Here is a 57671-nt window from a genome sequence, read left to right on the forward strand (position 1 = left end):
CTCCGCCGACGACCCAGGCCGACCCCCGCCGGGGATGCGGTCGCCGGCTGTCGTCTGGTGCCAAGTAATGGCCGCCGCGTCAAGGAGCAGGGGTCGGGCCTCGTTCGTTGCCGCCCGGGTCCGGCCCTCGTCAATGCTGGCGCTGCCTAACCGCTGCCCCTGACCTGCTTGAAGGCGGGGCGACGGCGGAAGCGGCCCCTAGGTCCACGGACCTCCACGGTCGCGTAGGGCGCATGTGGCGGCCGACGGTGGGTAGAGATGAATCGGCGGGAGTCTAGACAAGCATCTGATGCGAAAAGGTCGGACCCAGCAGGTACCGTTACAAGCACCCCCCTGAGAGGAGTAGTGCGATGCTTACCGCAAGTGACGCACGCGACATCCAAGTGGTGGAGTTGACCCCAGACGAGGAGCACGAGTACATCCAGAGAGAGTCCCGCCGCCTGCTGGGCATGGATGTCGAAGAGTTTCGGCAGCGCTGGGAGGCCGGCGAGTTCAGCGACAACGACGACCCGAAAGTGACTCAGGTGGCTATGCTGCTACCTGATGCCTGGTAGCAGCCCTCATGCCGCTTTCAGCGCGTTCGTCACCCCGTTGACGGACGCGCTGAACTGTGTCGTCCACCCACGCCTGGCCGTCTCTGGGGGCGGCCAAATCGTGATTAACCGGAAGCACAACCTCTATCTCACGGGTCACCAACGCGATGCGGATGGGTTCCTGCGACTGCCCCGTACGGACCTTGAATTCCGCGCCCGCATGTTCTACGTAATCATCGAGGATCAGCGAGATGGCTACGGCCCCTACCGCGTCACTACGCGCGGCTACGACTACTCCGTCCGCAAGACAGATGGAGCGGCCGTCATCGACTACCACTGGCACCCGCTGGGCCAGTCGCATGAGAAGAGACCGCACCTCCACATCGGGTCATCGCAGCTGCGACCCGATGCCGTGCTGTCGAACAAACAGCACCTCCTGAGCGGCCGGGTGACGCTTGAGTCCGTAGTGCGCGACCTCGTTGGCCTGGGCGTCCCGCCCCGCTTCGAGGACTACGCTGCCCTCCTCGACCTGTGCGAGGCTCCGCACTTGCTGCATCGGACCTGGACGAACGACTACGAGCAAGAGACTGGCCAGACTCTCTCTGAGTAATCGCGGAGCGCACGCTTGCCGTTCCACACAACAGCACGGAATCGCGCCCCTCGGCCCGCAAGGGTGGCTGATGGTTCGGCAACATCCACCGGAAGTGCCCACTACGCTGAGGCCGCCCGTTGGGTGCCGTGCATCGCGTAGCGACGGCCTCAGCGTAGTGGGCCTGTCAAGTCACGCGGGATCGGGCCGCACTAGGCTCCGGCACTCGTAAGGCAGCATAGCTAGCCGGAGCCTAGTGCGGCCCGATCCCAATTTTTCGACGACACGCCGGCAATTCATGTGATATACAACACATGCTACCTACTCCCCGGGCTGCCATCTTGATGCTCCTACAGATGGCAAGCTCGTCGGCTGCCATCTCGATGGCGGACTGTGACTCCTTCGTCCCGAAGGAACGATCACCGATCCGCGAGGTGGGCTGGCAACCCGTTGAACTTGGCCAAACGGTCCGTCACCGTCCCTGGGTGTCCGTCCTCGACCGCACCCGTCGTCACCCGTTTAGTCACCCAACGATCTCTACGACCCCATTGGGAAACGACCGACCCCGTAGATCGAATCGAGCAGGTCTCCCGGACAGTAGAAGCTGTAGGAGTCGAAGCCGTTGTCTTCGCTACCGATGCGGGTGCCCCAGTGCGGATCAGCCGTCGGGTCGAACCCGAACTCAGCTCGCACCTCCTCCGCGAAGCCGGCGGGGTCGTCGCCTTCGTAGAAGATGTGCCGCCCCTGCGGGTATAGGTTCCGCCACGCGGACCGCTGTTCTAGCACCGAGGCAGCAGGGGATGTCAGTTGCTCCCGGATAGCCCATTGGTCCCCCATCTCTCGCGCGATGCCAGGCGCTCCACGCAGCAGCATGTCGGTGGCGTACCGCGTCCCACGCACGAGCCGCGTAAGGGGAAGTCCCTCGGTGTCCCGCAGGATGAACTCCAGCTCGGCGTTCCACTCGTCGACCACATCACTTCGGGCGGCCAATGGAAGACGACGTCCGGCCAGACCAAGCAGCCAGAACGGAAGCCGCCCAAGGCGGGCACGCACTTCGTCCTTGAGCATGTCGGTAACCGCTGCCCAGACCAACGAGGCGACAAAGAGGGATACGACAGTCGCCCATGTCAGACCACTCACGCGAAGCCTCCCTCTGGCCGGAGAACACCGAACCGTCGGGCCGGTAGCGACACTTGCTCCCTCATGGCGGCCAGCTCGTACCTCGCAGCCTCAGCACCACTCGGAGTAAGCCGGTAGTAAAGGCGGACGGGACGGCCCACCTTCATGGGGTCCACCTCTTCCCGCTCCCGAACGAGCCAGCCGGCGGCGACGAGTCGCGCGAGGATTGGGTAGAGCTTTCCGCTTGGGAAGGATGTTGCCTGCATGAGGTCGTAGCCGTACCGGCCCGTCGTGGGTTCCGATAGGAACTCTCGCAGCACACGCGCGACTGCGACTGTGATCTGAACGTTGGGCATGTGCAACAGTCTTACATAGGGGTGCAACAAGTCCGGTAGTTGTCCTGCCAGGCAACGAGAACTCTTGAGGGGAGGCCCCACACATCGGTGACCATCGCCATCCCGTCTGCCGTCGACCCGCACTCCTGTGGAGCGGGCCGCCGCCCGGCCCGCCACGTCAAGACGGCCTTGACGCACGGTCGGACGCTGGCGGGTCGGGCGGTGGTCTGCTCGGCTCGCCCGGGTCGACGGCGGGCGGGATGGCTTCCCACCGCCACCACCCACGGGCCGCAAGCCGCCGTCGGAGCCCCGGCCATCCTGGAGCCGGAGCGCCCCCGCCGGAGGCGCAGTAACCGCCACTCCGCCACCTACCCGGCAGCCGCCGACGGACCCGGCGTGCGCTCCTCTACGCCGCGTGGTGCTCGCCGCGCGGCCCGGCCGGCTGACGGCCCCACCACCCACCGGGGAAACGGCCTGTCGTCATCCGGCGGCCCACCGGGCTTTCCGCTCTCCGCGCCAGCCGCCGGGCGTGTTGCGTGGCCGGAGTCGGAGCGCCAGCGGAGCGACGGACGCGCGCCCAGGCGGCGGCGCGTGCGGCCCGCTCAGGGCCGCCTTGATTGTGTATCGAAACTGCGGTCTAGATTGCGCTGCCGTGCTCGGCATACACGGACACGCCGTTACTGCGTGCTGCGATAGCGGTGCGGATTCTGCGGGCGAGTCGGGGTGGGCCGTGCTGCTCCAAGGACTCTGCGCTGACGTAGCGCCACTCGGTCAGTTCACCGTCCGCGAAGCGGATGTCCCGCTCCTGCTCGGTACCGAGTGATCCGCCATCGAAGATGAAGAGGAGCTTGTCACCTTCATGTTCGGCGGGTGCCCAGTCCACGACCAGCATCGGTCCAACCGCCGGGGTGAGGCCCAGTTCCTCTTGGATCTCGCGTATACAGGCGGCTCGGGGTGACTCGCCGGGTTCGACGTAGCCGCCGGGGATGTCCCAGTGTTTCTTGTAGCTGGGGCGCACCAGGAGCACGTGGCCTTCGTCGTTGAAGAAGAGGGCGCCGGCGGCGACGCGTGGGGTTGCCATGGGTGGCATCTCGTTGGTCGTCACCAGGGCAGCCTAGATGGACTGGGTTCAGTCGAGCACCTTGAGTCGCTGGGCCAGGCCAACCAGTTCGGCGGAGGGCTTGCCGCGCTGTCGGCGGATCCAGGTCAGGGCGAGTTCGCGGCTGAGGAAGTGGTGGCGGACCTGCTCGGGTGCCATTTGTTCGGCGTCGAGGATGACGGCCTGGGCGTCGTCGATGCGGTTCCATGAGCTGTAGGCGCGGGCGACTTCGAGGGCGTGTCGTACGCGGCGTTCCATCGGTAGGCCGGCGGTGTCGACGCGCGGGCCGAGGTCGATGGCGACTTGTAGGTCGCCGAGTTCGGCGGCGGTGGCGACGCGGTGGATGGCGACGTTGGTCGGGCCGAACGCGGTCCAGAGGTGGTTGGCGTCGGCTCCGAGTTGGCCGGCGGTGTGGTCGGCGGTGGCGAGGAAGGTGCGGGTGGTGGTGGCGTCGTTGGATCGGGCGGCGGCCATCGCACCGGAGAGGAACAGCGTCCCGTAGACGGAGAGCAGCGCCGGTGTGGCGTGCGTGAGGTGGGGCTCCAGGTAGCCGGCGGCGTCTTCAGTGAGGCGTACCGCTTCGGCGTAGCGCCCGGTGGCGTGCAGAGCGTGTCCGACGGAGCGGAACAGGGAGCCGGTGACGAGTGGGTCACCTGTGGGTCGGACGGCGGTCAGGCCGCGGTCGGCGGCGATCCAGGCGAGGTCGCTTTCGCCGAGCTTGGTGAGTTGGGTGGCGGCGAGTTGGTACGCCAAGCCGAGGAGCCGGCGCGCCTGGTCCTGATCATTGCCGTTGTGGTGGTCGGCGGCGGCCTGGGCGCGGTGTAGCAGCTCGGGCAGGCGGCTGGTCACGTACCCGAATCGGGAGTCCTGGTAGGCATCCCAGACTGCGCCCACCTCTTTCCTGAGCACGGCGACGCTCGTCGGCTCCGTGTCCGTGTCGCTGACGAAGGGGCCGAGGGCGCGGTAGTCCATCAGGGCGGCGCGGAGGGCGCGGACGGTCGTGGTGCCGCTGTCGTCGGTCCAGTCGAGTAACCCCGGTTCGCCGAGTAGATCGCCGAGTGAGACGTCGAGGACTTCGGCGAGGGACTTGATGACGGAGAGTCGGTCCAGCTCGATCCGATTGTTTTCGATCTTGCCTAACCAGTCGGCGGTACGGCCGATGAGTCCAGCTAGGACTTCCTGGGACAGGCCGCGTCGGTAGCGGTACCAGGCGACGCGTTCGCCAATGGTCAGGTTGTTGGTTCTCCCGCGCACCAGCTAACCGTCTCCCCTGCGCAGGGTTGGAACCCGGAAGGATTTTCCAGGTAACTCAGCACCATCGGCCACAGCCTGTCCCTATGCCAGCACTGAATGTATCGACCAACAGCCAACCCTGCTCCGGCTCGGGCGGGAAGTACAGCTCCGCCCACAGGACCGTCCGAACAATCAGGCGTGGTGCGGAGCGGACCCGCGCTACTGCTTGCGGATGGTGCCTGGATTGCCCGGGATCCGATTGCGCGGTGAACTGCTGAGGCTGGCTCGGGTAGGCGCTGGCGTGGCCCTCCGCCCCGAACGACGGTCCGCGACTGGCTCGCCCGCCCAGACGCCTCGCACCGTCCCGCCGCGTCGGCCGGGGGTACCGGCACCAGGCGACCTGGTGCTGATCGACGGCCAGGCGTCAGTGCAGTTCGGCGGTGATCGGGCGCTGTGGTTGCGGGTCACCTCGGTCTGCGACAAGCCGACTTATCACGGCTGGATCTGGCTGACCGGCTATTCCATCGACCTTGCCACGGACGAGGCCCTGGCCCGGCGGGAAGTCTTCGCCCAGATCGCCGGCCTCCAGATCCAGCGGCACACAAGCGCGCCATCCCATCAGCACAAGGCGCCAACCACGAGGAGACGCGGTGTTTGACGTTCGAGTACAGCTCGGGGCAGCACTGGACATCGGCGCGGCCGATCGCCTTGTGCCGTCAGACGGACCGATACGGCTATGGGTGACCGGGGTACGGCTGGTGGCGAACCGCCCTCCCCAGGACGAGTGGATCTGGGTCGAGGGCATCCGTCTCTTCCCGTCAGGCCGGCGCGGCCCTCAGACACAGATCCTGATCCGAGCGAGCAAGCTCCCAGTGCAGGGCCAAATACCGTGAACGTCGATCTGGCCGGGAGCGCTCCCCGACAAGGGACGACCCCCGTCGGGGGGAGACGGGGGTCGTCAACGGTTCGGCTCCGGGGGGGTCGAGCCGAACCACTCAGCGGTCACGGGGGGTGCAACCGCCGAGGGCCTGTCTGTTTCGGGATGTGAAAGCACGTCGTGCGGACAAGTCTGCCTGAGCGGGCCCGTCACGTCGAGTGTTGTTCACTCCACTCTGCGCGAAAATCTCCTCGCGGAATGTGAGCACGGTCACGCTGATCGGTGGTGGGGGCACCCGTCCGCAGGTCCAAGGGGTGGCCTGACCCCGGGCACCCGCCGACGATAGACCATCCGGCTAGACTTTCGCGCCGTGGGCCGAAGTGCCGCTTTCTTCGATCTGGACAAGACCGTCATCGCCAAGTCGAGCGCCCTGGCGTTCGGTCGGCCGTTCTACCGGGACGGGCTGATCACTCGGCGTGACGTCGTCAAGTCGGCGTACGCGCAGCTGATGTTCCGGCTGGGCGGCACCGACGAGCAGACCATGGCCCGAACACGGGACTACCTGGCCACGCTCTGCAAGGGCTGGCAGGTGGAACAGGTCCGCCAGATCGTCGCGGAGACACTCCACGAGCTGATCAACCCCTACGTGTACGCCGAGGCCGCCGCCCTGATCGAGGAGCACCAGGCGGCCGGGCGGGACGTGGTGCTGGTGTCGGCGTCCGGCGAGGAGATGGTCCGGCCGATCGGCGAGCTGCTCGGGGTGACCGACGTGATCGCCACCCGGATGACGGTGCGGGACGGCCGCTACAGCGGTGAGGTCGAGTTCTACGCGGCCGGTCCGAGCAAGGTCGAGGCGGTCACCGAGTTGGCCGCCGCCCGCGATTACGACCTGGCCGACTCGTACGCCTACTCCGACTCGTACAGCGATCGTCCGCTGCTGGAGTGCGTGGGGCACCCGAGCGTGGTCAACCCGGACCGGCAGCTGCGCAAGCTGGCCTCCGAGAACGCCTGGCCGGTGCTGGAGTTCCGGCATCCGATCCCGCTGGGCCGCCGTTGGCGGGAGCGGCCCGCCGTCCCGGTGGCCGCAGCTGCTCTGGGGGTCGGTGTGGGCGTGGCCATCGGCATCGCCTGGTACGGCCGGCACCGTCGAACCCGCGCCGCCGCCACCGCCTGACCCGCGCCGCCACCAGACCCGCGCCGCCGTCGCCGCCGCCTGATCCGCATGCTCGTGCAGTCCGGTTGGTCAGGCGGCCGCGAGGATCTCGTCGCCGATCGTGGTGAGCTGGTCCGCGCCGACCTCGACGGCCGCCATGTAGTGGCGTAGCCACGAGCGCAGCCCGTCCGGGGTGCCGGTGGCGAAGGCGCCGGCCGAGCCGACGTACTCAGGCTCGCGTTCGGCGTGCCCGACGTCGACGCCGAGCAGGCCGCGCGGGTCGAGGCCGCTGGCGAGCAGCACCAGCCGGGCGGCGCCGCGCGCCACCACACCGGACGGTCCGGCGAACGGGCGCAGGTTGAGCAGTTCCCCGTGTACGACGGCGGCCAGCACCAGCGGGGACACCTTCGTCCCGCCGGCCACGAGACCGGCGAGCCCGTCGAGGCGGGCGGCGACCACCGGGTCGGCGACCGGACGACCCAGCTCGGCCTCCGGCACGATGTCGCGGGCGGCGAGGACGTGCAGCCGGGCGAGAGCCTGGCGGGGCGCCTTCGGCCAGAGTTCGCTCAGGCCGGGCAGGGCCCCGGCGACCCGTAGCGCCCCCTGGAGGACCGGCTCGGTGACGGTGCCGGCCCGGACCTCCTCGCGCTCGTGCACGACGCCTTCGAGCGCCGCGCTGGCCACCGCCGACCGGAGGCTGACCTCGGCCGCGACCTGGCCGCCGTTGCGACGCAGGGCGCGGTGCCCGAGCGCCTGGTCGAAGCGTTCGCGGGCCCGGTCGACGGCGGTGGCGATGTCGGCGAGCGCGAGCAGCGGGGCGAGCGGGTCGGTGGTCACCCCGCCACGCTAGCGAGCCGGCCGGGCCGGCCAGCCCACACCCGCCCGGAACGCGAGCCTGACCACCCAGGCCAGCCGAGCCGCAGTCATGATCAACACGACTTCGCCGAAGTGGGGGCATAAAGCCGCTCGGATAGACCCACTTCGCCGATCCCGTGTCGATCAAGCGGCGAGCGGCGGGCCGTCGGGCGCGTGGCGGGGGCCGCTCGGCGCGACGGGGTGGGCAGCGGTCGCCGGCCGCAGGACCCGCGACTACCCTCGTGCCCATCGAGACGCAGGTCACCACGAGGACGAGGAGTCACGGCATGAGCGAGGCATTGGCCAATCTGCTGAACGAGACGCGCCAGTTCCCCCCGCCGGCCGAGCTCGCCGCGCACGCCAACGTCACCGTCGACGCGTACGCCGAGGCGCAGGCCGACCGGCTCGCCTTCTGGGCGAAGCAGGCCGACCGGCTGGCCTGGTCGAAGAAGTGGGACGAGGTGCTCGACTGGTCGAACCCACCGTTCGCGAAGTGGTTCGTCGGTGGGCAGCTCAACGTGGCGTACAACTGTCTGGACCGGCACGTCGAGGCAGGTCGGGGCGACAAGGTCGCGATCCACTGGGAGGGCGAGCCGGGCGACACGCGGACCATCACGTACGCCGAGCTGCACGCGCTGACCTGCCGCGCGGCGAACGCGCTCACCGACCTGGGCGTGACGGCCGGCGACCGGGTGGCGATCTACCTGCCGATGATCCCGGAGGCGGCGGTGGCGATGCTGGCCTGCGCCCGGATCGGGGCGGCGCACAGCGTGGTCTTCGGCGGCTTCTCGGCCGACTCGTTAAGCAACCGCATCCAGGACGCCAGCGCCAAGGTGGTGATCACCGCCGATGGTGGTTACCGGCGGGGCAAGCCGTCGGCGTTGAAGCCGACCGTGGACGAGGCGGTGGCGAGCTGCCCGTCGGTGGAGCACGTGCTGGTCGTCCGGCGTACCGGTGAGGACGTGGCCTGGTCGGAGAAGGACCACTGGTGGCACGAGACGGTCGAGACCGCGTCGGCCGAGCACACGGCGCAGCCGTTCGACGCGGAGCACCCGCTGTTCATCCTCTACACCAGCGGCACGACGGCCCGCCCGAAGGGCATCCTGCACACCACGGGTGGCTACCTGACGCAGGCGTCGTACACGACGCACGCGGTCTTCGACCTGAAGCCGGAGACGGACGTCTACTGGTGCACCGCCGACATCGGCTGGGTCACCGGCCACTCCTACATCGTGTACGGCCCGCTCTCCAACGGCGCCACCCAGGTCATGTACGAGGGCACCCCGGACACCCCGCACAAGGGCCGGTTCTGGGAGATCGTCGACCGGTACAAGGTCAGCATCCTCTACACGGCTCCCACCCTGATCCGGACGATGATGAAGTGGGGCGAGGACATCCCGGCCGGCTTCGACCTGTCGTCGCTGCGGCTGCTGGGCAGCGTCGGCGAGCCGATCAACCCCGAGGCGTGGATGTGGTACAGGCAGCACGTCGGTCGGGGTGAGCTGCCCATCGTGGACACCTGGTGGCAGACCGAGACGGGCGCCATCATGATCTCGCCACTGCCGGGAGTGACGGCCACGAAGCCGGGCTCGGCGATGGCCCCACTGCCCGGCATCGTCGCCGACGTGGTCGACGACCAGGGCCAGTCGGTGCCGAACGGTGGTGGCGGTTACCTGGTGCTGCGCGAGCCGTGGCCGTCGATGCTGCGCACCATCTGGGGTGACGACAGCCGCTTCATCGAGACGTACTGGTCGCGGTTCGAGGGGATGTACTTCGCTGGCGACGGGGCGAAGAAGGACGACGACGGGCACATCTGGCTGCTCGGCCGCGTCGACGACGTGATGCTGGTGTCCGGGCACAACATCTCGACGACCGAGGTCGAGTCGGCGCTGGTGTCGCACCCGTCGGTGGCCGAGGCGGCGGTGGTCGGCGCGACCGATCCGACCACCGGCCAGGCGATCGTGGCGTTCGCCATCCCGCGCGGCAGCACGGACATCGCCGGCGAGGCGGGTGAGCAGCTCATCGCGGACCTGCGCAACCACGTGGCGAAGACGCTCGGCCCGATCGCCAAGCCTCGGCAGATCATGCTGGTGGCCGAGCTGCCGAAGACCCGCTCCGGCAAGATCATGCGCCGGCTGCTGCGGGACGTGGCCGAGAACCGCTCGCTCGGTGACGTCACCACCCTGCAGGACTCCTCGGTGATGGAGCTGATCTCCTCCGGGATGAGTGGCGCGAAGTCCGACGAGGACTGACGACAGACGTACCCCATCGGTGGGTGACGGTCCGGACGGACCGTCACCCACCGTCGTCTTCTGTGAAGGTACGACCACAGCCGCAGCTTCCCGAGGTGGGGGAACGAATAACGCCTCCATCACGATCCCGCCAATCGGCTTGTTCTTCATTTAGTTTCACGAATGTCGGTGGGCCTCGATGCGCCCTGCGCTCCCGGAGTTGGCCGGCTTCCTCCGCCCATGCCCGAGAAACGGAGCGGCATGAACAGAAACTCCCATCAGGGGTCGCGCCGACGACTACTCGTCGCGCTGCCCGTCATCGCCCTCGCGGCCACCTCACTGACCGTGAGTGGCAGTGCGGCGGCACAGCCGTCCACCACCCCTCGGGCGGTGATCGGGGCTGACGAGTACTACATGAACTACGCCGAGCCCGAGGTGCAGACGGACACCACCGGCCGTGAGGTCAAGGGCAAGAACGGCATCTACACCCCCGCGGTCGACTCCGCTCGCGCGTTCGACCAGAAGCACGCGCGGGGCAACCCGGTGACCGCGCGCCAGCTCGCCCAGATCGAGGCCAAGTCGATCAAGACGGGCAAGAGCCCGCGGCAGATCAAGCAGTCGCCGACCACGCAGACGGCGAAGCTGTTGACGCTGCTTGTCGAGTTCAACGACAAGGCGAACGACGACTTCACCAACGTGATGGTCCCGAAGACGGTGTTCGAGGACCGGACCTGCGTCCCCGGCACGGTGCAGAACGGGCCGAAGCACAACAAGATCCCGGACCCGTCGCGGCTGCCGCACGAGGACAACAACTCGTTCTGGGTGCCGAACTTCTCGCCGTCGCACTACGACAAGATGCTGTACAGCAAGAAGGGCATCACCGAGCGGGTTCGTAAGGACCTGAAGGGCCCGGACGGCAAGAAGGGTGTCGACCTCTCCGGTCGCACCATGCACAACATGTACCTGGAGATGTCCAAGAACGCGTACACGGTCGACGGGCAGGCCAGCCCGTGGATCAGCGTGCCGCACTCGGAGGGCTGGTACGCGGCCAACCGCTGCACCCAGGACGAGGACGGCAACTGGGTTCCCGGCCGGGAGCAGTCGATGAACGGCCACCCGGACAACCCGGCCGGCGCGGGCCGACTGGCGACCGACGCGGTCGACGCGCTCGCCGCCAAGGTCCCCAACTTCCCGTGGGCCGAGTACGACAAGGAAGACCAGGCCGACCGCGACGGTGACGGCAACCTCTTCGAGCCGGACGGCGTGATCGACCACCTCGTGCTGGTGCACGCCGGCCAGGGCAAGTCGCGCGGCGGTGGCGACCAGGGCGTGTACGCCGTGTGGGCGCACTCCTCCTCGGTTCCGGGTGGCTACACCATCCCGGGCACCAGCCTGAAGGTGTCGAACTACATCGTTCAGCCGGAGGACGCCGGCGTCGGCGTCTTCGCCCACGAGTTCGGCCACGACCTCGGTCTGCCGGACCTCTACGACACGTCCGGCAACGCCGACTCCGACGTGGACTTCTGGGACCTGATGGCCTCCGGATCGCACTCGGGTGAGGTCTTCCAGGCGCTGCCGACGCACATGGGCATCTGGGACAAGTGGGTGCTCGGCTGGGCCGACCCGCTGACCATCCGTCCCGGCTCCAACCCGCGTGAGGTGAAGCTCGGGCAGACCTCGCGTACGCCGATCGACTCCGAGGACGGCATCAAGGTCGACCTGCCGGACAAGGTGACGGTGCTGGCGACCCCGCACAGCGGCACGAAGATGTGGCACAGCAACAACGACCAGAGCTGGGCCGACGTCAAGCTGAGCCGTTCGGTCGACGTACCCAACGCCGCGGACGCCAAGTTCTGGATGTGGAACAACTACATCATCGAAGAGGACTGGGACTTCGGCTTCGTCGAGCTCTCGACCGACGGCGGCACGACCTGGACCGAGCAGAAGGTGTACGCCGAGGGTGGCGCGGTGGTCACCACGCCGGACAACTACGGCGACCCGAACGGCCGGATGAACGACTTCGGCGGCAAGAAGTACGGCCTGACCGGCAGCACCGACGGTTGGCGGCACGACTACGTCGACCTGTCGGCGTACGCGGGCAAGACCGTCCAGGTGCGACTGCGCCTGGCCACCGATGAGGCGTTCGAGGAGCGCAACTGGTTCGTCGACGACTTCTCGGTCACCGGCGGCGGCGCGACCACGTGGAGCGACGACGTCGAGGGCGGTGCCAACGGCTGGACGACCAGCGGCGGCACCTTCGTCGACACCACCGGCGCGGGCTGGAAGATCGCCGGCGGCACCGAGGTCCACGCGCAGTACTACCTGGCCGAGTGGCGCAACTTCGACGGCTTCGACAAGGGCCTGAAGTACGCCTACGACACCATCTACTCGCACGAGGCGTGGAAGGTCGACCGGATCTCCTACAACGCCCCGGGCATGCTGGTGTGGTACCGGGACAGCGCGCTCGGCGACGTCAACCACGTCACCGGGCAGATGACCGCGCTGCCCAGCTACGGCGCGAAGGGCGGGCTGCTCATCGTCGACTCGCACTTCGACCCGCTGCGGCGTACCGGCACGGCGGCCGAGAAGGACCCGTCGGTGACGGACAACCTGCCGAGCCGTCCGCAGTCGTCGAACGCGGCCTTCACGCTCCAGAAGACGTACCCCTTCACGGAGTGCCTGGAGGCGGCGGACGAGCCGTACAGCGCGTACTGCACCAAGTTCAAGGCGCAGGCGCCGGTGAAGAGCTTCACCGACGCCAAGGGCTGGTACCCGGGCATCGAGATGCGTGACGGGGCTCCGTACGCGCGGGACAACGACGCCTCGGTCGTGGTGCCGTCGCGCGGCGGTGCGGCGTACACCACCCGGGTGACCAACCCGGACGGCAGCCCGGCGCCGGAGTTCTACGGCGTCACGCTGGGCGGCGGCGCGATCGTGCTCGGCACCGGTAACCCGGGCGACGCGGGCGTGCAGAACGGCGTCTCGTTGACGATCCGGAAGACCGCGAAGGACAACTCGTCCGCCACGATCTACGTCACACCGGCGAAGAAGTGACGGTTTAGCGGGTTCGGCAACTGATGGTGGGGCCGGTGGCGGGAACGCCACCGGCCCCACTGTCGTAACACCTGATCTCATTGATCGAAATGCATCGCTGCTGACGATGCCGGCCGGTCCGGCCCGGTTCGAGCGCAGATGAAGCGCGAGGGTGTGACGGTGAAAAGCTTTCCCAACAAGATCTTGCAACAAAACGACGCGCACATCTTCCCACCCGTCGCAGCAGTGTCTATGTTCACCAAAGGTCCCACTAGTGGGACTGATTCATCGCCGGTCCATACCCCCTTTGGGCCGGCTCCCTCACACCGGAGGTACCACGTGCGCAAAGTCGCAGTGGGTCTGCTCGGGCTCTCACTGACGGCGACGGGGCTGGCGTTCGGACCGTCCGCCAGTGCCGCGCCGCAGCCGAAGTTGCCGGCCGCTCCGTCGGTCGCCGAGCCCGCCCTTGCCGACCACGACCTGCCGAACCCGCTGGAGGACAAGCGGCGTGCGCTGCGCCAGGAGGGCCTCAGCAAGGTCCTGTCCGGCAAGGCCAAGGCCGAGAAGATCAACGGCAGCACGGTCGTCAAGGTCGGCAAGACCCAGTCCGACACGGCCACCGCCCGCACCGCTGGGGCGGGCACGGCCCAGACCGAGGACCAGTACGTCGAACTCTCCCGTGAACGGACCGACAAGATCTTCGTGATCCTTGCCGAGTTCGGCAACGAGCGACACCCGAACTACCCGGACAAGAACATCGACCCCGACATCGAGGGGCCGACCAAGTTCGACGGGCCGCTGAACAACCAGATCCCGGCGCCCAACCGGGCGGTGGACAACTCCACCGTCTGGCAGCCGGACTACAACGCCGACCACTACCGGCAGCTCTACTTCGGCACCAACCCCGGTGACGAGTCGCTGAAGCAGTACTACGAGGCCCAGTCCTCGGGTCGCTACAGCGTCGAGGGCGAGGTCACCGACTGGGTCAAGGTCAAGTACAACGAGGCCCGGTACGGGCGCTCCGACGACCCGATCGCCGACGACGACACCGCCAACCCGGCCAACGACCCGGCGGTCTGCGACACCAACGTCTGCGACAACACCTGGGCGCTGGTCCGCGACGCCGCCAACCAGTGGGTCCTCGACCAGAAGGCCGCCGGTCGCACCGACGCGCAGATCGCCGCCGACGTCAAGTCGATGGACCAGTACGACCGGTACGACTACGACGGCGACGGCAACTTCAACGAGCCGGACGGCTACATCGACCACTTCCAGATCGTCCACTCCGGCGGCGACCAGGCCGACCGCGACCCTGCCCAGGGTGAGGACGCCATCTGGAGTCACCGCTGGTACGCGTACGCCTCGGACCAGGGCAACACCGGCCCGGAGGACTTCCCTGCCGGCGGCACCCAGATCGGTGACACCGGCGTCTGGATCGGTGATTACACCATCCAGCCGGAGAACGGTGGCCGGAGCGTCTTCTACCACGAGTACGGCCACGACCTCGGTCTGCCGGACGACTACAACACCATCAACAATGGCGACAACAACAACGAGCACTGGACCCTGATGGCCCAGAGCCGCCTCGGTGGCAAGAACGACGGCGGCATCGGCGAGCGCGGCGGCGACCTCGGCGCATGGAACAAGCTCCAGCTCGGCTGGCTCGACCACGACACGATCGGGCTGGGCGAGAAGCGCACCGTGAAGCTCGGCCCGCAGGAGTACAACTCGCCGGAGGCGCAGGCCGCCGTCGTCGTACTCCCCGACCGTGACTACACCTTCTCGAACGGCGCGCCGTTCGAGGGCAGCAAGCAGTTCTTCACGGGCAACGAGGACAACCTCAACAGCACGATGACCCGGACGCTGGACCTCACCGGGAAGTCGTCGGCAGCCTTGACCATGAAGGGCCGCTACAACATCGAGGCCGGGTTCGACTACCTGTTCTTCGAGGCCTCCACCGACGGCGGCAAGACCTGGGCGACCCTGCCCGGCACCGTCAACGGCAACCCGCTGAAGGAGATCTCCCCCGGGCGCTTCGCCCTGGACGGCTCCAGCGGCGGCAAGTGGGTCGACGTCAACATCCCGATGAACTCCGCGGCGGGCAAGGTCGTGCAGTTCCGGCTGCGCTACCAGACCGACGGCGGTCTGTCCCGGGGCGGCTTCTACGGTGACGCGATCACTGTGACCGCCGACGGCCAGACCGTGTTGACCGACGGTGGCGAGACGGGTGCCAACGGCTGGACCTTCGCCGGCAAGTTCGAGATCGCCGGGGCCACCTACACCAAGGCGTTCGACAACTACTACATCGCCGGCACCCGGTCGTACACCTCGTACGACAAGTACCTCAAGACCGGCCCGTACTACTTCGGCTACGAGAACACCCGCCCCGACCTGGTCGACCACTACGCGTACCAGGAGGGTCTGTTGATCTCCTACTGGAACCTGCGGTGGGCGGACAACGACACGTTCGAGCACCCGGGTGAGGGTCGGAACCTGATCATCGATGCGCACCCGCGGCCGCTGTACAACCTGACCGGCGCCCCCTGGCGGGCCCGCGTCCAGGTCTACGACGCGCCGTTCGGCCTGAAGAAGGCGGACTCGTTCACGCTGCACATCGACAGCCAGGCGAACTACGTTCGTGGCCAGGCTGCGCAGCCGCTGTTCGACGACACCCAGCAGTACTGGTACCCGGAGCTGCCGAACCACGGCGTCAAGCTCCCCGCTACCGGCCGGAAGATCAAGGTTGTGTCCCAGGACGGCATCTACACCAACGTCCGCTTCTCCTGATCGTCGGTAACAGGCAACACCCGCACCTCAGCGATGCCCGGGCAGGTCACCTGCCCGGGCATCGCCCTTTCCGGGGGAACGACGACCGGGTGACGCGCGTCGGATCATCCGTGCACCCGCGAACCCGCACCACGTCGACCGGCGCCGCTCTGGCCGCCCTGCTGGCGCTCGCCGGGTGCGCCGGAACGCGACACGAAGGAGCGACCGTGTCCGCCGAGCAGACGCCCTCCGACATCCCCTCGACCGGCGCGCCGACCAGACCCGTCGAACCCACGCCGTCGTCGCCCGCCGCGCAGGCCGACCGACGCCCGCAGGGCCAACGCACTCGCCGGGCGGATCACCCGGGGCGGCGACGGGCCCTGCTACGGCCTCGTCACGGACGACGGTCGGCAGTACGCGCTGCACGGCACCGGCATGGGCACCTTCGCCGTCGGCACGACCGTCCGGGTGACCATCGGCCCGGCCGACCCGGCCGCCGACTGTGGCCCGGGCGTTCCGGCCACCATCGTCGACATCAGCCCGGTCGTCTGACCGTCCCTGCGCGTCCCGGACGGGCCGGCGGAACGGTTGCCTGCTGACGGGGTCCTAGGCTGTCAACCATGACCGACCAGCGCGGCGGAGCCGTCGACGAGTCCTGCGTCCTCACCGAAGGGCCGTGGACGCACCGTTTCGTCGGCGCCAACGGCACCCGTTTCCACGTGGTCGAGGCCGGCACCGGCCCGATGGTGCTCTTCCTGCACGGCTTCCCCGAGCACTGGTGGGCCTGGCACCAGATGCTTCCCGCGGTCGCCGACGCCGGCTTCCGCGCGGTCGCCGTGGACCTGCGCGGCTACGGCGCCAGCGACAAACCACCCCGGGGGTACGACGGCTACACCCTCGCCGCCGACATAGCCGGCCTGATCCGGGCCCTCGGTGAGCGCTCGGCGACGCTCGTCGGCAGCGGCGTCGGCGGCATGGTGGCCTGGACTGTGGCGTCGTTCCACCCCTCCCTGGTCCGCCGGCTGGTGGTCCTGGGAGCACCCCACCCGCTGCGGCTGCGCGCCGCCATCTTTGCCGACCCGCGCGGGCAGTTCGCCGCCTCCACCCCGGCGTTGAAGTTCCAGCTCCCCCGCTACGAACACGTGCTCGCCAGGGACGGCGCGGCGGCCGTCGAGGAGATCCTGCGCCGCTGGGCCGGCCCGCGCTGGGCCGCCAGCGGCGACTTCGAGGCGTACGCCGATCGGTGCAGGGAGGCGATGCGTATCCCGCAGGCCGCCTTCTGCGCGTTGGAAGGCTATCGCTGGGCCTTCCGTTCCGCGCTGCGGCTACACGGGTACCGGTTCGTCCGCCTCATGCAGAAGCCGCTGGTCACCCCGACTCTGCAACTGCACGGCGCGGCCGACGTCGCCGCCCTGCCCCGGACCGCCCTGGGGTCCGGCCGATACGTGGTGGCGCCCTACGAGTGGCGTCTACTCGACGGGGTGGGGCACTTCCCGCACCTGGAAGCCCCCGAGGTGGTGCTCGGCGAGATCCTGCGGTGGGCCAAGTCGTGACCCGTCAGACCCGCTGCTCGCGCAGGTCGCTGACCTCGGCGGCCGGTGCCCAACCCTGGTAGACGCCGAAGTCGAAGACCTCCAGCCGCATCGCCTCGGCCACCGGCCAACGACCACCGGTGTACTCGACGCGCAGCCAGGCGTCGTGCTCGCCGAGCACGATGAACGGCTGGCCCTTCCAGGTGCAGGTGGTCCGCACGTACGCCAGGTCCTCGATCTCACTCACCGGCAGCACCCGCACGTAGCGGCCCGCGCGGACCTCCTCGAAGCCCTCGCCCGGCTCGGGCTGGTAGAGGCGAATGTCGTCGCCGTCCGGACTGGCCTGGTACTCCCGGCCCTGCCAACGGGCCACATAGCCGTCGCGCATCACTCCTCCGGAACCCGTCGCCAATTCACCGCGTCCGTGTCGAGCACCGCGACCACCCGCTCGCTGCCGTCCCCGCCGATGCGCCAGAGCTGCGCGCCGTGCGGGAGGCGGGCACTGTCCACCTTGAACTCGGCCACCACGTCGCTGCTCTCGCCCGGGGCGAAGCCGTTGCCTCGGAAAGGCGGACGCTCGATGACCCAGCCCTCCATGGCCCGCATCGCCGGCTCGTTCTGGCCCCCGTACGGAATCCGGTAGAGGCTGGGCCGGTGCGCCGGCCACCGCAGCACGTAGATCTCCTCGGCGTCCCGCTCGAACGGCGAACCGGGATAGTTGAGGCCCAGCGCGTCGTGCAGCTCGGCCGGCGTGGTCAGGTGTGCCAGCTCACCGGCCCGGTGCACGAAACCGGAGACTCGGTCGTACCCCCGCTCCAGGTAGTACGCGAGTTGGCTGGGCGCGACCGCCTTCTGCATGACTGTCGGCCGGGCCGGGTCGACCGCCGCCGGGGCGTATCGGGGACGGGCCGTGGGCTCGGCCTCGGCCGCCGGCTCCACCGGGTCGACCTCCAGATCGTCGCCGAGCCCCACCTCGGCGGCCCAGTTGGCCAACGCGACGATCTGGTCCCCGGGCAATTTCGCACCGACGGGAGTGCCCGGGTTGACGGCGAACGACCAGTCCTCGTCCGGCCAGCGCCGGATCAGCTGGGCGAACTTCACCCGGACGGTGTCGACGGCGCCCTCGACGTGGTCGGCGAGGCGTTCCGGGGACGTGTAGACCACCACGTACGTTTCACCGTCGATCTGGGCGGTACGCCAGACGAAGCCCGGGTCGCCGGGGCGACTGCCCCGCGCCGAGTTCGCCTCGGCCGGCAACAGCACGCGGGCCAGCAGCAGTGTCGACAGGAACGTGTCGGTGCTCCCGGCCCCGGCAGCGCCGAGCAGGTCCTCCTCGACGGTGTTCGCCGGCTGGAACTGCGGCGACGCCGGCTCGCCGGCCGCCGGAGGCTCGCTGTACGCGAACGCGGGTTGCGCGTCGGGGTCGGTACGCACCGGCTCGGGTTCGTAGCCCGCCGAAGATCGGGACAACCAACCGGCGTCACTGCCCAGGCCGGCGTCACTGCCCAAGCCGGCGTCACTGCCCAAGCCGGCGTCACTGCCCAAGCCGGCGTCACTGCCGATGACTGGGCCGGCCAGGAGGGGGTCGCTGTCCGGGGTGACGGCGGGCGGATCGAGCAGGCTCGCTCCACTGGCCGCCGCGGCGGGGACAGCGGGGTCGGGCACACCCGGACCGGGCGCGACCGGGTCGGGCACGGATGGGCCGGGCACGGGTGGGCTGAATGGTGGCGGGGCGGTGGTGGTCGGGTCGGGCCGCCGCGTCGTGTCGAAGAAGGGGCCGACCTCGGTCGGATCGAGGAGGTCCCGCGATTCGATGATGGTGCCCTCGATGACGATGGGCGTGAAGCCGCGACGCGGCGCGGGCGGACCGGAGACCGGTTCCGCTACCGAGGGCCGCAGCTCCTCCACCGGTTCGAAGCGCCGCCGGTCACCGGGACGGCCACGCGGGATCGCCTGGGTCTCGTCCGCCGAGGGCACCGGCCCCGCAGGGCGGATCGGTGGCGGTTCACCGTTGACCCGACCGGGCACCCGGAACGCGCGGGTGGGTTCCTCGGCCAGCGGGTTGGGCCGACGCGGCGGCAGCGGCTGCGTGGCCTCGTCGTCGGCCGAAGGGGCTCGTACCACCCGGGACGCGCCCAGGTCGCCGGCTGGCGGCCAGGGCCCTCGGCTGGCGTCCGGCGCGGGCATCGCGAAGGCCTGGGCGCTGTCGCCGCCCGGCGCGTCGGCGGGCCGCCGGCGCGGAAAGGGCTGGCTGCCCCGCCCGAACCGCGACGGTGGCACGGCCCGGTCGCCCGACCGACCATCGCCCGGGGGCAGGCCCGACTTACGACCGGACGTCGGTTCGAAGAAGGAGCGCCGACCGTCCTGGGTGCTGCCGTCGCCGGCGGCCGGGCCGTCACCGTCGCTGGCCGGTCGACTCACGGATGGACGGCCCGCGCGGGCGACCGGCTGGTCGGCCGGGGCGGCGTTGGTGCGATCGGCGGCCAGGGGTACGTACCGGGACGGGGCGGTGCGGCCCACACCCGGCACGGCACCGGCGCCCGGCGGGGCGGTGCGCGGCGGGTCGGTCAACTGTCGTGGGGCGTCGGCGGGCGTGTCCTGGGCGCCGGAGGACCGGTGCGGCGGGTCAGACGGGCCGGGCGAGCGCGTGGGGGTGGCAGAGGGCGGGCCCACCGGAGGCGTAGTGCCCCTCGGCCCGGGCCGAGCGGATGACGCCGGGTCCGATACCGGCGGTGCGGGCGGCACGAAACCGGCGGCGGGTGGGGTGTCCCGGCCGGTCGTACCCGCTCGGGACCGGGCCAGGGTCTCGGCCCGCTCCAGCCGGGCACGGGCGCCCATGGCGCGGCCCGGCAGCCGGACGTCCCCACGGGAGAGCTGGGACACGAACCAGGACGGCAGATACCCCTCGACGGGCAACCCGGGGTTGACCGCCAGCCACCACTCGTGGTTGGGCCAGCCGAGAGCGAGGTCGGTGAACGGGACACGCCGATTGGTGCCGGCGTGCTCGCCGAGGCAGGCCCGCAACGCCGAGGCGGAGGTGAAGGCCAGCACGTGTGTCCGGCCGCCGGTCGTCCAGGTGCCCCAGCCGGCGGCCTGACCGGGCGACGCCGGAGTGGAGACGGGCAACAGCAGATCGGTACGGGACAGGAGGCGGAAGTAGAGCTCCTGGTCGTTGGCGCGCAGCGCGTCCCGCATCGCCACCTCGGCCTCCGTGGCCGGCTCCCATTCGGTCACGGCCACCTCTCCTCCCGAGAACAGGCCACAGGTATCGCGTACAACCTACAAGGTGGCTTCAAGATCACAATGGCTGGCCGGCGGCGGTCCGCAGGGGCGGCGGCGAGGCGATAACATCGCGTTCCGGAGCCGACACGATACGGAGGCTGTCGATGTCCCGGTCGATTGCGCGCCCGGTCCTGGCCGGTCTGGCGGTCGCGCTGCTGATCGGCGCGACCGGTCCGGCCGTCACCGCCGGCGCCGCGCTCCGAGGGGCCCCGGCCTGCGCGGCCGCACTGGCACCCGTCCGACCGGTCCAGGCCACACCCTGGCCCCAGCAGCGGTACGACCCCGCACGGCTCGCGTCCCTGACCACCGGGGCGGGGGTCACGGTCGCGGTGGTCGACTCCGGAGTCGACCGGGCGCACCCCCAACTGGCCGGGCGGGTGCTGGCCGGTACCGACCTGCTCGAAGCGGGCGGGGACGGCAGCCGGGACTGCGCCGGGCACGGCACCGGTGTGGCGAGCATCATCGCGGCGGCACCGCGGCCCGACGTCGCCTTCCACGGGCTGGCACCGGCCGCCCGGATCCTGCCGGTACGAGTGAGTGAGCAGCAGGTGGTGCAGGGCCGGGAGTCGGGCCGCACGGTCAGCGCCGGCGAGTTCGCCCGTGCCATCCGCTGGGCGGTCGACCACGACGCCGACGTGGTGAACCTCTCCGTGGTGCTGTACGCCGACGATCCGCAGGTCCGTTCGGCGGTGCGGTACGCCGTCGAGCGGGACGTGGTGCTGGTGGCCGCCGTGGGCAACCTGCACGACAGCGGCGACCCGCGCCCGTTCCCGGCCGCGTACGAGGGGGTGCTCGGGGTGGGTGCGATCGGGGCGGACGGGGCACGGGCCACCTTCTCGCAGACCGGCCCGTACGTCGATCTGGTCGCCCCGGGCAGCGAGGTGCTGGTCGCCGCACCCACGCAGGGTCACCAGCGGGTGGAGGGCACCAGTTACGCCGCGCCCTTCGTGGCCGCCACCGCGGCGCTGCTGCGCGCGTACCGGCCCGAGTTGACCGCCGTCGAGGTGATGCAACGGATCCTCGCCACGGCCGATCCAGCTCCCGGCCCGGGACGCGGCGGCGGGTACGGCGCCGGCGTGCTGAACCCCTATCGGGCCGTCACCGAGACCGAGGGTGGTCGATCTGGTGCTCCCCGGCCGGTTGCCGCGCTCGCCGACGACCGGGCCGATCCGGCGGCGCTCGCCCGACAGGCTCGCCGCGCCTCCGCCCGGAACCGGGCACTGGTGACCGGCGCGGTGATCGGCATGACAGCTGTCGCCGTGGTGGTGCTGGCCCTCGTGCTGCCCCGGGGCGCGCGCCGACGTTGGCGACCGGCCGAGCCGGCCTGACCCGACCCGGTCGCCTCGACGGCCCTCGTCGGAGGGTGGCCGGGACGCCGACGCGGGCATGGTCAGCGCTCCCGGCTCACCGACGTCACTGGAACAGCCCGGTGTTCTTCTTCTCCGTGTCGAGATAGTCGGCGGCGGAGTCGTCCACCGCCAACTTGATGGCGCGCAGCATGGCCTGCAGGTCCTGCGAGGCGGACCGCCACCGCGCCTGGCGCTGCTCGTACGCGTGGCGGGCGTCACCGGCCCAGGCCGACACCAACGGCGCGGCGTCGCGTTCGAGTTGGCCGAGCTGCGAGTCGAGGGTGTTCAGCGCCCTCTGAATGTCCGCGCCGGCCTGTTGCAGCGCGGCGAAGTTGACGACGAGCACACCATTGTCCATCGGAACGCCCTCCCGGCAGGTCAGAGCGGCAGCTGGATGCCGCCGCGATTGGTGCCGGCAACCCGGCTGGCCGCCTCGTCGTCCGAGACGTCGTAGTGTCGGCCGGCGGTACGGATCGCCCCGGCGGTCTCCCGCAGGGCCCGGTGCAACGCCGCCTGATCGTCTGCCCACTGCCGCTTGACCTGCTCGAACGATCGCCCACCGGCGCCGCGCCAGGCCTGCTGCAGCACCTCCAACTCGGCCAGCAGGCCGGTCAGCATGGACTGCAACGACTGATCCACCTGCTCGAACTTTCCGGCGGTCTGCCTCATCACCGCCGCTTCTGCCTGGGTCTGGGACACCCGGACGTCACCTCGTCTCCTCGGTCGTGCCTGGCTGTCAGCGCGCCCGCCGTGGGAGCGCACCGCTCGCGATGCCCGGTCGACGAGCTTGGATCGGACGCGGGTCCGCGATGAACTTCGTGGCTGACGGTAGCGGTCCGGTAGCGGTTCTGCTACCCCACCGTCCTCCCCTGTGGACAACCACGGCAGCCATCGGTCGCCTACGATGTGCGGCAGTCCCGTCGCGCCGCGTGACGGGCAACCGGGGGCGGTCGGCCGCCGGGCACGTCCACACTGGTCGAGGAGGCGCGGTGCCGCCGATCACCACCGGAGACGCGCAACCGGCGAGCCGCGCCGCGTGGGGCCCGACCGCCACCTCCCCGACGACCGGGCCGGGCGCCCCCGCCGCCACCTCGCCAGGCGCCGCGCCGGGCATCGGCACCGGATCGACCACCGCCGACGGCAGCGCGCCGAGCACCCTCGGCCTCGCCGACGACGACGTGCTCCGTCGACGATCCACCGGGCGCCGGGCCGCTATCGGTCGGCTCGCCAAGGGAATGCGCGCGGGCCAACTGGTCACCGGACAGGTCGCCGTCGCGGTCGTTCTCGCCGGCCTCGGCCGGGGCACCCCGGTCACGATCGCCGCGCTGCTGGTCGCGGCGCTGCTCGTGGCGGTCGTCTGCGTCCGGGTCCGCGGCCGGTGGCTCTTCGACTGGCTGGGCACCGCTGCCGGCCACGCGACACGGCGTCGCGGGCTGGGCGAGCGGACCGGCCCGGACGAACTGCTCGGCCTGGTCGCCCCCGGCACCGCGGTCCGCCCGATCGAGTTGTCCAGCGGGCCGGCGGCGGTGCTGGAGGACACCGGCGGGATGGTGGTGCTGCTGGAGCTGGGCGACCCCGGCGACGTGCTCGGCGACACGTCCCGGGCGATCCCCGCGCCGTCCGCGCTGCTGCCGACACCGGGGCCGGAGGTGCCACCGGTGCGGGTCCAACTCCTCCTCACCGGGACGCCGGCACCCGCACCGGCGGCAGGCGGCACCGTCGGAACCTCGTACCGGCAGCTCACCGACGGACGCCTCATCGGGCGGGAGCGGGCGGTGCTGGCGATCCGGGTGCTACGGGCGGACGGCTGGACGCAGGAGGCGCTGCACAGGGCGCTCGCCGGCACGGTTCGCCGGATCGTCCGCCGGCTCGGGCCGCTGACCGCCCGGCCACTCGGCGTACCCGCGGCGCTGCGTGTCCTCGGCGAGCTGGCCCACCACGACGGCCAACCGGTACGCGAGTCGTGGCCGGCGCTGCGCACCGGTTCTCTGGTCCAGGCCACGTTCCGGCTGGTCCGCTGGCCGCAGGCGGCGGGCGGGCGACGGCTGGTACCCCGACTGCTGGCGTTGCCGGCGACCGCGACGACGGTGTCGCTCTGCGTGGGACCGCCATCGGGCGGTGGCACCGACGCGGCGGTGACCGAGCTGAGCGTACGCGTGGCCGCCGCCTCGACGGCCGAACTGACCGTGGCCGTCGACGCGCTGCGCCGCCTCGTCGAGGGCGTGGGCGGGGAACTGCGGCGGCTCGACGGGGCGCACCTGACCGGACTGGCCGGCACGCTGCCGCTGGCGCTCATCGCCGCCGGGCGATCGGAGGTGACGCTGGACGACTGGGAGTTGACCCTGGGCGAGGCGGGGATGGTGGTCGGCACCAACCGGCACGGCGGCGCGGTCACCGTGCGGTTGTTCCGGCCGGAGAGCACGCGGGTGCTGCTGGTGGGCGGGGTACGCGCCGCTCAGCTCGTCGCGTTGCGCGCGATGGCCCTGGGAGCACTGGTGGTGGTGCAGACGACGCGACCGCGTTCCTGGGAGCCGTTCGTGCGGGGCGTGGGCGCGCCGGGCGGCACGATTCCGCTGATCCCGCCGGGTCGGCCGGTCGCCGAGTCGGTCGGCACCGCGCTACGGCCGTTGCTGCTGGTGGTCGACGCCGGCCCGGTGCCGGTCGAGACCGAACCCGGCCCGGCGTGGCGGTCCACCCTGGTCGTGCGAGACGAGCTGACGCCGGCCGACGTGGACACGTTGAGCCGCGCCGACCTGGCGGTGCTGCAACCGCTGCACCCGGCGGAGGCGGCACTGGCCGGCTCGGCGCTGGGCCTGGGCCCCTCGGCCGACTGGCTCACCCGGAGCCGGGACGACATGGTGGCGGTGGTGAACCGCCGTGCGCTGCGGTGGGCGCTGCTCTCTCCGACTCCGATCGAGGCGCAGCTGATCGGCCGGCCGGCGCGGGCCTGAGGCGGCCCACACGCGCGGCGGGCCCGACCGTCCTCGGTGGTCACCTGGCGGGTTACGCCGGGAGATCGTCCGTGGCACGATCCCCGCCATGGGTTTTATGAAAGGGTTGTTGATTCGGCTAGCCACCACGGCACTGGCCTTCTGGTTGGCCACGCTGCTCATCCCGGGCATCGAGCTGGAGTCGACCTCGGCCGTCGAGACGGTCACCACGCTGATCCTGGTGGCGGCGATCTTCGGGGTCGTCAACGCGGTGCTCCAGCCGGTCATCAAGACCGTCGGCTGCGGCTTCTACCTACTCACGCTCGGCCTCATCGCGCTGGTGGTGAACGGGCTGCTGTTCCTGCTCACGAGTTGGATCGCCGACCAGGCCGGGCTGCCGTTCTCGGTGGACGGCTTCTGGCCGGCCGCCGTGCTCGGTGCCCTGTTCGTGAGCATCGTGACCTGGATCCTCGGGGCCGTCCTCGACCGGGACTGACCGACCACCACCGTCCCGGACCGCCCGACCCCGAACGGTCGGGCGGTCCGGTGACCAGAGTTCGGGAATTGGCCGGCTGACGCACCCCTCGGGCCGGTTAGCGTCGCCAGCGTGTTCTCACTGACGCGCGCCGACGGCCACCTGCTCAGCACCGATCCGGCACGGCTCGACCTGGACCGGGTCCACCACTGGCTGTCCACCGACGCGTACTGGGCGCTCGGGCGCGACCGGGAGACCGTCGTGCGAGCGTTCGCGGGGTCGCTGCCCTTCGGCATCTACCGGCCCGGAGACGACCGCCAGGTCGCCGTGGCCCGGGTGGTCACCGACCGTGCCACCTTCGCCTGGCTCTGCGACGTGTACGTGGACCGGGCCGCGCGGGGCCTCGGACTGGGCACCTGGCTGGCCGGCGCGGTCTGCGACCACCTGGCCGAGCTGGGCGTACTCCGGATCCTGCTGTCGACAGGCGACGCTCACGACGTGTACGCGCGGGTCGGCTTCACTCCGCTGGACGTACCTCAGCGGTGGATGCAGCTCGACCGGCGGCAGCCGGTGAGCCGGATCACTGGAAAGGAACAAAGCGGAGATTAACCCCTTACGGTGGAGTCGTGACGCCACTCCGCCTGGGTTACCTCTACGGCATCGGCGCGTACCTGCTCTGGGGTTTCTTTCCGCTCTACTTCAAGCTGCTGCGACCCACCGGCCCGCTGGAGATCCTGGCCCACCGGATCGTCTGGTCGGTACTCTTCGTGGCCCTGCTGCTCGGCGCGCTGCGCAACATCGGCTTCCTGCGGGCGCTGCTGCGCCGGCGCGGGGCGGTCGCCGGGATCGTCGCCGCGGCCGCGCTCATCGCCGTCAACTGGGGCACCTACATCTACGGGGTCAGCTCCGACCGGGTGGTCGAGACCGCGCTGGGCTACTTCATCAATCCCCTGGTCGTGGTGCTGCTCGGGGTGACGGTGCTGCGAGAGCGACTGCGGACCGCGCAGTGGGTGGCCCTGGGCGTCGGCGCTGCGGCCGTCGCGGTGCTCGCCGTCGACTATGGCCGGCTGCCCTGGCTGGCCCTGACCTTGGCGTTCAGCTTCGCCGGATACGGCCTGATCAAGAAGCGGCTCGGGCTGCCCGCCGCCGAAGGGCTCTTCGTCGAGTCGGCGGTGCTGGCACTGCCCGCGCTGGGCTACCTCGCCTGGTTGTCCCGGAACGGCGGGCTGACCTTCGGCCACGTCTCGGCCGGACACACCGCGCTGCTGGTGCTGGCCGGCGTGGCCACCGCGATCCCGCTCCTGCTCTTCGCCGGGGCCGCCAACCGACTGCCGCTGACCGGCCTCGGCATGATCCAGTACCTGGCGCCGATCCTCCAGCTCGCCTGCGGCGTACTGATCTTCCACGAGCCCATGCCACCGGCCCGGATCGCCGGCTTCGCGCTGGTCTGGCTGGCCCTGGTCGTCTTCACCGCCGACGCCATCCGCCAGGCCCGCCGGTCCCGCAGCACTCCCCACCTCCCCACACCAGTCCCAACCCCCTAAACCCACCCGCGCACCCCAAAACCCTCGCCCCAGCCCAGCCCAACCCAGCCCGGCCCGGCCCGGCCCGGCGATCTTGCAGTTTCTGTCGCCGGTTTGTCGGCATGTACCCGGTATGACGCAACAGAAAGTGCAAGATCGCGCGGAAGGGGCGCGCGGGGAGAGGGGGCGCGGGGGGGGCCTGGGGTTAGGGGACCGCGTAGGTGAGCAGGGGGGTGCCGTCGGCTCGTTGGAGTTCCACGCTGACCAGTTCCGCGTCGGTGAAGCGGGTGACGCCGGTGAACACCAGGTCGTCGCCGGGCGCGGCGAGCCACGAGCCGATCTGCTCGCTGGTGCCGTTCGGGCCCCGCGCCACCAGGCGGAACGGGTACGCCTTGCCGTAGCTCGTGCGCGCGTCGTACCCGCAGTGCATGGTCACCTCGGTGCCCCACTTGCTGCCGGTCAACCCGATCTCGGCGTGCACCGGACCGGCGAGTGCCACCGGCCGCATGGTGACCATCGAGATCTGCGGGGCGGGCCGGGGCGCGCCCTGCGCGCCCGAGGTGCCCGGTGGGGCGGCCGGCCGGGGCAGCAGCGCTGCCGTGCCGACACCGACCACCAGGGCCAGCGCGGCGGCGACCAGCGTCGTCAGGGCGTACCGCCGACGGGACGTGGCGCGCTCGCGGCGCCGGCGCGCCCGGGCCTCCTCGATCAGCGCGGGCGCCCGGGGCGGGGACGGTGGTGGCAGGAACTGTTCCAGACCGGCCGGGTCGAGGCGGCCGAGCAGTCCCGGCAGGACGGCGATCTCGGCCACGGCGTCCCGGCAGGAGGCGCAGCCGGTGAGGTGCCGCTCGTAGGCCGCCCGTTCGGCGGGGGCCAGGGCGCCCAGGACGTACGCGCCGTCGTCGTGCGCGAACTCGCACCGGGTCATCCCGTCACCCCCATCTCGGCCAGGACCAACCGTAGTGAGCGCAGCGCGTAGTGGGTGCGTGACTTGACGGTGCCCGGTGGCACGCCCAACCGCGACGCCGCCTCGGCGACCGACCGCCCCTGGTAGAAGCACTCCACGAGCACCTCACGATGGGTCGGGCTGAGCCGGTTCAACGCCTCGGCGACGGTCCACGCCTCCACCGCGCGCTCGGCCTCGTCGACGACCTCGGGCGGCTCGGGAATCTCGTCGGTGAACACCTCGCCGACCCGGGTGGAGCGTCGCCGCCAGGCGTCGATGGCCAGGTTGCGGGCAGTGGTGAAGAGCCAGGCCCGTACGGAGCCGCGTCGCGGGTCGAGGGACTCGGGGTGTCGCCAGGCCCGCAGCAGCGTCTCCTGCACCAGATCCTCGGCCCGCTGCCGGTCACCGTTGACGAGTCGCAGGGCGTGTGCGTACAGCGCCTCGGCGTGCTCGTCATGCAGCGCCCGCAGCAGTTGGGCGTCATGGTCGCTGATGTCGGTCTCCTCACTCCCGGCGCGTGTCCGGCGGTGCGTCCGCTCGGGAATACGTGCGGTGACGCCGAACGGTTCAGCCCGAGGTCAGACCGCTGGTGGTCGTGCAGGTGTTCACGACTGGTTCACACTGCGGCCGACGACCGCTCACCGCGTCCTCCTAGCGTCCGGCTGGTACGCCGCCTGTCGTGCCACCGACTTATCTGGAGGCCTCTGAAATGAGCGACCGTCCCCGGCTGCTCCCTCTGTTGACCGGCAACCGCCACGGCACCCGTGACGCCATGACCTGCCTGTACCGCTGCGGAAACGCCTGTGACCACCCGGTACCGAACACGTCCGACAACGCGTACTTCGGTGACGTGGTGGACGCGGAGGTCTCCCGGCGCGGCGTGGTCCGGGCCGGCGCGGTCGGTGCCCTGGTGCTCGGCTTCGGTGGCGCGGTGGCTGGCGCGCTGGCCGGCGCGGCGCCCGCCGTCGCGGCCCCCACCACCCCGGACGTGCCGGAGAGTTTCGGCTTCGGCCGTCCCACCACGGGAGTCGGCAGCGGCGCGTTGACCTTCAAGCCGATCCCGCCGAACAAGCTGGACACGCTTGTCGTCCCGAACGGCTACGACCACGCCGTAGTGATCAAATGGGGTGACCCGGTGCTGCCGGGTGCGCCGGCGTTCGACCTGCACCACCAGAGCGCCGCCGCGCAGTCGAAGCAGTTCGGCTACAACAACGACTTCGTGGGCGTGCTGCCGCTGGACAAGCAGGGCAGGCGGGCGCTGCTCGTGGTCAACCACGAGTACACCAACGAGGACCTCATGTTCCCGGGCTTCCCCGGCCTGGACGGGCTCTCCGTGGAGCAGCTGCGCACCGCCATGGCCGCGCACGGCATGTCCGTGGTGGAGTTGGAGCGGGTCGGTGGCACCGGCCAGTGGAAGCCCGTGGGCACCGGACGTCGGCCGTACAACCGGCGGGTCACCGCGCTGAGCACCAAGTTCGACCTGACCGGCCCGGCCGCCGGATCGGCCTGGCTGAAGACCGCCGCCGACCCCAGGGGCCGTACGGTCGTCGGCACGCTGAACAACTGCTCCGGTGGCGTCACCCCGTGGGGGACCGTGCTCTCCGGCGAGGAGAACTTCAACCAGTACTTCGTCGGCGCGGACGCCGCACCGGCCGAGCTGAAGGCGAAGCTGGACCGGTACGGCATCAGCACCGCCAGCCGCTACCCCAGCGGCAGCCGCAAGTGGGAACGCGCCGACGAGCGCTTCGACCTGGCCAGGCACCCCAACGAGGCGCACCGGTTCGGGTGGGTCGTCGAGATCGACCCGTTCGACCCGGAGAGCCGGCCGCGTAAGCACACCGCGATGGGCCGCTTCAAGCACGAGGGCGCGAACGTCATCGTCGCCAGGGACGGGCACGTGGTCGCGTACATGGGCGACGACGAGCGGTTCGACTACCTGTACAAGTTCGTCTCGGACCAGAAGTTCCTCAAGGGCAACTCCTGGGCCGCCCGTAAGCACAACCTCACCCTGCTGGAGTCCGGCACGCTCTACGTGGCGAAGCTCGACCAGACCAGCGCGGGCGAGATCGACGGCTCGGGCAACCTCCCCGCCGACGGCGCGTTCAACGGTCGGGGTCGCTGGATCAAGCTGGTCAGCGGCGACCGCTCGTTCGTCGACGGGATGACCGCCGCGGACGTGCTCACGTTCACCCGGCTCGCCGGCGACAAGGTCGGCGCGACCAAGATGGACCGTCCCGAGGACGTCGAGCCGAGCCTGCTCACCGGCAAGGTGTACGTGGCGTTGACCAACAACACCGACCGCGGCAAGGCCGGCAAGGCCGCGGCGGACGAGGCCAACCCGCGCAACGCCAACAAGCACGGGCAGATCCTCGAACTGGTCGAGGACCGCAACGACAACACGGCGGAGACCTTCGCCTGGTCTCTGCCGATCGTCTGCGGCGACCCGACCGACCCGTCGACCTTCTTCTCCGGGTACGACAGGACCAGGGTCTCCCCGATCTCGTGCCCGGACAACGTCGCCTTCGACGCCACCGGCAACCTGTGGATCTCCACCGACGGCAACGCGCTGGGCAGCAACGACGGCCTCTTCGCCACCGCCGTCGAGGGTCCGGAGAAGGGCCACCTCAAGCAGTTCCTGACCGTGCCGCTCGGCGCGGAGACCTGCGGCCCGTTCATCACCGGCGACAACCGCTCGGTGTTCGTCGCGGTGCAGCACCCGGGTGAGATCACCGGGGCCTCGGTGGAGAACCCGGCCTCGAACTGGCCGGACGGCGACTACGCCAAGCCGGGCGTGGTGGTCACCTGGCGACTCGACGGCGGCCCGGTGGGCAGCTGACGTCGCCCACCGCGGCCGGCAGGCCGCTGACGTTGCCCTGGCGGTTCGGCGCTGGACCGCCTCCAGAGGCCCTCTCCCAGCCCGGGAGAGGGCCTCTGGCGCGTCCGGCGGGTCAGTTGTCGGCGGCGACGCCGTCGGCGACCGTACGGGCGACGGTGAGCAGCTTGGCGCGTACGACACGGGCCGAGGTCATCATCTCGCTCGCCGGCAGGGCGCAGGCCAGCACGACCCGACGTTCCATGTCCTTGTCGGGCGCGACGAGCACCGCCGCACAGGCCACGCCCTGGCGGAACTGTCCCAACTCCAACTGCATCCCCCGGCGGTCGCCGGCGGCCAGGTCGGCCTCGAACGCCTCGGTGGTGGTCAGCGTGGAACTGGTGAACGGCCGCATGCCGTACTCGCGCAGATAGCGGAAACGCTGCTCGGTGGTCAGGGTGGCGAGCAGGGACTTGCCGAGAGCCGTCGCGTGCGCGCCCTCGTCGAAGCCGGGCACGAGATCTTCCAGATAGGGCGAGCGGTTCCCCTCGGCCACCGCCGTGATGGCGACCTGCCCGCCGACGAAGCGGCCCAGGAAATGGCTGTAGCCGGTGTCCACGGAGGCCCGTCGCAACGTCTCACCGACAACCGGCGGCCCCCGGAACGCGGTCACCAACTCGCGGTAACGGTCGGCCACCTCAAGGCCCACGATGTACGTGCCGTCCTCGCGACGGATCACGTAACCCTCGTACGCGAGTGTGCGGACGAGGTGGTAGGTGGTGGCCACGGTCAGCTCACACCGTCGGGCGATCTGCTTGACGGTCAGGCCCTTGGGGGCGCGACCGACCGACTCGAGCACCCGCAGTGCTCGGGACACGCTGCGGATCAGGTCCGAGGGTTCTGCCAAGGGGTCGCGCACAACCACCTCCGCCGCCGGGGACTTACACCATATGAAAAACAGGCCGAGTGCGAAATGCCTGTTCGGGTCGAGGATGCCAGATCACCATCCACTCCTCGTACACCAGCGGTCACCAGGAGTTGCCCGAGAGTGACTCGCGTAGGTTTGCCGCACGATGACCGACACCGCCCTCATCCCCGCCTCCGACCGCGCCGGGGCCCGCCCGATCCGGGCCAGCGCCGGTGCCGTCGCGACCACCGTGGCCTGCGTCCTGCCCGTCTTCCTGCTCGGCGGACTCGCCGTCCAGATGGGGACGGACCTCGGCTTCTCCCCCGCCGGGCTGGGCCTGGCCGTCTCCGTCTACTTCGGCGTGAGCGCGCTGGCCTCGGTGCCGTCGGGTCGGCTCGTCGAGCGGTTCGGGCCGGCCGTCGTGGCCCGTACCGGCATCGTGCTGGCCTCCGGGTCGATGCTGGCCGTGGCAACCCTCGCCCGCTCGTACCCGGTGCTGCTCGCCCTGCTGGCACTCAGCGCCGCCGCGAACGCCCTCGGCCAACTGGCGAGCAACGCCGCGCTGGCCGAGCACGTGCCGCCGCGGAGGCAGGGGCTGTCGTTCGGCGTCAAGCAGGCGGCGATCCCGGTCTCCACCCTGCTGGCCGGCGCGGCGGTGCCCACCATCGCGCTCACCGCCGGGTGGCGCTGGGCGTTCGTGGTCGCGGCCGTCGCGTCGCTGACGACACTGCCGGCCGTACCCCGGCAGGTGCCCGGTCGCACGCGTCGGGCCGACACGACGCGCGCGGACCGGGCCACGACGGCCCTGGTGGTGGTCGGCGCGGCGGCGACGCTGGCGGCGGGCGCGGCCAACGCGCTGGGCACCTTCCTGGTGGACTCGGCCGCCGCCCGAGGTCTCTCACCGGGTCTCGCCGGCCTCACCCTGACCCTGGGCAGCGCGGTCTGCGTCGCCGCCCGGGTGGGCGCCGGCGGTCTCGCCGACCGGCGCGCCAACGGTCACGTCGCGCTCATCGCGGCGATGCTGGTGATCGGGGCGGTCGGGCTGGGCCTGCTCGCGGTGACCGGCCCGGTGCCGCTGGTGGCGGGCGTGGTGCTCGGGTTCGGTCTGGGCTGGGCATGGCCCGGCCTCATGAACTTCGCGGTGGTCCGGCTGCACCCGCAGGCCCCGGCCGCCGCCACCTCGATCACGCAGACCGGGGTGTACGCGGGCGGCTGCCTCGGCCCGCTGAGCCTCGGCCCGCTCGCCGCCCACCTCGGCTATCCGGCGATGTGGGCCACGGCGTCAGTGGCGATGCTGCTGGCCGCAGCCCTGATGCTGGCCGGCAGCCGCCTCCTGCAAACCCACCCCTGACCCCCGCCCCCCCGTCCCCGCCCCCGCCGGCCCCCGCCCCCGCCCCCGTCCCCCGTCCCCGTCCCCGTCCGGGTGATCATGAAGTTATTGCTCGATCACACGGCGTGTCGAGGCAACAACTTCATGATCAACGCCGCCGGCGGCCGGCGGCGCTGGGGGCGCTGGGGGCGCGTTGGAGGGGGGTGGTGGGGGGTGGTGGGGGTCAGCTTGTGCGGTCGGCGATGTAGTCGCAGAGCGACTCCAGGGCCTGGCGTGACGGGCTTGCCGGGAGCGGGGCCAGGCAGGCGCGGGCGTCCTCGGCGTAGCTGCGCACGGTCTCCCGGGCACGCTTGAGCGCCGGGCTCTCCCGCAGCAGCCCCAGGGCCTCGGCGTGCAGCGCGTCGTCGGTCAACGGACCCGTCGCCAGGATCTCCCGCAGCCGCACCGAGGAGGCGTCGGAGTCGTCAGCCGCACGGGCGTAGAGCACCGGCAGCGTCGGGACGCCCTCGCGCAGGTCCGTGCCGGGCGTCTTGCCCGACTGCACCGACTCGGACGCGATGTCCAGCAGGTCGTCGGAGAGCTGGAAGGCGACGCCGATCGTCTCGCCGTACCCGGCGAGGGCCTCGACGTACTCCGCCGGGGCGCCGGCGAACATGCCGCCGAAGCGGGCCGACGTGGCGATCAGGGAACCGGTCTTCTCGGCGATCACGTTCAGGTAGTGCGCGACCGGGTCGTCATCGGCACGCGGCCCCACCGTCTCGGCGATCTGACCGTGGACCAGCCGGGCGAAGGTGCGCGCCTGCAACCGCACGGCCTCCGGGCCCAGGTCGGCCGCGATGTCCGCGGCGCGGGCGAAGAGGTAGTCGCCGACCAGGATGGCGACCGAGTTGGTCCAGCGCGAGTTGGCGCTCGGCGCGCCCCGCCGCACGGCGGCCTCGTCCATCACGTCGTCGTGGTAGAGCGTGGCCAGGTGCGTGAGCTCCATCACCACGGCCGCCGGGACCACCTGCGCGCCCGTGGGATCACCGAACTGGGCGCCGAGCGCCACCAGCAGCGGCCGGAACCGCTTGCCGCCGGCGTCGAGGAGGTGCCGGGCCGCCTCGGAGACGAACGGGTCGGCGCTGGCCACACTGGCACCCAGCTCGACCTCGACCGCTTCCAGCAGGCCCAGCACGGATGCCTCGACGCGGGGATCGGCGAGATGAAGGCCGAGCGCGCCGAACTGACTCATGCTCGCCCGGCCCCGGCGACCGCCGGAACCGGTGGCACCTGAACGCTCGCCAGCCGGAATCACCACACCATCAACCATGCCACACCCGTTCTACCTGCTCCGGGTCGGGGATACGCAGCGGGGGCCGGCACGCCGTCGCGCGCCGACCCCCGGTGGTCGAGCCACGTGTCACCGCACGAATTCGGCGGCTCCGTTGGCCAGGTCGAGCAGCGGCTCCGGGGCGACACCCAGCGCCAGGGTGGCCAGCACGCCGATCATCAGCGCGGCGGAGGTGAGCCCACCCGGCACGGTGACGGTCGGCGTGGACTCGCCCGGCTCGGACAGCCACATCATCACCACGACCCGCAGGTACGGGAAGGCCAGCACCATGCTGGTCAGCACACCCGCGATGACGAGCCAGGCCTGACCACCCTCCAGCGCCGGCCCGAAGACCGCGAACTTGCTGGTGAACCCGCTGGTCAGCGGGATACCGGCGAACGCCAGCAGGATGAACGTGAACAGCCCGGCGTAGAACGGCGAACGGCGACCCAGCCCGGCCCAGCGGGACAGGTGGGTAGCCTCACCGTCGGCGTCGCGCACCAGGGTCACCACGGCGAACGCGGCCAGCACCGAGAAGCCGTACGCGACGAGGTAGAACATCGTGCCGGACAGCCCGGTCTTGCTCGGTGCCAGCACACCGACCAGCAGGTAGCCTGCGTTCGCGATCGACGAGTACGCCAGGAGCCGCTTGATGTCGGTCTGGGTGACCGCGAGCACCGCGCCGACCAGCATCGTCAGCACCGCCACCGCGCCGAGCACCGGCGTGAAGTCCCAGCCGCCACCCTCGAACGCGACGTGGAAGACCCGCAGCAACGCGCCGAACGCGGCGACCTTGGTGCAGGCGGCCATGAAGCCGGTGATCGGGGTCGGCGCGCCCTGGTAGACGTCCGGCGTCCACACGTGGAACGGAGCCGCCGCGGCCTTGAAGAGCAGACCGATGGCGAGCAGCGCCATGCCGGCGAAGAGCAGGACCGGGCTGGCCGGCGACTCGCTCACCGCCGCGTTGACCGTGGCGAAGTCGACCCCGGCCGAACGGCCCGGAACGCCAGCGGTGAACCCGTAGATCAGGGCAACCCCGAACAGGAAGAACGCCGAGGCGTACGCGCCGAGTAGGAAGTACTTCATCGCCGCCTCCTGGCTCAGCAGACGCCGGCGGCGAGCCAGCGCGCAGAGCAGGTACAGCGGCAGGGAGAAGACTTCCAGCGCGATGAACATGGTCAGCAGGTCGTTCGCCGCGACGAAGATCAGCATGCCGCCGATGGCGAACGTGACGAGCGGGTACACCTCGGTGAGCCCGTTGCGTCCCTCGGCCTGCTTCCGGTCGTCGGCCGACTCCGCGGTCACGGCGGCCTGGGCGACGAAGGCACCGCCCCGTTCGACGGTGCGATCGCCGATCAGGAGCAGCGCCATGGCGGCCAGCACCAGGATCGCACCCTGGAGGAACAGCGTCGGTCCGTCCACGGCGATGGCCTGACCGGCCGTGATGAGCCGGTCGTCGGCGTTGAACACGACCATGGTCAGCGCGGCGAGCACGGCCAGCAGGGACAGCGTCAGCTGCACCAGGTGCCGCGAACGCCGGGGAACGAATGCCTCGACCAGCACACCGAGCAACGCGGTGCCCAGCATGATCATGATCGGGGCGAGCGCCGCGTAGTCGAGCGACGGCAGTTTCAACTCGGTCACTGTGCCGACCTTTCGTTCGCGACTGCGCCAGCCTTTGCCCGCGACTGCGGGGCTCGCTTCTCGCTCACCGGCCTGCCTCCTGGACGGTGCCGCCCACGGACGGCGGGGGGTCGGACCTGCCGATGTCGTCCATGGTCGCCTGGACAGCCGGGTTGATCACGTCGGTGACCGGCTTGGGATAGAAGCCGAGCAGCACGATCAACGCGATCAGCGGGGCGACCACGACCTTCTCGCGCAGGCTGAGGTCCCTGCGCATTCCGTCGACCTCGGTCAGCGTCGGGTTGAGCGTGCCCTGCGTGGTGCGCTGCACCATCCACAGGACGTACGCGGCGGCCAGGATGATGCCGAGCGTGGCGATGACCGCCACCGGCTTGTTGACCGTGAAGGTGCCGATCAACACCAGGAACTCGGAGATGAACGGCGCGGTCCCGGGCAGCGCGAGCGAGGCGAGACCGGCGAAGAACAGCACCCCGGCGAGCACCGGGACCAGCTTGCCGGCCCCACCGAAGTCACTGATCAACGCCGAGCCGCGCCGGGCGACCAGCATGCCCACCACGAGGAAGAGCAGGCCGGTGGCCAGGCCGTGGTTGAGCATGTAGAGCACCGCGCCCGTGCCGGCCTGGGTGGTGAACGCGAAGATGCCCACCCCGATGAAGCCGAAGTGCGCGATCGAGGTGTACGACACCAGCCGCTTGAGATCGTTCTGACCGACCGCCAGCAGCGCCGCGTAGATGATGCCGATCACGCCGAGCGCCAGCGCCCAGGGCGCGAACCACTTCGACGCCTCGGGGAACAGCGGCAGGCAGTAGCGCAGGATGCCGAACGTGCCGACCTTGTCGAGCACGCCGACCAGCAGGGCCGCAGCGCCCGCCGGGGCGGCGCCACCGGCGTCGGGCAGCCAGGTGTGGAACGGGAAGAACGGGGCCTTGATGGCGAACGCGAGGAAGAAGCCGAGGAACAGCCACCGCTCGGTTCCGGTGCTGATGTCCACCTGCGACAGCGCCTGCCAGTCGAAGGTCTTGCCGCCGACCACCCAGAGGCCGATCACCGCGGCCAGCATGAACAGGCCGCCGACCAGCGAGTAGAGGAAGAACTTCACCGCCGCGTACTGCCGCTGGTGGCCGCCGTAGCTGCCGATCAGGAAGTACATCGGCACCAGCATGACCTCGAAGAACACGTAGAACAGGAAGACGTCGGCGGCTGCGAAGACGCCGATCATCGTGCTCTCGAGGATCAGCAGCAGCGCGAAGTAGACCGGGATGGACCGCTTGGAGGACTCCGCGTCGTGCCAGGACGCGAGGATCACCAGCGGCACCAGGACCGCGATCAGCATGAGCATCACCAGCGCGATGCCGTCGGCGGCGAAGGTGAAGCTGACGCCCCAGTTCGGAATCCAGGTGTACGACTCCCGGAACTGGAACCGGTCACCGCCGGCGTTGAAGCTGACCCACATCACCACCGAGAGCACCAGCACCAGCAGCGACCAGGCGAACGCCACCTGCTTGGCCAGCTCCGGGTTGCGGCGCGGCAGGAAGGCCACCACCAGAGCGCCCACCAGTGGCGCCACGGTGAGCACCGAGAGGAACGGGAAGTTGGACATTATGCGGCCTTACCTCCGTCGTGGATGCGTGGTCCGCCGGCGGGGGCGGGCGCATTGAGGTCGATCACGCCAACCACCCCGCCTGCACCGCGAGGAACGCCGCCATCACCAGCAGCGCGCCGGCCAGGATCGAGGTGGCGTACGAGCGGACGAAGCCGGTCTGCATCCGTCGGAGTCGACCCGAACCACCGCCGACGGCGGCGGCGAGCCCGTTGACCAGCCCGTCGATGCCCCGGTTGTCGAGGAAGACCAGCGCCCGGGTGAGGAAGATGCCCGGCTTCTCGAAGACCGCCTCGTTGACGGCGTCGGTGTAGAGGTTGCGACGGGCGGCGGTGACCAGGATCCCGGCCGGCTGCGGCGCGGTGGCCGTGCCGGCCCGGAACAGGAACCAGGCCAGGCCGGCACCGAGCACGGTGACCAGCAGGGACAGCGTGGTGATCACGAGGTGCGAGAGGACCGGCTCGTGCTCCGCGTGCTCGCCGCCCAGACCGGCGGTGGACGTCAGCCAGTCCGGCACGGAGGTGGAGAGCAGGAAGCCGGCGCCGACCGAGCCGATCGCCAGCAGGATCAGCGGGATGGTCATCAGCTTCGGCGACTCGTGCGGGTGCTCGATGTCCTCGGTCCACCGCTTCGGGCCGTGGAAGGTGAGCACGAACAGCCGCGTCATGTAGAACGCGGTCAGGCCCGCACCGAGCAGCGCGGCACCGCCGTAGAGCCAGGCGGTCCAGTCCTCCCGCTCGAAGGCGGCCACGATGATCGGCTCCTTGGAGAAGAAGCCGGAGAACGGGAACATCCCGATGATGGCCAGCCAGCCCATCATGAACGTCAACCAGGTGACCTTCATGTACGACGACAGCCCACCGAAGCGGCGGATGTCCACCTGGTCCTTCATGCCGTGCATCACCGAGCCGGCGCCCAGGAACATGTTGGCCTTGAAGAAGCCGTGCGCCAGAAGGTGCACGATGGCCAGCGCGTACGCCCCACCGCCGAGGCCGACGCCGAGGAACATGTAGCCGATCTGGCTCACCGTCGACCAGGCGAGCACCCGCTTGATGTCGTCCTTGGCCGCGCCGATGATGCAGCCCATCAGCAGGGTGAGCGCACCGACGCTGACCACCACGAGCTGGAGCGTCGAGTTCGCGGAGAAGATCGGGTTGGACCGGGCGATGAGGTAGACACCGGCGGTGACCATGGTGGCGGCGTGGATGAGCGCCGAGACCGGGGTGGGGCCCTCCATCGCGTCGGGCAGCCACGCCTGCAGCGGGAACTGGCCGGACTTGCCGGCCGCGCCGAGCAGCAGCAGCAGGCCGAGGACCAGCACCGTGGTGCCGGTCAGCGAGCCGACGCCGTTGAAGACCTCGTCGTACTGGGTGGTGCCGAGGGTCGCGAACATGATGAAGATGCCGATGGCGAGGCCGGTGTCACCGACCCGGTTCATCAGGAACGCCTTCTTGCCGGCCGTTGCGGCGCTCGGCCGCCCGTACCAGAAGGAGATCAGCAGGTACGACGCCAGACCGACGCCCTCCCAGCCGAAGTACAGCATCACGTAGTTGTTGCCGAGTACCAGCAGCAGCATGGCCGCGACGAACAGGTTGAAGTACGCGAAGAAGCGGCGGCGGCCCGAGTCGTGCGCCATGTACTCGACGGCGTACAGGTGGATCAGGAAGCCGACGCCGGTGATCAGGAGCACGAAGACGGCGGCCAGCGGGTCGAACAGCAGACCGAAGTCGACCCGCAGGTCACCGACGGCGATGAAGTCCCACAGGCTCAGCTCGACGGACTTGTTCTCCAGACCCCGCAGCTGGAAGAAGGACGTCAGCCCGAGCACGAACGCGGCGCCGATGGCCGCAACGCCCAGCCAGTGCCCCCAGCGGTCGGCCCGCCGGCCGAGCAGCAGCAGGACGGCCGCGCTGACCAGCGGGATCGCCACCAGCAGCCAGACGCTGCCGAGCAAGCCCGTGGCCTCTGCGTACTGCACAGTCTCTTCCACTAGCTTGCCCCTTAGTACTTGAGCAGGTTGGCGTCGTCGACACTCGCCGAGCGTCGCGTCCGGAAGATGGACATGATGATCGCGAGGCCGACCACGACCTCGGCGGCGGCCACCACCATCACGAAGAACGCCATGATCTGGCCGTTGAGGTCACCGTTGATCCGGCTGAAGGTGACAAGCGTCAGGTTGGCCGCGTTGAGCATCAGCTCGACACACATGAACAGCACGATCGCGTTGCGCCGGACGAGCACCCCGGCGGCGCCGATGGTGAACAGCACCGCGGCGAGCACCAGGTAGTAGTCGGGCGTCATGACCGGGCCTGCCTTTCGTTCGCGACTGCGGGGCTCCGCTTCGCTGCACTCCTCGCGCTCACCGCTGGTCCGTACCTTTCAGAGTGGTCTCCTGCGCGGTCAGCTCACGCACCGGCAGGATGGCCGGCGTGCTCCGCTCGGTGAGCCGTCCGTCCGGCAGCCGGGCCGGGGTGGCCACCGAGGAGGAGGTCGCGAAGACACCGGGGCCGGGCTTGGGACCCGGGTAGTTGCCCGGCGCGAAGCGGGCCCGCATGGTCGCCGGCTGGTCCATCTTGTCCTGCTTGCGACGCTCGATGTGCGCGAGCACCATGGCACCGACCGCCGCGGTGATCAGCAGCGCCGAGGTCAGCTCGAACGCGAAGACGTACTTCGTGAAGAGCAGCCGGGCGATGCCCTGCACGTTGCCCTCCGCGTTGGCCTGGTCCAGGCCGACTGCGGTGGTGCCCTCGACGGCCCGGTAGAGGGCGCCGCCGACGAGGCCGGCGAAGCCCAGCCCCAGGACGATCGCGGCGACCCGCTGGCCGCGCAGCGTCTCGATCAGCGAGTCGGAGGCGTCCCGCCCGACCAGCATCAGCACGAACAGGAAGAGCATCATGATCGCGCCGGTGTAGACGATGATCTGCACCATGCCGATGAACGGCCCGGCCTGGAGCACGTAGAAGACGCCCAGGCAGAGCATGGTCAGCACCAGCCAGAGCGCCGAGTGCACCGCGTTGCGGGCCGCCACCATCCCGATCGCGCCGATCAGCGCGAGCGGTGCGAGGATCCAGAAGGTGACCTGCTCGCCGCCGGACACCTCACCGGCCGCGGCCAGCACGGTAGACGTGGTCATGCTCCCTCTCCCTTGCCGGCCGCCGCGCGCTGGGCGGCCTGCTCGGCACCCGGGAACGTCACGCCGGGGTGCTCCTCGACCTGGTAGCGGCCGGGGCCCATCGGGGACGTCTCGGCACCGGCGGAGGTGCCCGGGTTGTCCAGCGCGCCGACGTAGTAGTCCTTCTCGCTGTCACCCAGCCGCATCGGGTGCGGCGGCTGCTCCATGCCCTCCAACAGCGGGGCGAGCAACTGCTCCTTGGTGAAGATCAGGTCCTGCCGGTTGTCCCGGGCCAGCTCGTACTCGTTGCTCATGGTCAGCGAACGAGTCGGGCAGGCCTCGATGCACAGTCCGCAGAAGATGCACCGTGCATAGTTGATCTGGTAGGTGCTGGCGTACCGCTCACCCGGCGAGAAGCGCTGCTCGTCGGTGTTGTCGCCGCCCTCGACGTAGATCGCGTCCGCCGGGCAGGCCCACGCGCACAGCTCGCAACCGATGCACTTCTCCAGGCCGTCCGGGTGCCGGTTGAGGATGTGCCGCCCGTGGTAGCGCGGCGCCGACACCGGCGGCTTGAACGGGTAGTCGGTCGTGACGACCTTCCTGAACATGTGCGAGAAGGTGACACCGAATCCCTTGAACGTTCCGGTGATCGCGCCCACGTCACACCTCCCTGGAGTCCGAGCCGGCGACGATGTTGGCCGGCTCCCGCTCGGCGACCACGCGCGTGATACGCGGGCTCGGTGGTACCTGTAGATCCATCGGCGGCAGCGGGAAGCTCCCGTACGGCCGGCTGTCGACCTGCTCCTGCGTGGTCGGCTTCGGTTGCGGCTTCCGGCTCGGCCAGAAGAGCATGGCGAGCAGGAGGATGCCGGCACCGACCGAGGTCCAGATCAGTCGGTCCCGCGGCGCGAAGTCCTCGATGGAGCGCAGGCCCGAGAGGACCAGGATCCAGACCAGGTTGATCGGCAGCAGCACCTTCCAGCCGAAGCGCATGAACTGGTCGTAACGCAGCCGGGGCAGCGTGCCGCGCAGCCACACGAAGACGAAGACCAGCGCGATCACCTTGCCGAAGAACCAGAGCATCGGCCACCAACCGGAGTTGGCGCCCTCCCACAGCGTGATCGGCCACGGTGCCCGCCAGCCACCGAGGAACAGCGTGGTGGTAACCGCGGACATGGTCACCATCGCGACGTACTCGCTGAGCATGAAGAGCGCGAACTTCAACGAGCTGTACTCGGTCATGAAGCCGGCGACCAGCTCGGACTCGGCCTCGGGCAGGTCGAACGGCGCCCGGTTGGTCTCGCCGACGGTGGCGATGAAGAAGATGACGAAGCTGGGCAGCAGCAGGATCGCGTACCAGCCCGGAGCCGGGATCTCGGTGCCGAAGATGGTCAGCCGCGTCGCGTCGCCCTGTGCGGCCACGATCCCGCTGGTGCTCATCGTGCCGGCGGTCATGAAGACCGCCACGATGCTCAGCCCCATCGCGACCTCGTACGAGATCATCTGAGCGCTCGACCGCAGACCGCCGAGCAGCGGGTACGTCGAGCCGGAGGCCCACCCGCCCAGCACGATGCCGTAGACGCCCATGGAGGAGCAGGCCAGCAGCAGGAGCACGGCCACCGGTACGTCAGTGACCTGCAACGGCGTGTGGTGGCCGAAGATGCTCACCATCGGACCGAACGGCACCACCGACAGGGCGGTGACCGCGCAGATCACCGAGATCGTCGGGGCGAAGAAGTAGACGACCTTGTCGGCCGCCTTCGGCAGGATGTCCTCCTTGAAGGCCATCTTCAGGCCGTCGGCGAGGGTCTGCAGCAGGCCCAGCGGGCCGACCTGGTTGGGGCCGGGCCGCACCTGCATGTAACCGACCACGCGCCGTTCGAACCAGACACCGAGCAGGGTGGCCAGCAGACCGAAGGCGAACGCGAAGACAATCTTGCCGAGAACCAGCCACCACGGGTCCCGACCGAAGTCGGCAAGCGTCGGGTCCTGGGCCAGGAGTGACGAAGTCACCGGTTACCCCCAGTGTTGGAGAGCGGACCCGGGAGACCGGTCTCGTCGGCCGCCACGCGTCCGGCCGGGATGGCCGTACTCGGTGCGGGGACGGAGATCCGGACGATCGTGCCGGACGCCGCACCGAGGCTGCGTCGCACGGTCGAACCGGGTGAGTTCGTCGGCAGCCAGACCACGCCGTCCGGCATCTCGGTGATCTCTGCCGGCAGAGTCAGGGCGCCCCGGTCGGTGCCGACCGTGACCGCGTCACCGTCGGCGACGCCGAGCGCCTCGGCGGTGCCCTTGCCCAGCCGAACCACCGGCGGACGGGCGGTACCGGCGAGGTTCTCGTCGCCCTCGGTCAGCGTGCCGTTGTCGACGAGCTGGTGCCAGGTGGCGAGCACGGCCTCCCCCGCACCCGCGTGCGGCACGGTGGCCGGAGACACCGACGGCGCGGACGGCCGGGACATACGCGTGGCCGGCAGCGCGCCCAGCTCGCGACGGACACTCGGCACGTCGGCGGTGCCGAGGCGGACGTCCAGGAGCGCGGCGAGCGCGTCGAGCACCCGCCCGTCGGTCATCGCGGCGGTGTTCAGCACCGCCTCGAAGGGACGCAGCCGGCCCTCCCAGTCCAGGAAGCTGCCGGCCTTCTCGACCACCGGGGCCACCGGCAGCACCACGTCGGCACGGCGGGTCACCGCGCTGGCCCGCAGTTCCAGGCTCACCAGGAACGGCACCGCGTCCAGAGCGGCCTCGGCCAGCCGCGGGTCGGCGAGATCCGCCGGGTCGACACCGCCGACCACCAGCGCGCCGAGCTGCCCGTTGGCCGCCGCCGCGAGGATGCCGTCGGTGTCCCGACCAGCCTGGCTGGGAATCACCCCGGCCGGAATGTCCCACGCCTCGCCCAGCTCGGCCCGCGCGGCCGGCTCGGTCACCAGACGACCACCGGGGAGCAGGTTGGGCAGGCAGCCCGCGTCGACCGCGCCGCGGTCACCCGCGCGCCGCGGCACCCAGGCCAACTTCGCGCCGGTACGTCGGGCCACGTCCGCCGCCGCGGAGAGCCCGCCCGGCACGGTGGCCAGCCGCTCGCCCACGATGAGGATCGCGCCGGGCGCGCTGAGTGCCTCGCTGACCGTGGCGTGCTCGGCGAGCACGCTGGCCTCCTCGCCCGGCACGACCCGGGCCAGCTTGGCGCCGAGCTTCTCCAGGCCGCGGGTGGCGAACGGCGCCAGCGCGTACACCGTCAGGGTCTTCTTCAGGTACGCCTTGCGCAGCCGCAGGAAGAGGATCGGGCACTCCTCCTCCGGCTCCAGGCCCACCAGCACCACCGCCGGCGCGTTCTCCACGTCGGTGTAGGTGACATCGGTGACCCCGGCGACCGAGCTGGCCAGGAAGTCGGCCTCCTCGCGGGAGACCGGCCGGGCCCGGAAGTCGATGTCGTTGGTGTTCAGCGCGACGCGGGCGAACTTCGCGTACGCGTAGGCGTCCTCGACGGTCAGTCGACCGCCGGTCAGCACGGCCGTGCCCTGGCCACCCTCGCGGGCCGCGTGCAGCCCCTCGGCGGCCCGGGTCAGCGCCTCACTCCAGGACGCCTCCCGCAGCTCATCGGTGCGCTCGTCGCGGACCAGCGGGTTGGTGAGGCGGTCGGCGGCCCGGGCGTACTGGAAGCCCCACCGGCCCTTGTCGCAGTTCCACTCCTCGTTGACCGCCGGCTCGTCACCGGCCAGCCGGCGCAGCACCTTGCCGCGCCGCCAGTCGGTGCGCTGCCCGCAGCCGGCCGAGCAGTGCTCGCAGACGCTCGGGCTGGACACCAGGTCGAACGGGCGGGCCCGGAACCGGTACTGGGCGCCGGTCAGCGCACCCACCGGGCAGATCTGCACGGTGTTGCCGGAGAAGTAGGAGTTGAACGGGACGTCCCCACCGTCGAAGGCCGGAGCGCCAGCGGGGGCCGAGTCGGTGCGGCCACCACTGCCGTCGTCCGCTTTCCCTCCATACACGTCGTCCCGGTAGATGTTGATTTCTTCGGCGGACGACCGGCCCATCAGGTCGATGAACTTGTCGCCGGCGATCTCCTCGGAGAACCGGGTGCAGCGCTGGCAGAGCACGCAGCGCTCGCGGTCCAGCAGCACCTGGCTGCTGATCGCCATCGGCTTCTCGTACTCCCGCTTGTGCTCGTGGAAGCGCGAGTCGGTGCGGCCGGTGGACATCGCCTGGTTCTGGAGGGGGCACTCGCCGCCCTTGTCACACATCGGGCAGTCCAGCGGGTGGTTGAGCAGCAGCAGCTCCATCACCCCCTCCTGCGCCTTCTTGGCGACCGGGGAGGTGAGCTGTGTACGCACGACCATGCCGTCGGCGACGGTCTGGGTGCAGGAGGCCACCGGCTTGCGCTGGCCCTCCACCTCGACCAGGCACTGCCGGCACGCGCCGGCCGGGGCCAGCAGCGGGTGGTCGCAGAACCGGGGGATCTCGGTGCCCATCTGCTCGGCGACCCGGATCAGCAGCGCCCCCTTGGGAGCGGTGACCTCGACGCCGTCGATGGTGAGGGTGACGGTCTCGGTCTGCTTGGCTACGTCGGTCATTAGTGGGCTCCCACCAGCTGCTTGTCCGACAGCTTCGGCACGGTACGTCCCTCGATGTAGTCGAGGTAGTCCTGCTTGAAGTACTTCAGCGACGAGGTCACCGAGCTGGTCGCGCCGTCACCCAGACCGCAGAACGAGCGGCCGAGGATGTTGTCGCAGGTGTCCAGCAGGGTGTCCAGGTCCTCGTGGGTGCCCTGGCCGGAGAGGATCCGCCGGTAGACCCGGACCATCCAGTAGTTGCCCTCGCGGCACGGGGTGCACTTGCCGCACGACTCGTGGTGGTAGAACTCCAGCCACCGGTACGTTGCGTAGACCGGGCAGTCCTGGTCGGAGAAGATCTGCGTGGCCGTGGTGCCCAGGATCGAGCCGGCCGCCGCCACACCCTCGAAGTCCAGCGGTACGTCCAGGTGCTCGGCCGCGAGCAGCGGGGTCGACGATCCACCCGGCGTCCAGAACCGCAGGTTGTGACCGGGCTGCATGCCGCCGGCCAGTTCCAGCAGCTCGCGCAGCGTGACGCCCATCGAGCACTCGTACTGGCCCGGGTTGACGATCCGCCCGGAGAGCGAGTAGATCATCGGCCCGGAGGACTTCTCGGTGCCCATGGACTTCCACCAGTCGGCCCCACCGAGCACGATCGGCGGCACGCTGGCGATGGTGCCGACGTTGTTCACCACCGTCGGGCTCGCGTACAGGCCGTGGGTCGCCGGGAACGGCGGGCGCAGCCGGGGCTGCCCCCGGAACCCCTCCAGCGAGTCCAGCAGCGCCGTCTCCTCGCCGCAGATGTACGCCCCGGCGCCGGAGTGCACCACCAGCTCCAGGTCGTAGCCGCTGCGCAGGATGTTGCGGCCGAGGTAGCCCTTGTCGTACGCCTCCTGGACGGCGTTGCGCAGCCGCCGGGCGGCGTGCACGGCCTCACCCCGGATGTAGATGTAGGCGCGGCTGGCCCGGATCGCGTACGACGCGATGATCACGCCCTCGACCAGCGCGTGCGGGTCGTGGGTCATGAGCGGCAGGTCCTTGCACGTGCCCGGCTCGCCCTCGTCGGCGTTGACCACCAGGTAGTGCGGCTTGCCGTCGCCCTGCGGGATGAAGCCCCACTTGAGACCGGTGGGGAAGCCGGCGCCGCCACGACCACGCAGACCGGAATCCTTGATGAGCTGGATCAGGTCGTCCGGGTGGGCCTTGAGGGCCTTGCGCAGCGCGGCATAGCCGTCGAGCTGCTCGTACGTGCCGATCTGCCAGGCGTCCGGCGACAGCCAGCGCTTGGTCAGCACCGGCGTCAGCTTGGCCAACGTCTCCGGGCGGGGAGTGGTCACTTCTGGGCCCCCGTTTCGCTCGCGGCGGCGGGGTTCGTGCCATCCGCGTCCGCCGACGCTTCGGTGAGGTTGCGCTCCTGCGCGCCGGTCGAGTCACCGGCGGGCTTGCCGTCGCCGGCCGGAGCGTTGGCCGCCGTGCCGGCGGCCTCGGCGGCCTGCGCGTCGCGCGAAGCCGGCGGCGACGTCTCCGCCGGCACCTTCGTGCCGGGCGCGTCCGGCACGGCCGTCTGCGCGTCGGGCTGCCGGGTCTCGGCGGTACGCACCTGCGGCGACTTGTCGTCGGGCGCCTTGACGTCCGGCGCGGTGCTGCCGGTGGCCGCCTCGGGCCTGGTGGTCTCGACGGCCGTCGGCTCGGCCGCGCCGGTCGTTCCCGTCGGCGCGGACGCCCCGTCGCCACCCTTGACCGGGGCCGCGGTGGCCTCGGCGGGCGCCGGCTTGGCGGCCTCGGCATCGGCCTTCGCCCGGTCCGCGTCGGCCTTGGCCTTCGCCGCCGCCTTGTCGGCCTCGGCCTTGCTCCGGATCGGGGTGTTCGGGTCGAAGCCCGGCACCGAGACGCCGTGCTCCTGTGCCAGCCGCAGACCCCGCAGGGTCGGCTCACCCGGCCCGCCGTCGGCAACCGCGCCCTCGCGCTCGTCGGCAAAACCGGCGAGCTGGACAGCCATCTCCTTCAGCGTGCACAACCGCGCGCCGCGCGTCGGCATCGGCCGGCCGCCCGCGCGCAGTTCGTCGACCACACCGACCGCGGTGGACGGGTCCACGCCGTCGAAGAAGTCGTAGTTGACGGTCATCACCGGCCCGTAGTCACAGGCCGCCAGGCACTCGGCGTGCTCCAGCGTGATGGTGCCGTCGGCGGTCGTCTCGTCGTGCCCGACGCCCAGGTGCTCGGCGAGGGTGTCGTAGACCTCCTGGCCGCCCAGCACGTTGCACATCGTGTTGGTGCAGACGCTGACCAGGAAGTCGCCGGTGGGCCTGCGCTTGTACATGGTGTAGAAGGTGGCCACCGCCCCGACCTGGGCCTTGTTCAGCCCGAGCACCTCGGCGCAGAACGTCACCCCGGCCGGGGAGACGTACCCCTCCTCGGCCTGGACCAGGTGCAGCAGCGGCAGCAGCGCCGAGCGGGACCGGTCCGCCGGATAGCGGGCGATGATCTCGCGCGCCCGCTCCCGCGTCTCTTCCGTGAAGACGTTCATCGGTCACACCCACCCATCACGGGATCCAGCGAGGCGCCGCCGGCGATCACGTCGGCGATCAGGCCGCCCTCGGCCATCGCCGGGAGGGCCTGGAGGTTGACGAAGCTCGGCTCCCGGTAGTGCACCCGGTACGGCCGGGTGCCGCCGTCGGAGACGGCGTGCACGCCCAGCTCGCCGCGCGGCGACTCGATGCCGACGTACACCTGGCCGGGCGGAACCCGGAAGCCCTCGGTGACCAGCTTGAAGTGGTGGATCAGCGATTCCATCGACTGACCCATGATCTTCGCGACGTGCTCCAGCGAGTTACCCATGCCGTCGACGCCGATGGCGAGCTGCGCGGGCCACGCGATCTTTCGGTCGGCGACCATCACCGGGCCCGGCCGCAGCCGGTCCAACGCCTGCTCGACAAGCTTCATCGACTCGCGGATCTCGGCGAGCCGGACCTGGTACCGGCCCCACACGTCACCGTCGGGGTGGGTCGGCACGTCGAACTCGTACGTCTCGTAGCCGCAGTACGGCATGGTCTTGCGCAGGTCCCAGGCGAGCCCCGCCGAGCGCAGGACCGGACCGGTGATGCCGAGAGCCACGCAGCCGGTGACGTCCAGCACCGCGACGCCCTTCGTCCGCTCGGTCCAGATCGGCTGGCCGGAGAGCAGGTCCTCGTACTCCTTGAGCTTCTTCGGCATCATCTTCAGGAAGTCGCGGATCTTGCGGACCGCGTCGTCCGGAACGTCCTGCGCCACACCGCCCGGCCGGACGTACGCGTGGTTCATCCGCAGGCCGGTGATGGTCTCGAAGATGTCGAGGATGTACTCCCGCTCGCGGAAGCCGTACAACATGATCGAGATCGCGCCCAGCTCCATGCCGGTGGTGGCCAGCCAGACCAGGTGCGACGAGATCCGGTTGAGCTCCATCATCAGCACGCGGATGGTGGTGGCCCGCTCGGTGACGTCCTCGGTGATGCCGAGCAGCTTCTCCACGGCCAGCGCGTAAGCGGTCTCGTTGAAGATCGGGGCGAGGTAGTCCATCCGCGTCACGAACGTCGAACCCTGTACCCAGTTGCGGTACTCGAGGTTCTTCTCGATGCCCGTATGCAGATAGCCGACGACCGAGCGGGCCTCGCGGACCGTCTCGCCCTCCAGCTCGAGGACCAGTCGGAGCACCCCGTGGGTCGACGGGTGCTGTGGACCCATGTTGACCACGATGCGCTCGTCGTTGATCGGGTCGGTGCCCGACACGACGGTGTCCCAGTCCCCACCGGTGACGGTGAAGACCCTGCCCTCGGTGGTCTCGCGTTCGGTCGCGTAGTTCGACGTGGTCACAGTGCCGGCCCTCCGTTCACGACTGCGGGGCTCGCAAGCTCGCTCCTCGCGCTCACTGGTAGGACCTCCTACGGTCCGGCGGTGGAATTTCCGCACCCTTGTACTCGACGGGCACGCCACCGAGCGGGTAGTCCTTGCGCTGCGGGTGGCCCTCCCAGTCGTCCGGCATGAGGATCCGGGTCAGGTTGGGGTGGCCGTCGAAGACGATGCCGAACATGTCGTACGCCTCCCGCTCCTGCCAGTCGGCCGTCGGGTAGACGGCCGTGACGCTGGGCAGGTGCGGAGAATCGACCGGGACCGCGGCTTCCAGCCGGACCCGGCGCCGGTACGTCATCGAGGTGAGCAGGTAGACCACGTGCAGCCGGCGCTCGTCGGCGCCGAGGTAGTCCACCCCGGACACCGAGGAGCACAGCTCGAACCGCAGCGCCATGTCGTCGCGCAGCACCTGGCAGACCTCGGCGATCCGCTCCGGGCGTACGTGCAGGGTCAGCTCACCCCGGTCGACCACGACCTTCTCGATCGCGTCGCCGAAGGCCGGGTACGCCTCTTCCAGCGCGTCGCGGACCTCGTCGAAGTACCCGCCGTACGGCCGGGCGGCCTCCTCGATCGGCTGGCGCGGGCGGACCAGGCCGCCGTAGCCGGACACGTCGCCGGTGCCCTGGTTGCCGAACATTCCGCGACCCGCCGGACTGGCCGTCGGGTACTCGGCTCCGGCGGTGCTGCTCGCGCCGGGCGGCGTCACCGGCACCGGCACCCCGCCGTCGTTGGTCTTGTCCGTGGGAGACGTCATTTCGGGCCTGCCTGCGGGTGGAGATGGTTCTGGGCGTTCATCCAGTTCTCAATCCGCAACTGCTCCTCGCGCCCCTCGCGGACCGCCCGGGTCCACTCGGCACGCCGGGCCTTGTCGCTGCGGTAGGAGGACGGCATCGAGCCGTACGGCACGACCGGAACGTCGCCGCGCTCCTGGCGGGCCGCCAGCATCTTGCGGCCGTTCGGGCCCAGGGGCTCGTACATGATCTTCTCGCGGAGCTTGAGGATCGCGTCGATGAGCATCTCCGGCCGGGGCGGGCAGCCGGGCAGGTACATGTCGACCGGCACCACGTGGTCGACGCCCTGCACGATGGCGTAGTTGTTGAACATGCCGCCGCTGCTGGCGCAGACGCCCATGGAGAGCACCCAGCGGGGCTCGGCCATCTGGTCGTAGATCTGGCGCAGCACCGGCGCCATCTTCTGGCTGACCCGGCCCGCCACGATCATGAGATCGGCCTGCCGGGGCGAGGCCCGGAAGACCTCCATGCCCCAACGGCCCATGTCGTAGTGCGGACCACCGGCGGCCATCATCTCGATGGCGCAGCAGGCCAGGCCGAAGGTCGCGCCCCACACGGACGACTTCCGGGACCAGTTGACCAGCTTCTCCACCGAGGTGAGCAGGACGCCGGCGGGGAGCTTCTCCTCGATGCCCATCTGACGTTCCTTCCTCAGTCCCAGTCCAGGCCGCCGCGACGCCACACGTAGGCGTACGCAACGAAGACCGCGACGATGAACAGGACCATCTCCACGAAGCCGAAGATCGGCAGGGCGTCGAACGAGACCGCCCAGGGGTAGAGGAAGATGATCTCGATGTCGAAGACGATGAAGAGCATCGCCGTCAGGTAGAACTTGATCGGGAACCGACCACCGCCGACCGGCTGGGGGCTGGGCTCGATGCCGCACTCGTACGCCTCGAGTTTGGCCTTGTTGTAACGACGGGGACCGGCGAAGCGGGCGGCGCCGACGGAGAACAGCGAGAACGCCGCGGCGAGGGCGAACAGCCCGATGATCGGTGCGTAAGGCGAGAGCGTCATCGTTTTCTCCTGCTCGTCCTTCCCTGCCGTCAGTGCTTGACGAAAATCACACTATTCACGTCCCTCACCGTGCCTGCCGGCGGGGGTCGATCCATGTCGACGCCGGGGCTGCGACCAGCACCGATGCCGTCCTGTCTAGACCGCTGGCGCGGCCTTCGTCAGCGCATTGATGACCCGGTCCATCGCGTCCCCACCTCGGGGGTCGGTCAGGTTGGCCAGCAACTTGAGGACGAATCGCATCAGCGTCGGATGAGGCATGCCGTGCTTGGTGGCGATCCGCATGATCTCCGGACGGCCGATCAGTTTCACGAAGATGCCGCCGAGCCGGTAGTAGCCACCGAGGCGGGCCTTCAGCTCGTTCGGGTACGCCAGTAGCGCCCGCTCCCGCTCCGGACCGGCCGGACGCGCGAGGGCCTGCACCGCCACCTCGGCGGCCAGCTCGCCGGATTCCATGGCGTACGCGATGCCCTCACCGTTGAACGGGTTGACCATGCCGCCGGAGTCGCCGACCAGCAGGACCCCGCGGGTGTAGTGCGGCACCCGGTTGAAGCCCATCGGCAGAGCGGCGCCGAGGATCGGGCCGTCCGCGTTGGTCTCGTCGGTCATACCCCACTCGGCCGGCGTGTTGGCCAGCCAGTCGGTGAGCAGCCGGCGGTAGTTGGTCTTGCCGAACGCGGACGACGAGTTGAGCACGCCGAGGCCGACGTTCACCCGACCGTCACCGAGACCGAAGATCCAGCCGTACCCGGGTAGCAGGTTGTCGCCGCTGTCCTTGCTGCGCAGCTCCAGCCACGACTCCAGGTAGTCGTCGTCGTGCTTGGCCGGGGAGTGGTAGTAGCGGCGGACGGCCACACCGATCGGCCGGTCCTCCCGCTTGGCGAGCCCGAGCGCGAGCGGGAACCGACCGGAGACCCCGTCGGCGGCCACGACCAGCGGGGCGTGGAAGGTGGCGGGCTCCTTGCCGGGGCCCACCTCGGCCTCGACGCCGGTCACCCGACCGTCCTCGTCGAGCACCGGGCCCAGCACGTTGACGTTGGTGCGCAGTTTGGCGCCGGCCGCGACCGCGCGCTGGGCGAGCAGGTCGTCGAAGTCGAGGCGGGTGCGGACCAGGCCGTAGTTGGGGAAGCTGGCCAGCTCCGGCCAGTCCAGTTCCAGCCGTACGCCGCCGCCGATCACCCGCAGGCCCTTGTTGTGTAGCCAGCCGGCCTCGGGCGAGGTGTCCACGCCCATCCGGATGAGCTGACGCACCGCACGCGGGGTCAGTCCGTCGCCGCAGACCTTCTCCCGGGGGAACTCGGTCTTCTCCAACACCAGGACCCGTACGCCGTGCCGGGCCAGGTGGTACGCAGTCGCCGATCCACCGGGACCGGCGCCAACGACGATGACATCGGCGTCATGTTCCACCGCGGTCATTCGCGCCTCCTCCCGCACGCTCGTGAAATGCTTCACAAGCCAGACGGGACGAGTGTATGACCGGCGTCATACTTGCGCAGGATCAGGGGTACCTAACTCGCCGATGTGACAGCCGGCGACCGTCCACAGCGGGCGGGTGTCAGGCTGGGCTGGGCGCGTCCAGGCCGGCGTCGACCCGGATCGTCTCCGGTAGGTGCTCCCGCAGCGCGCCGCCCGCCGCCCGGTCCAGCGCGGCCAGCACCTCGGCGACCACCTGGCGGACGTCCGCCGGGTCCGCGCCCGCCAACGTGCGCAACTGCGCGATGAGTTCGGCCGCGTCGTCGTCGGTGGCGGCCACCGGGCTCGCCGGGTCTGCTCCGGTCATGCCGACGAGCGTACGGGACAAAGTGGACTAAAGCCGGACTTTTCTGAAACGCGGGGGTGCCTCGCGTGCTACCCGCAGGGCGCCTCGCCCGCTACTCGCGGACGCCCCGGTGCAGCGCGACCACACCGCCGGTCAGGTTGCGCCACGCCACCCGACCCCACCCGGCCGCGGCCACCCGCCCGGCCAACGCCGCCTGGTCCGGCCAGGCCCGGACCGACTCGGCCAGGTAGACGTACGCATCGGGGTTGCTCGACACCGCGCGGGCGACCACCGGCAGCGACCGCATCAGGTACGACAGGTAGACCGTCCGGAAGACCGGGTTGACCGGGGTGCTGAACTCGCAGACCACCAGCCGGCCACCCGGCCGGGTCACCCGCGCCAACTCACGCAGCGCCGCGTCGGTGTCGTTGACGTTGCGCAGCGCGAACGAGATGGTCACCGCGTCGAAGCTCGCGTCGGCGAACGGCAGGCGCAGCGCGTCGCCGGCCAGCAGCGGCACCTCGGGACGGACCCGCTTGCCGACCTGCAACATGCCCAGCGACAGGTCCGCCCCCACCGCGTACGCCCCGGACTGGGCCAGCTCCCGGGTCGACACACCGGTGCCAGCCCCCACGTCCAGCACGCGCTCGCCGGGACGCAGGCCGAGAGCCGCGCGGGTGGCCCGCCGCCAGGAGCGGTCCTGGCCGAAGGCGAGCACGGTGTTGGTCAGGTCGTAACGCTCGGCCACGCCGTCGAACATCGCGGCGACCTCGTGCGGTTGCTTGTCGAGACTGGCGCGCTGGCCCTGCGGGGTACGGCTCACCCCGTCCACTCTGCCAGCCCCGCGCGAGCCGTCGGCCGCTGGGTCCGCGTACCCCAGACTCCCGATGTCGTCGATACGCGAAAGGGCGGGGTGGTCACCCACCCCGCCCTTTCGTCGTGCCTCGTGTCAGTCGGTCGACGTCTCGTCGCCGGGGGCCACCACGACGACCCTGCGGCGGCGGGACAGCACCAGCAGCGCCCCACCCACGAGCAGGATCAGAGCACCGATGCCGCCGATCACGCCGACCTGCACACCGGTCACCGGAAGCCCGCCCCCGCCGGAGCCACCGCCACCGGTGGTCGGCGACGTGGACGTGCCCGGCGACGTCGTACCACCCGGCGTCGGAGTCACCGTCGGGGTGGGCGTGACGGTCGGCGTCGGGGTCGGCTGCGCGCTGAGGTCGACGAACACGTCGAACTGCGCGGTGTTGTCCACCTCGTCGGTCTCGGTGAACGCCCGGCGCTGCGCGCCGGAAGCGTCCTTCGGCTCCTCCTCGGGGCTGCCCTGGGCGGCGTCGAGACCGGCGGCCCAGACGAACCCGGGCCGGAGCACCGGCTCGGTGACGTCCGAGCCGACCTTCACCCGTACGTCGGCCGTGTAGAACTGCCCCGGCTTCAGCACCACGCCGGTGTCCTCGCAGTAGGCGTTCGCGAAGCCACCCAGCGGCTGCTCGACACAGCCCTCCGGCAGCTCGGCGAAGGTGACGCCCGCCGGCAGGGTGATCCCGTACGCCACGCCGGTCGCCTTACGGCTGCCGTCGTTGTAGATCGCCCAGTCCAGGGGCGCGGTCTCGCCCGCCCTGACGGGCTTCAGGCCGGTCTCGCCCGCCTCGTCGCCGTCCACCGCCACGTCGGCGTAGACGTCCTGCACCCAGGTCGTCAGGTCGTAACCCGGCTTGGCGACGGTGATGTCGTGCCGCACCTTGTTGTCAAGCAGGTTGGGGTCGGAGGTGGCCGAGCTGATGCTGACCACCAGCGTGCCGGCGTCGCCGCGACCGCCGGTCGAGAAGATCGGGATGCCGAAGTCCTCGGTGGTGCCGGCGGCCAGATCGCCGAGCAGGCAGGTGAAGGTGGTGCCGGTGACGTCGCACCCGTCCGGGACGAGCACGCCGACCTGGCGGTTCTTCAGGCCCTTCGTCTCGACGGTGACCCGGATGTCCTTGGCGTCGACGGTGCTCCGGGTGTTGTCGACCTGAAACTTGAATGGCTTGGCCTTGGCCGCCTTGACGCCCTTTGCCAGCTCGTAGCTGAGCGGCGTCAGGGCCAGGTCGGCCTGGTCGGCGGCCTGCGCCGGGGCGGCCACGGTGGCCACGCCACCGGCCGCGAGCAGGGCCACGACGCCGGCACGCACCAGGGCCGAGCGGTGGAACGCTGTCATCAGTCCCCCGGGGGTCGGGAAGAAAAAGGAATGGTTGCGGGAACGTGCGGACGTTATCCGAGGTCAATCTGCCACGCCAGCACGGCGGACGGTTTTCAACCGTCCGGACTGGACCCGCCACACGGATTGGGCGGGACGGTCACCCATCCCGCCCGTACCGCTGTGCGTTATGTGAACGACCCTCATGGGTCGATGGAGGACTACCTCGGACGACGGCCGCACGCTATCCGTCGGCGATCATCTCCGCCACCCCCGCAGAGGGCCGTATGCCGCCTCGGCCACCAGGAACACCCGTACCGCCGACCACCGGCGCGCGTAAGCACGACCCCCAGGTCAGCCGAACGGCCGGGCCGCGTCGAGCCTCAGTTGACCTCGACCAGCGGCAGCGATCGGCCCGCGCCGCCGCCCGGCAGCGCGATCGAGGAGAAGTGCGAGACCACCCGCTCGTCGGTCGGGTCGTCGGCCGGCGTGTGGTGCACCGCCAACCGGTTGTAGAGGGTGTCGCGCTGGGCCGGAATCCGGTCGGCGGAGCGGATCATGCCGATCAGCTCGTGCAGGTTGGAGCGGTGCCGGGCGCCGGCGGAGGAGATCACGTTCTCCTCCAGCATGATCGAGCCGAGGTCGTCCACGCCCATGTGCAGGGCGAGCTGCCCGACGTCCTTGCCGGTGGTCAACCACGACGCCTGCAGGTGCGGCACGGTCTCGAAGAAGAGCCGGGCCACCGCGACCAGCCGCAGGTATTCCAGGGTGGTCGCCTGCGTACGGCCCTTGAGGTGGTTGTTCTCCGGCTGGTACGTCCACGGGATGAACGACCGGAACCCGCCCGTACGGTCCTGCACGTCGCGGATCATCCGCAGGTGCTCGATCCGCTCGGCGTGCGTCTCGCCGGTGCCCATCATCATGGTGGCGGTCGACTCGACGCCCTGCCGGTGGGCCAGCTCCATGACCTCCAACCAACGCTCACCCGACTCCTTGAGCGGGGCGATGGCCCTGCGCGGGCGCTCGGGCAGCATCTCCGCGCCGGCACCAGCGATCGAGTCGAGGCCGGCGGCCTTGATGCGGGCGATGGCCTCGTCCAGGCTCACGCCGGAGACCTTGGCCATGTGCAGGATCTCGCTCGGCCCGATCGAGTGGATGGCCAGCTGCGGGTACGCCTGCTTGACCGAGGAGAACAGCTCCTCGTAGTACTCGACGCCGTAGTCCGGGTGGTGCCCGCCCTGGAGCATCACCTGGGTCGCGCCCAGCTCGACCGCCTCGCCGCAGCGGCGCAGGATCTCCTCCGTGGGGTGCGTCCACCCCTCGGAGTGCTTCGGCGCCCGGTAGAACGCGCAGAACTTGCACGCCGTCACACAGACGTTCGTGTAGTTGATGTTGCGATCGATCAGGTAGGTGACGACGTTGTCCGGATAGCGCCGCCGGCGCACCGCGTCCGCCGCCTCGCCCAGCAGGTGGAAGGGCGCCTCGGTGTAGAGCAGCAGCGCCTCCTCGGGCGTGATCCGCCCGCCGTCCGCACCACGCTGCAGGATGTCGTCGATCTCCCGGCTCACCGTCACAACCCCGAGCCTACGTCGGCCACGACTCACCTCGCCGAACTGGGGACGCCGATGTGACCCGCACCCGTCTCGAACGGCTGAGCCGTGGCGCGCTGAACTACCAAAAGTGGCCCTGGCAGCAATCAGACGGGCCGAGCTGTCAATTTTTGACAGCTGAAGGCCCAAGACCGGGTACTGTAATAGTTGTTATGGGGATTAGGAGTTGAGCTAGAGGATGCTGCTGCGCTTTCGGGCGACCAACTTCGCCTCCCTCCGCGACGAGGCCGAGCTGAGCCTCACCGCTGCCGATGAGCACCCTGATCTCGCCGTCCGGCCGGTGCCGCGGGAGAAAGTGTCCGTTCTGCCCGTGGTGGGCATCTTCGGCCCGAACGCCTCAGGCAAGTCCAACATCGTCAAGGCCCTCGGCTTCGCGCGCGACGCGGTTCGACTGTCCCACCAGCGTTGGCTGCCGCAAGAACCGATCCCGGGTCGCTGGCCGTTCCGGCTCGACCACGAGAGCGGGAACCTGCCGAGCGAGTTCGTCTTCGACTTCGTCGTCGAGAACGTCAGGTACGAGTACGCGGTGGCCTCGACGATGTCGAGGACAGATACCTGAAGGGCCGCTACGGCGCGGTGCCCTTCCTGGACCACGACGTGTTGGATCTCCTGGTTCCTCCGACGCGTGCGGCGTGAGCGCCACCACCCGAAAACTTCTGAACTTTGGAACGCTGGCAATTGAAGTTTGGTGGCCCAGTGGCTAAGGTCTTCCCCTGTCCCTTGTCGACGTGCCCCCCTTCTCGGCCGTCCGCTGATGGCCCGCTCTGGCAAGCCGCTGCGCCGCCAGCCCGGAACCCGTCTGGAGCGCAAGACCTACCTGGTCTGCTCCGAGGGCGAGAACACCGAGACGCTGTACTTCAAGGGTCTGCCCCGCGAGCTACGGGCGGGCAATGTGCGGATCGAAGTCTTCTCCGGCAAGGGTGAGCCGTACGGCGTTGTCGAAAAGGCCGTAGCGGAGGCCAACCGGGCCGCCGTCCAAGGTGAGGACTACGACGAGGTCTGGTGTGTCTTCGACGTCGAAGCTCCAGGAGCACACGCCCGCCTCGGCGCGGCACTCGCACTGGCCGCACGGCACGGCATCAACTGCGCCACCTCCAATCCCTGCTTCGAGGTGTATCTCCTTCTGCACTACGCGGATCTGCCCTACCTCACGACCGAGGAAGCGTGTCGGCGGCTGGAAGGACACCCGTGTGGTTACACCCGACGCGGCAAGCTCCTGGACTTCGAGGCGCTCAAAGCGGGCCGTCCTGACGCGTTCCGTCGGGCGGCGCGACTGGACAGGCTGAGCGCAGGCCTGCCGCTAGCTGAC

The 57671-nt window shown here is 70.3% G+C and carries 49 protein-coding genes (1 of these 49 only partly in view); 17 read left to right on the forward strand and 32 right to left on the reverse strand.

Annotation, left to right across the window (positions count from 1 at the left end; translation table 11 throughout):
* Positions 1-350: 350 nt before the first annotated feature.
* Together ACGFH9_RS18005 and ACGFH9_RS18010 are read left to right on the forward strand one after the other, a co-directional pair.
* Entirely contained in the window at positions 351-554 is a 204-nt protein-coding gene (locus ACGFH9_RS18005) for a hypothetical protein (protein ID WP_393220333.1), read from the forward strand.
* Positions 544-1143 (forward strand): hypothetical protein, encoded by a 600-nt coding sequence (locus ACGFH9_RS18010; RefSeq protein ID WP_393220337.1) that lies wholly within the window; start codon positions 544-546, stop codon positions 1141-1143. Before ACGFH9_RS18005 ends, ACGFH9_RS18010 begins: the two co-directional genes overlap by 11 nt.
* 516 nt (positions 1144-1659) lie before the next feature.
* On the opposite strand, the gene ACGFH9_RS18015 is transcribed toward ACGFH9_RS18010, so the two are convergent.
* The 4 genes from ACGFH9_RS18015 to ACGFH9_RS18030 all read right to left on the reverse strand — a co-directional run bounded on the left by ACGFH9_RS18015 (position 1660) and on the right by ACGFH9_RS18030 (position 4929).
* Positions 1660-2262 (reverse strand): hypothetical protein, encoded by a 603-nt coding sequence (locus ACGFH9_RS18015; protein ID WP_393220339.1) that lies wholly within the window; start codon positions 2260-2262, stop codon positions 1660-1662.
* Positions 2259-2597 (reverse strand): PadR family transcriptional regulator, encoded by a 339-nt coding sequence (locus ACGFH9_RS18020; RefSeq protein WP_393220342.1) that lies wholly within the window; start codon positions 2595-2597, stop codon positions 2259-2261. Before ACGFH9_RS18020 ends, ACGFH9_RS18015 begins: the two co-directional genes overlap by 4 nt.
* A gap of 616 nt (positions 2598-3213) precedes the next feature.
* Positions 3214-3681 (reverse strand): NUDIX domain-containing protein, encoded by a 468-nt coding sequence (locus ACGFH9_RS18025; protein WP_393220345.1) that lies wholly within the window; start codon positions 3679-3681, stop codon positions 3214-3216.
* 24 nt (positions 3682-3705) lie between these two features.
* Positions 3706-4929, reverse strand: a complete 1224-nt coding sequence (locus ACGFH9_RS18030) for a helix-turn-helix domain-containing protein (RefSeq protein WP_393220347.1) — start codon at positions 4927-4929, stop codon at positions 3706-3708.
* Between the two features lie 382 nt (positions 4930-5311).
* Between ACGFH9_RS18030 and ACGFH9_RS18035 the strand changes: the two genes are divergently transcribed.
* Positions 5312-5566 (forward strand): hypothetical protein, encoded by a 255-nt coding sequence (locus ACGFH9_RS18035; RefSeq protein WP_393220350.1) that lies wholly within the window; start codon positions 5312-5314, stop codon positions 5564-5566.
* A 589-nt stretch (positions 5567-6155) separates the two neighbouring features.
* Positions 6156-6959 (forward strand): HAD family hydrolase, encoded by an 804-nt coding sequence (locus tag ACGFH9_RS18040; RefSeq protein ID WP_393220353.1) that lies wholly within the window; start codon positions 6156-6158, stop codon positions 6957-6959.
* A 69-nt stretch (positions 6960-7028) separates the two neighbouring features.
* Here the strand turns inward: ACGFH9_RS18040 and ACGFH9_RS18045 are convergent, their stop codons facing one another.
* Positions 7029-7775 (reverse strand): oxidoreductase, encoded by a 747-nt coding sequence (locus ACGFH9_RS18045; protein WP_393220356.1) that lies wholly within the window; start codon positions 7773-7775, stop codon positions 7029-7031.
* Between the two features lie 305 nt (positions 7776-8080).
* On the opposite strand from ACGFH9_RS18045, the gene acs reads away from it, so the two are divergent.
* From acs to ACGFH9_RS18065, 4 genes are all read left to right on the forward strand, one after another.
* Complete coding sequence (gene acs / locus ACGFH9_RS18050; protein ID WP_393220359.1) at positions 8081-10045, forward strand: acetate--CoA ligase; 1965 nt, start codon at positions 8081-8083, stop codon at positions 10043-10045.
* Positions 10046-10285: 240 nt separating this feature from the next.
* Positions 10286-13078 (forward strand): immune inhibitor A domain-containing protein, encoded by a 2793-nt coding sequence (locus tag ACGFH9_RS18055; RefSeq protein ID WP_393220363.1) that lies wholly within the window; start codon positions 10286-10288, stop codon positions 13076-13078.
* 333 nt (positions 13079-13411) lie between these two features.
* Positions 13412-15844 carry an immune inhibitor A domain-containing protein gene (locus tag ACGFH9_RS18060; protein WP_393220481.1) on the forward strand — a complete coding sequence of 811 codons (2433 nt, stop codon included), beginning with the start codon at positions 13412-13414 and terminating at the stop codon, positions 15842-15844.
* Positions 15845-16443: 599 nt separating this feature from the next.
* The gene (locus ACGFH9_RS18065; protein ID WP_393220366.1) at positions 16444-17376 is read left to right on the forward strand and encodes an alpha/beta fold hydrolase; all 933 of its coding nucleotides are present in this window, start codon (positions 16444-16446) and stop codon (positions 17374-17376) included.
* Positions 17377-17380: 4 nt separating this feature from the next.
* Here ACGFH9_RS18065 and ACGFH9_RS18070 read toward each other — a convergent pair whose 3' ends face one another.
* Both ACGFH9_RS18070 and ACGFH9_RS18075 read right to left on the reverse strand, forming a co-directional pair.
* The gene (locus tag ACGFH9_RS18070; protein WP_393220368.1) at positions 17381-17746 is read right to left on the reverse strand and encodes a hypothetical protein; all 366 of its coding nucleotides are present in this window, start codon (positions 17744-17746) and stop codon (positions 17381-17383) included.
* Positions 17743-20589 (reverse strand): SseB family protein, encoded by a 2847-nt coding sequence (locus ACGFH9_RS18075; RefSeq protein ID WP_393220371.1) that lies wholly within the window; start codon positions 20587-20589, stop codon positions 17743-17745. The genes ACGFH9_RS18070 and ACGFH9_RS18075 overlap by 4 nt, the downstream gene beginning before the upstream one ends.
* Before the next feature lie 152 nt (positions 20590-20741).
* Here ACGFH9_RS18075 and mycP point away from each other — a divergent pair, with 152 nt between their 5' ends.
* Positions 20742-21965, forward strand: a complete 1224-nt coding sequence (mycP, locus tag ACGFH9_RS18080; RefSeq protein WP_393220374.1) for a type VII secretion-associated serine protease mycosin — start codon at positions 20742-20744, stop codon at positions 21963-21965.
* Between the two features lie 85 nt (positions 21966-22050).
* Here the strand turns inward: mycP and ACGFH9_RS18085 are convergent, their stop codons facing one another.
* Together ACGFH9_RS18085 and ACGFH9_RS18090 are read right to left on the reverse strand one after the other, a co-directional pair.
* Positions 22051-22344, reverse strand: coding sequence for a WXG100 family type VII secretion target (locus ACGFH9_RS18085; RefSeq protein WP_393220376.1), 294 nt, complete (start codon positions 22342-22344; stop codon positions 22051-22053).
* Between the two features lie 20 nt (positions 22345-22364).
* Positions 22365-22685: a WXG100 family type VII secretion target gene (locus ACGFH9_RS18090; protein ID WP_355235608.1), complete on the reverse strand. Its 321-nt coding sequence runs from the start codon at positions 22683-22685 to the stop codon at positions 22365-22367.
* Positions 22686-22975: 290 nt separating this feature from the next.
* On the opposite strand from ACGFH9_RS18090, the gene eccE reads away from it, so the two are divergent.
* From eccE to rarD, 4 genes are all read left to right on the forward strand, one after another.
* Positions 22976-24937 (forward strand): type VII secretion protein EccE, encoded by a 1962-nt coding sequence (eccE, locus tag ACGFH9_RS18095; RefSeq protein ID WP_393220380.1) that lies wholly within the window; start codon positions 22976-22978, stop codon positions 24935-24937.
* 88 nt (positions 24938-25025) lie between these two features.
* Complete coding sequence (locus tag ACGFH9_RS18100) at positions 25026-25412, forward strand: phage holin family protein (RefSeq protein ID WP_355235611.1); 387 nt, start codon at positions 25026-25028, stop codon at positions 25410-25412.
* A gap of 111 nt (positions 25413-25523) precedes the next feature.
* Positions 25524-26000, forward strand: coding sequence for a GNAT family N-acetyltransferase (locus tag ACGFH9_RS18105; RefSeq protein ID WP_393220383.1), 477 nt, complete (start codon positions 25524-25526; stop codon positions 25998-26000).
* Positions 26001-26017: 17 nt separating this feature from the next.
* Positions 26018-26935, forward strand: a complete 918-nt coding sequence (gene rarD, locus ACGFH9_RS18110) for an EamA family transporter RarD (protein WP_393220386.1) — start codon at positions 26018-26020, stop codon at positions 26933-26935.
* Positions 26936-27119: 184 nt separating this feature from the next.
* Here the strand turns inward: rarD and ACGFH9_RS18115 are convergent, their stop codons facing one another.
* Complete coding sequence (locus ACGFH9_RS18115; RefSeq protein WP_393220390.1) at positions 27120-27842, reverse strand: anti-sigma factor family protein; 723 nt, start codon at positions 27840-27842, stop codon at positions 27120-27122.
* On the reverse strand, positions 27839-28354 hold the full coding sequence (locus ACGFH9_RS18120; RefSeq protein ID WP_357124632.1) for a sigma-70 family RNA polymerase sigma factor: 516 nt from the start codon (positions 28352-28354) through the stop codon (positions 27839-27841). Before ACGFH9_RS18120 ends, ACGFH9_RS18115 begins: the two co-directional genes overlap by 4 nt.
* A 215-nt stretch (positions 28355-28569) precedes the next feature.
* On the opposite strand from ACGFH9_RS18120, the gene ACGFH9_RS18125 reads away from it, so the two are divergent.
* Positions 28570-30696, forward strand: coding sequence for a PhoX family protein (locus tag ACGFH9_RS18125; RefSeq protein WP_393220393.1), 2127 nt, complete (start codon positions 28570-28572; stop codon positions 30694-30696).
* Between the two features lie 112 nt (positions 30697-30808).
* On the opposite strand, the gene ACGFH9_RS18130 is transcribed toward ACGFH9_RS18125, so the two are convergent.
* The gene (locus ACGFH9_RS18130; protein WP_393220396.1) at positions 30809-31591 is read right to left on the reverse strand and encodes an IclR family transcriptional regulator; all 783 of its coding nucleotides are present in this window, start codon (positions 31589-31591) and stop codon (positions 30809-30811) included.
* Between the two features lie 154 nt (positions 31592-31745).
* On the opposite strand from ACGFH9_RS18130, the gene ACGFH9_RS18135 reads away from it, so the two are divergent.
* Entirely contained in the window at positions 31746-32930 is a 1185-nt protein-coding gene (locus ACGFH9_RS18135; protein WP_393220399.1) for an MFS transporter, read from the forward strand.
* Between the two features lie 202 nt (positions 32931-33132).
* Here ACGFH9_RS18135 and ACGFH9_RS18140 read toward each other — a convergent pair whose 3' ends face one another.
* From ACGFH9_RS18140 to mqnC, 20 genes are all read right to left on the reverse strand, one after another.
* Entirely contained in the window at positions 33133-34218 is a 1086-nt protein-coding gene (locus tag ACGFH9_RS18140; RefSeq protein ID WP_355235630.1) for a polyprenyl synthetase family protein, read from the reverse strand.
* Between the two features lie 90 nt (positions 34219-34308).
* On the reverse strand, positions 34309-35862 hold the full coding sequence (gene nuoN / locus ACGFH9_RS18145; protein ID WP_393220401.1) for an NADH-quinone oxidoreductase subunit NuoN: 1554 nt from the start codon (positions 35860-35862) through the stop codon (positions 34309-34311).
* A gap of 64 nt (positions 35863-35926) precedes the next feature.
* Complete coding sequence (locus ACGFH9_RS18150) at positions 35927-37462, reverse strand: NADH-quinone oxidoreductase subunit M (RefSeq protein ID WP_393220404.1); 1536 nt, start codon at positions 37460-37462, stop codon at positions 35927-35929.
* A gap of 64 nt (positions 37463-37526) precedes the next feature.
* Positions 37527-39452 carry an NADH-quinone oxidoreductase subunit L gene (gene nuoL / locus ACGFH9_RS18155; protein ID WP_393220407.1) on the reverse strand — a complete coding sequence of 642 codons (1926 nt, stop codon included), beginning with the start codon at positions 39450-39452 and terminating at the stop codon, positions 37527-37529.
* 11 nt (positions 39453-39463) lie between these two features.
* Positions 39464-39763: an NADH-quinone oxidoreductase subunit NuoK gene (nuoK, locus tag ACGFH9_RS18160; protein WP_030486270.1), complete on the reverse strand. Its 300-nt coding sequence runs from the start codon at positions 39761-39763 to the stop codon at positions 39464-39466.
* Positions 39764-39821: 58 nt separating this feature from the next.
* Entirely contained in the window at positions 39822-40595 is a 774-nt protein-coding gene (locus ACGFH9_RS18165; protein WP_393220412.1) for an NADH-quinone oxidoreductase subunit J, read from the reverse strand.
* Entirely contained in the window at positions 40592-41233 is a 642-nt protein-coding gene (gene nuoI, locus ACGFH9_RS18170) for an NADH-quinone oxidoreductase subunit NuoI (RefSeq protein ID WP_007454597.1), read from the reverse strand. Before nuoI ends, ACGFH9_RS18165 begins: the two co-directional genes overlap by 4 nt.
* A gap of 1 nt (position 41234) precedes the next feature.
* Positions 41235-42587: an NADH-quinone oxidoreductase subunit NuoH gene (nuoH, locus tag ACGFH9_RS18175; protein ID WP_393220414.1), complete on the reverse strand. Its 1353-nt coding sequence runs from the start codon at positions 42585-42587 to the stop codon at positions 41235-41237.
* Positions 42584-45145: an NADH-quinone oxidoreductase subunit G gene (locus ACGFH9_RS18180; RefSeq protein ID WP_393220416.1), complete on the reverse strand. Its 2562-nt coding sequence runs from the start codon at positions 45143-45145 to the stop codon at positions 42584-42586. The genes nuoH and ACGFH9_RS18180 overlap by 4 nt, the downstream gene beginning before the upstream one ends.
* Positions 45145-46461 carry an NADH-quinone oxidoreductase subunit NuoF gene (gene nuoF / locus ACGFH9_RS18185; protein WP_393220418.1) on the reverse strand — a complete coding sequence of 439 codons (1317 nt, stop codon included), beginning with the start codon at positions 46459-46461 and terminating at the stop codon, positions 45145-45147. The genes ACGFH9_RS18180 and nuoF overlap by 1 nt, the downstream gene beginning before the upstream one ends.
* Positions 46458-47651 carry an NADH-quinone oxidoreductase subunit NuoE gene (nuoE, locus tag ACGFH9_RS18190; protein ID WP_393220421.1) on the reverse strand — a complete coding sequence of 398 codons (1194 nt, stop codon included), beginning with the start codon at positions 47649-47651 and terminating at the stop codon, positions 46458-46460. The genes nuoF and nuoE overlap by 4 nt, the downstream gene beginning before the upstream one ends.
* On the reverse strand, positions 47648-48973 hold the full coding sequence (locus tag ACGFH9_RS18195; RefSeq protein WP_355235652.1) for an NADH-quinone oxidoreductase subunit D: 1326 nt from the start codon (positions 48971-48973) through the stop codon (positions 47648-47650). Before ACGFH9_RS18195 ends, nuoE begins: the two co-directional genes overlap by 4 nt.
* Positions 48974-49025: 52 nt before the next feature.
* Positions 49026-49763: an NADH-quinone oxidoreductase subunit C gene (locus ACGFH9_RS18200; RefSeq protein WP_393220425.1), complete on the reverse strand. Its 738-nt coding sequence runs from the start codon at positions 49761-49763 to the stop codon at positions 49026-49028.
* Entirely contained in the window at positions 49760-50437 is a 678-nt protein-coding gene (locus tag ACGFH9_RS18205) for an NADH-quinone oxidoreductase subunit B family protein (RefSeq protein ID WP_030486262.1), read from the reverse strand. The genes ACGFH9_RS18200 and ACGFH9_RS18205 overlap by 4 nt, the downstream gene beginning before the upstream one ends.
* 14 nt (positions 50438-50451) lie before the next feature.
* Positions 50452-50817 (reverse strand): NADH-quinone oxidoreductase subunit A, encoded by a 366-nt coding sequence (locus ACGFH9_RS18210; protein WP_074316036.1) that lies wholly within the window; start codon positions 50815-50817, stop codon positions 50452-50454.
* Between the two features lie 135 nt (positions 50818-50952).
* Positions 50953-52230 carry a geranylgeranyl reductase family protein gene (locus ACGFH9_RS18215; RefSeq protein ID WP_393220429.1) on the reverse strand — a complete coding sequence of 426 codons (1278 nt, stop codon included), beginning with the start codon at positions 52228-52230 and terminating at the stop codon, positions 50953-50955.
* A 139-nt stretch (positions 52231-52369) separates the two neighbouring features.
* Complete coding sequence (locus ACGFH9_RS18220) at positions 52370-52594, reverse strand: hypothetical protein (protein WP_393220432.1); 225 nt, start codon at positions 52592-52594, stop codon at positions 52370-52372.
* 91 nt (positions 52595-52685) lie between these two features.
* The gene (locus tag ACGFH9_RS18225; RefSeq protein ID WP_393220435.1) at positions 52686-53396 is read right to left on the reverse strand and encodes a demethylmenaquinone methyltransferase; all 711 of its coding nucleotides are present in this window, start codon (positions 53394-53396) and stop codon (positions 52686-52688) included.
* A 126-nt stretch (positions 53397-53522) separates the two neighbouring features.
* Positions 53523-54773 carry a cell wall anchor protein gene (locus tag ACGFH9_RS18230; RefSeq protein WP_393220438.1) on the reverse strand — a complete coding sequence of 417 codons (1251 nt, stop codon included), beginning with the start codon at positions 54771-54773 and terminating at the stop codon, positions 53523-53525.
* A 362-nt stretch (positions 54774-55135) separates the two neighbouring features.
* Positions 55136-56326, reverse strand: coding sequence for a cyclic dehypoxanthinyl futalosine synthase (gene mqnC / locus ACGFH9_RS18235; RefSeq protein ID WP_393220440.1), 1191 nt, complete (start codon positions 56324-56326; stop codon positions 55136-55138).
* Positions 56327-56540: 214 nt separating this feature from the next.
* On the opposite strand from mqnC, the gene ACGFH9_RS18240 reads away from it, so the two are divergent.
* The gene (locus ACGFH9_RS18240) at positions 56541-56921 is read left to right on the forward strand and encodes an ATP/GTP-binding protein (RefSeq protein ID WP_393220443.1); all 381 of its coding nucleotides are present in this window, start codon (positions 56541-56543) and stop codon (positions 56919-56921) included.
* A 195-nt stretch (positions 56922-57116) separates the two neighbouring features.
* Positions 57117-57671: the 5' portion of an RloB family protein gene (locus tag ACGFH9_RS18245; protein WP_393220446.1), read on the forward strand. The gene runs 87 nt beyond the window's last position; 555 of the gene's 642 nt are visible here — the first part of the coding sequence; it begins with the start codon at positions 57117-57119; the stop codon falls past the right edge of the window.

The organism is Micromonospora sp. NPDC049102 (assembly GCF_043197485.1).
GTDB lineage: Bacteria > Actinomycetota > Actinomycetes > Mycobacteriales > Micromonosporaceae > Micromonospora.

Excerpts from the sequence above, each read along its gene's own strand:
- ACGFH9_RS18210 (WP_074316036.1), bottom strand. The coding sequence starts at position 50,817 with ATGACGCTCTCGCCTTACGCACCGATCATCGGGCTGTTCGCCCTCGCC.
- ACGFH9_RS18205 (WP_030486262.1), bottom strand. The coding sequence starts at position 50,437 with ATGGGCATCGAGGAGAAGCTCCCCGCCGGCGTCCTGCTCACCTCGGTG.
- ACGFH9_RS18140 (WP_355235630.1), bottom strand. The coding sequence starts at position 34,218 with ATGGTTGATGGTGTGGTGATTCCGGCTGGCGAGCGTTCAGGTGCCACC.
- ACGFH9_RS18020 (WP_393220342.1), bottom strand. The coding sequence starts at position 2,597 with ATGCCCAACGTTCAGATCACAGTCGCAGTCGCGCGTGTGCTGCGAGAG.
- ACGFH9_RS18135 (WP_393220399.1), top strand. The coding sequence starts at position 31,746 with ATGACCGACACCGCCCTCATCCCCGCCTCCGACCGCGCCGGGGCCCGC.
- acs (WP_393220359.1), top strand. The coding sequence starts at position 8,081 with ATGAGCGAGGCATTGGCCAATCTGCTGAACGAGACGCGCCAGTTCCCC.
- ACGFH9_RS18065 (WP_393220366.1), top strand. The coding sequence starts at position 16,444 with ATGACCGACCAGCGCGGCGGAGCCGTCGACGAGTCCTGCGTCCTCACC.
- ACGFH9_RS18240 (WP_393220443.1), top strand. The coding sequence starts at position 56,541 with ATGCTGCTGCGCTTTCGGGCGACCAACTTCGCCTCCCTCCGCGACGAG.
- ACGFH9_RS18010 (WP_393220337.1), top strand. The coding sequence starts at position 544 with ATGCCTGGTAGCAGCCCTCATGCCGCTTTCAGCGCGTTCGTCACCCCG.
- ACGFH9_RS18150 (WP_393220404.1), bottom strand. The coding sequence starts at position 37,462 with ATGTCCAACTTCCCGTTCCTCTCGGTGCTCACCGTGGCGCCACTGGTG.
- ACGFH9_RS18180 (WP_393220416.1), bottom strand. The coding sequence starts at position 45,145 with ATGACCGACGTAGCCAAGCAGACCGAGACCGTCACCCTCACCATCGAC.
- ACGFH9_RS18200 (WP_393220425.1), bottom strand. The coding sequence starts at position 49,763 with ATGACGTCTCCCACGGACAAGACCAACGACGGCGGGGTGCCGGTGCCG.
- ACGFH9_RS18100 (WP_355235611.1), top strand. The coding sequence starts at position 25,026 with ATGGGTTTTATGAAAGGGTTGTTGATTCGGCTAGCCACCACGGCACTG.
- ACGFH9_RS18230 (WP_393220438.1), bottom strand. The coding sequence starts at position 54,773 with ATGACAGCGTTCCACCGCTCGGCCCTGGTGCGTGCCGGCGTCGTGGCC.
- ACGFH9_RS18220 (WP_393220432.1), bottom strand. The coding sequence starts at position 52,594 with ATGACCGGAGCAGACCCGGCGAGCCCGGTGGCCGCCACCGACGACGAC.
- ACGFH9_RS18125 (WP_393220393.1), top strand. The coding sequence starts at position 28,570 with ATGAGCGACCGTCCCCGGCTGCTCCCTCTGTTGACCGGCAACCGCCAC.
- ACGFH9_RS18005 (WP_393220333.1), top strand. The coding sequence starts at position 351 with ATGCTTACCGCAAGTGACGCACGCGACATCCAAGTGGTGGAGTTGACC.
- mycP (WP_393220374.1), top strand. The coding sequence starts at position 20,742 with ATGTCCCGGTCGATTGCGCGCCCGGTCCTGGCCGGTCTGGCGGTCGCG.
- nuoE (WP_393220421.1), bottom strand. The coding sequence starts at position 47,651 with ATGAACGTCTTCACGGAAGAGACGCGGGAGCGGGCGCGCGAGATCATC.
- ACGFH9_RS18115 (WP_393220390.1), bottom strand. The coding sequence starts at position 27,842 with ATGACCCGGTGCGAGTTCGCGCACGACGACGGCGCGTACGTCCTGGGC.
- ACGFH9_RS18055 (WP_393220363.1), top strand. The coding sequence starts at position 10,286 with ATGAACAGAAACTCCCATCAGGGGTCGCGCCGACGACTACTCGTCGCG.
- nuoK (WP_030486270.1), bottom strand. The coding sequence starts at position 39,763 with ATGACGCCCGACTACTACCTGGTGCTCGCCGCGGTGCTGTTCACCATC.
- ACGFH9_RS18085 (WP_393220376.1), bottom strand. The coding sequence starts at position 22,344 with ATGGACAATGGTGTGCTCGTCGTCAACTTCGCCGCGCTGCAACAGGCC.
- ACGFH9_RS18215 (WP_393220429.1), bottom strand. The coding sequence starts at position 52,230 with ATGACCGCGGTGGAACATGACGCCGATGTCATCGTCGTTGGCGCCGGT.
- ACGFH9_RS18165 (WP_393220412.1), bottom strand. The coding sequence starts at position 40,595 with ATGACCACGTCTACCGTGCTGGCCGCGGCCGGTGAGGTGTCCGGCGGC.